Genomic DNA, 42,859 nt, shown 5'->3' with positions numbered 1-42,859 from the left:
CGAACTCAGCAGTGAAACGATGCATCGCCGATGGTAGTGTGGGGTTTCCCCATGTGAGAGTAGGTCATCGTCAAGATTAAATTCCGAAACCCCATTTGCGAAAGCAGATGGGGTTTTGTTTTGGGCGCGAAAAAAAGCCCAGGAAGGGCCGGTTTATCCTTTCATCGACGTTTTCAGTCCCGGGCAAGTTTATGATTTTTGAGTACGTTTCGGTCGCTGCTGGAGTCAATCTACCCGGCACTCCGAAGCGCTCTCCAGCGGGTCCTTGGAGGCTCGTAAGTGGCGATGAACGGTAGGGGGGGAGGGTCGTGTTGTCTTGGCGTGTCTGGGCGCTCCTGGAGAGGGCTCGGCACGATAGATCGCCTGCTAAAGGAAGGCTTGATGCGTTCCGCGCTTTTCTACAGACGAAAAAAAAGACCTTGAAATTCAAGGTCTTTTTTTAAGATGGTGCCCCGAGGGAGACTCGAACTCCCACTCCTTTCGAAAACGGATTTTGAATCCGCCGCGTCTACCAATTCCGCCATCAGGGCTCAATGGCGGCGAAGTATAGAGATGAGATTACCGTTGGTCAATCACCTTTCATGGTCAATTTTCACTATTTCCGCTAGACTTCCCGGCCCTGCTAGACGAACTCCATCATGCGCGTTGCTGACTTTACTTTTGAGCTTCCTGATTCGCTGATCGCTCGCCATCCTTTGGCCGAGCGTCGCGCCAGTCGACTGCTGACCCTGGACGGGCCCAGCGGTGCCCTCGCACACCGTCAATTCACTGATTTGCTGGAGCATTTGCGCCCAGGCGATCTGATGGTGTTCAACAATACCCGGGTGATTCCGGCGCGGCTGTTTGGCCAGAAAGCTTCCGGCGGCAAGCTGGAAATCCTGGTAGAGCGCGTACTGGACAGCCATCGTGTGCTGGCCCATGTGCGCTCCAGCAAGTCGCCGAAACCGGGCTCCTGCATCTTGATCGATGGTGGTGGCGAAGCCGAGATGGTGGCGCGCCATGACGCCCTGTTCGAACTCAAGTTCGCAGAAGAGGTGTTGCCTCTGCTGGAGCGTGTCGGCCATATGCCGCTGCCACCCTATATCGATCGCCCCGACGAAGACTCGGACCGCGAGCGCTACCAGACCGTCTACTCGCAGCGCCTGGGTGCCGTTGCCGCGCCGACCGCCGGGCTGCATTTCGACCAGCCACTGCTGGATGCGATTGCCGCCAAGGGCGTCGAGACCGCCTATGTGACCCTGCACGTGGGGGCCGGCACGTTTCAGCCGGTGCGTGTGGATAACATCGAAGACCACCACATGCACAGCGAGTGGCTGGAAGTCAGCCAGGAAGTTGTCGACGCTGTGGCCGCCTGCAAGGCGCGTGGCGGGCGAGTGGTGGCGGTAGGCACCACCAGCGTGCGCTCCCTGGAAAGCGCGGCACGTGATGGCGTGCTCAAGCCGTTCAGCGGCGACACCGACATCTTTATCTTCCCGGGCCGACCGTTCCATGTGGTCGATTGCCTGGTCACCAATTTCCATCTGCCCGAATCCACGCTGTTGATGCTGGTCTCGGCATTTGCCGGCTACCCGGAAACCATGGCCGCTTACCAGGCCGCCATCGCCAACGAGTACCGTTTTTTCAGCTACGGTGATGCGATGTTTATCACCCGCAACCCGGCGCCACGCGGCCCAGAGGAACAACTATGAGTCGTATGTCGTTTGAATTGCTCGCTACCGACGGCAAAGCCCGTCGCGGTCGCCTGACTTTCCCGCGCGGCACCGTGGAGACCCCGGCGTTCATGCCGGTCGGCACCTACGGCACCGTCAAGGGCATGTTGCCGCGCGACATCGTCGCCACCGGCGCCGAGATCATCCTCGGCAACACTTTCCACCTGTGGTTGCGTCCGGGCACGGAAGTGATCAAGAAGCATGGCGACCTGCATGACTTCATGAAGTGGCAAGGCCCGATCCTCACCGACTCCGGTGGTTTCCAGGTGTTCAGCCTGGGGGCCATGCGCAAGATCAAGGAAGAGGGTGTGACCTTCGCCTCGCCGGTAGACGGTTCCAAAGTGTTCATGGGCCCGGAGGAGTCGATGCAGGTGCAGCGCGACCTGGGCTCCGACATCGTGATGATTTTCGACGAGTGCACACCGTACCCGGCCGATGAGGACGTCGCGCGGATCTCCATGGAGCTGTCCCTGCGTTGGGCCCAGCGCTCGAAGAACGCACATGGTGATAACACCGCGGCGCTGTTCGGCATCGTCCAGGGCGGCATGCACGAAAGCCTGCGCAAACGCTCGCTGGAAGGCCTCGACAAGATCGGCTTTGATGGCCTGGCCATCGGCGGCTTGTCGGTTGGCGAGCCCAAGCACGAGATGATCAAGGTGCTGGATTATCTGCCGGGCCTGATGCCTGCTGACAAACCTCGTTACCTTATGGGCGTTGGCAAACCGGAAGATCTCGTAGAGGGTGTGCGCCGCGGTGTGGACATGTTCGATTGCGTGATGCCAACCCGTAATGCCCGCAATGGGCATCTGTTCATCGATACAGGCGTGCTGAAGATCCGTAACGCGTTCCATCGCCATGATGATTCGCCGCTGGATCCCACCTGTGATTGCTACACCTGCCAGAACTTCTCCCGTGCTTATCTGCACCATCTGGACAAGTGTGGGGAAATGCTGGGTAGCATGTTGAATACCATCCACAATTTGCGTCACTACCAAGTCCTGATGGCTGGTTTGCGCGAGGCTATTCAACAGGGTACATTGGCCGCCTTCGTCGATGCCTTCTATGCCAAGCGCGGGCTTCCTGTGCCGCCCTTGGACTGAGTTTTCCGACCCTAAGATTCACTATTTGCAACTGGAGTGCTAAATGAGCTTTTTTATCTCTAACGCCATGGCTGATGCCGCTGCGCCTGCCGCTGCCGGTCCTATGGGCGGTGGTTTCGAGTGGATTTTCCTGGTCGGCTTCCTGGTCATCTTCTACCTGATGATCTGGCGCCCACAGGCCAAGCGCGCCAAAGAGCAGAAAAACCTGCTGGGCAGCCTGCAGAAAGGTGACGAAGTCGTGACCACTGGCGGCATCGCCGGCAAGATCACCAAGGTTTCCGATGCTTTCGTGGTGCTGGAAGTTTCCGACACTGTGGAAATGAAGTTCCAGAAGGGCGCCATCGCCGCCACGCTGCCAAAAGGCACGCTCAAAGCGATCTAAGTAACAACCTTTACCAATCGACGGGGCGCGCAAGGCGCCCCGCGTCATAAGCGGGCGGCGTGATGCTGAACAAATACCCTCTGTGGAAATACGTACTGATCCTGGCGGTGCTGGCGATCGGTTTTATTTATTCCGCTCCCAATCTCTACCCTGATGACCCTGCGATCCAGATCACTGGCGCCAGCACTTCGCTGCAGGTCAATCAGGCTGATCTGGAACGCGCGAGCAAAGCGCTCACTGACGCAGGTATCCAGGTCAAGGCGGCAACGTTGGCAGCTGATGCGAAGGGCGGCTTGTTGCGCCTGACCAAGCAAGAAGACCAATTGCCGGCCAAAGATGTCGTGCGCAAGGTCATGGGCGACGACTACGTTGTCGCGCTCAACCTGGCACAGACCACGCCAAAATGGCTGCGCAGCATTGGCGCGCACCCGATGAAGCTGGGTCTGGACTTGTCCGGTGGTGTGCACTTCCTGCTGGAAGTCGACATGGACAAGGCCCTCGACGCACGCCTGAAAGTCTATGAGGGCGATGTGAAGAGCCTGCTGCGCAAAGAGAAATTGCGTTATCGCAGCCTGCCGCAGCTCAACGGTGCCATCCAGCTGGGCTTCTCTGACGAGGCTTCCCGCGAACAGGCCCGTGCACTGGTACGCAAGAACTTCACCGATTTCGACATCGTACCGGCCGACCTGAACGGTCAACCTGTACTGCGTCTGGCGATGACCCCGGCCAAGCTGGCGGAAATCCGCGAATACTCCATCAAGCAGAACTTGACCACGGTACGTAACCGCGTCAACGAACTGGGTGTGGCCGAGCCGATCGTTCAGCGCCAGGGTGCCAATCGCATCGTGGTCGAATTGCCGGGCGTACAGGACACTGCTGAAGCCAAGCGTATCCTGGGTAAAACCGCCAACCTGGAATTCCGCCTGGCCGCTGAGCCGGGAGCTTCCAAGGCCACCTCCGAGGAATTCGAGTTCCGCGAAGGCAACCGCCCGCCTGCACTGATCGAGCGTAGCCTGATCATCACTGGTGACCAGGTGACCGACGCCAAGGCCGGTTTCGGCGAGCACGGCACGCCTGAAGTAAACATCCGCCTGGATGGCCACGGTGGTGAGCTGATGAGCCGCGCCACGCGCAGCAACGTCGGTCGCAGCATGGCGGTCATCTTCATCGAGCAGCGTCCGGTCACCACCTACACCAAGCAAGTGGTCGACGGTGTAGAGAAAGATGTGCCGGTACAGTCCTTCAAGGAAGAGAAGAAGATCATCAGCCTGGCGACCATCCAGTCGCCGCTGGGTGCTCAATTCCGCATCACTGGCCTGAACGGTCAGGGCGAGTCGTCCGAGCTGGCACTGCTGCTGCGTGCCGGTGGCCTGGCGGCGCCGATGTACTTCGCTGAAGAGCGCACCATTGGCCCGAGCCTGGGTGCCGACAACATCACCAAGGGTATCGATGCGGCTTTGTGGGGCATGCTGTTCGTGTCGCTGTTCATCATCGCCATCTATCGCTTCTTCGGCGTCATCGCCACCGTGGCCCTGGCGGGCAACATGGTGATGCTGCTGGCCCTGATGTCGCTGCTGGGCGCTACACTGACCCTGCCAGGTATCGCCGGTATCGTACTCACCATGGGTATGGCGGTAGACGCCAACGTGCTGATCTTCTCGCGGATCCGTGAAGAGATCGCCGCCGGCATGACCGTACAGCGTGCAATCAACGAAGGCTTCGGCCGGGCATTTACCGCGATTCTCGACTCCAACCTGACCACCTTGCTGGTCGGCGGGATTCTCTTTGCCATGGGCACTGGCCCGGTCAAAGGTTTTGCGGTGACCATGTCCCTCGGTATCTTTACCTCGATGTTCACGGCCATCATGGTGACCCGCGCAATGGTCAACCTGATCTTTGGCGGGCGTGACTTCAAGAAGTTGTGGATTTAAGGGGCTGCCATGTTACGTACAATCAACTTCATGGGCGTTCGCAACGTTGCGTTCGGCGTCACTGTGCTCCTTACCGTTCTGGCGTTGTTCAGCTGGTTCCATAAGGGCTTGAACTACGGTCTGGACTTCACCGGCGGTACGCTCATCGAGCTGACCTACGAGAAGCCCGCCGACGTCACCCTGGTGCGCAACGAGCTGGTCAAGGCCGGCTATCACGAAGCCATCGTGCAGAGCTTCGGTGCAACCACCGACCTGCTGGTGCGTATGCCGGGCGAAGACCCGCAACTGGGTCACCAGGTAGCCGAGGCCTTGCAGAAGGTCGGCGGCGACAACCCGGCGTCGGTCAAGCGTGTCGAGTTCGTCGGCCCGCAGGTGGGTGAAGAACTGCGCGACCAGGGCGGCCTCGGCATGCTGATGGCGCTGGTCGGCATCATGATCTACCTGGCGTTCCGCTTTCAGTGGAAGTTCGGCGTCGGCGCGATTGTGTCGCTGATCCACGACGTGATCGTGACCGTGGGTATCCTGGCGTACTTCCAGGTTACCTTCGACCTGACCGTACTGGCAGCCGTGCTGGCGATCATTGGTTACTCTCTCAACGACACCATCGTGGTATTCGACCGGGTTCGTGAGAACTTCCGCGTACTGCGCAAGGCGTCGTTGATCGAGAACATCAACATCTCCACCACCCAGACCCTGCTGCGGACCATGGCGACGTCGATCTCCACCTTGCTGGCGATTGCGGCGCTGATGATCTTCGGTGGCGATAACCTGTGGGGCTTCTCCCTGGCGCTGTTCATCGGCGTTCTGGCGGGGACCTACTCGTCGATCTACATCGCCAACGTGGTGCTGATCTGGCTGAACCTCAACAGCGAAGACCTGATCCCTCCGGCCAGCACTGGCAAGGAGGTCGACGACCGCCCTTGATGGGCCGTTGTTGATCCGCTGTGACAAGAAAGGCACGAGTATTGAACTCGTGCCTTTTTTTTTGCTCCAAGGCTGGGTATAGCGCGGACGTTTCCGTCCGTTTGTGATGGTCAGGAGGTTCATGTGAACAAGTCGTTGCTGGTTGGTGCGGTATTGGGTGCTGTCGGTGTGACTGCCGGGGGTGCTTTTGCCACCTATAGCCTGGTAAAAAGCGGCCCTGAGTATGCGCAAGTGCTGGCGGTGCAGCCGGTGAAAACCCAGATCAAGACACCACGCGAGGTCTGCAAGGACGTCGCCGTGACCCGGCAGAAGCCGGTACAGGATCAACATCAAATAGTCGGCACCGTGGTCGGTGCGCTGGCCGGTGGCCTGTTGGGCAACCAGGTCGGTGGCGGTAACGGTAAAAAGCTGGCCACTGTGGCCGGTGCGGTCGGTGGCGGTTATGCCGGTAACAAGGTTCAGGAAGGCATGCAGAACCGCGATACCTACACCACCACGCAAACCCGCTGTAACACCGTCAATGACATTAGCGACAAAGTGGTCGGTTACGACGTGCGTTACAACCTGGATGGCAAGGAAGGCACCGTGCGTATGGATCGCGATCCGGGTGGCCAGATTCCTGTGGATAAAGAAGGGCGTCTGATCCTCGGCCAGAATCAGCAGTAACCCATAAGCCTGGTGCAGTTCAAAATGTGGGAGCGGGCTTGCCCGCGAAAGCGGAGTGTCAGTCACCGGATGTATTGACTGGCCCACCGCATTCGCGGGCAAGCCCGCTCCCACATTCAGTATGTGTTGTGGCAGGAAATGCAGTGTTACCGCAATCCCAGGCAAAAAAAAGCACCCCGAAGGGTGCTTTTTTGTGCTCGCTCGCTTAGCGCTTCAGCGAGGCCGGCAGGTGCGGCTGGATTGCCGTCAATACTGCCTTGAAGCATTTGGTGTTACCCGCAACCACGTGACCTTTCTCAAGGAAGTCGTGACCGCCAGTGAAGTCGCTCACCAAGCCGCCTGCTTCCTGGATCAGCAGGGCGCCTGCAGCCATGTCCCACTCGGACAGCCCCGACTCCCAGAACGCATCAAACCGGCCGGCGGCCACGTAGGCCAGGTCCAGGCTCGCTGCGCCAGCGCGGCGGATGCCGGCGGTCTGGCCAACCAGGGCGCGGAACATGCCCAGGTAGTTTTCCAGGTTGTCCATCTGATCGTCACGGAACGGGAAGCCGGTACCCAGCAGGGCGCCGTCCAGGCTGGTGCGGCCGCTGACACGCAGGCGACGGCCATTGAGCTGGGCGCCACGGCCACGGCTGGCGGTGAATTCTTCCTGACGGACCGGGTCCAGTACGACTGCGTGTTCCAGGCGGCCACGGTATTTGCACGCGATGCTCACGGCAAAGTGTGGAATGCCGCGCAGGAAGTTGGTGGTGCCATCCAGCGGGTCGATGATCCACAGGTAGTCTTCGCCTTCGCCGCTACCTTTGTGCAAACCGGTTTCTTCACCGAGGATGCCGTGGGTAGGGTAGGCCTTGCGCAGCGCGTCGATGATTTTCTGTTCGGCGGCGCGATCCACCTCGGATACGTAATCCTTGGCGTCTTTTTCGTCGACCTTGATGGTATCCAGGCGCTCGATGGAGCGGAAGATCAATTCACTGGCGCTGCGGGCGGCGCGCAGCGCGATATTCAGCATGGGCTGCATGGATGTGTCACCTAAGGTTGTTAAAGAAAGCCGGGCATTCTAGCAGAAACTTTCTTCAGGTGAAGGACGACGTTCGCTTTCATGGCATAACCTTAGGCGGTTCTGTAAGATTTGCTCCCCTTTCCTGTGTCCGAGAGCGCCTCCCTTGCTGCAAAACATTCGTGTCGTCTTGGTCAATACCAGTCATCCCGGCAATATCGGCGGGGTGGCGCGAGCCATGAAAAACATGGGGCTGACGCGCCTGGTGCTGGTCGAGCCGCGCGTGTTCCCGCACCACGAGGCCGATGCCCGCGCTTCGGGCGCCAATGACATCCTTGCAAATGCACAGGTGGTCGCCACGCTGGAAGACGCCTTGGTCGGCTGCAACCTGGTGCTCGGCACCAGCGCCCGCGACCGCCGCATCCCCTGGCCGCTGCTGGATCCGCGCGAATGCGGAACCAAAGTGGTGGAGGAGGCCGCTGGTGGCGCCGAAATCGCCCTGGTATTCGGTCGTGAAGATTCCGGCCTGACCAATGACGAGCTGCAGCGATGTCATTACCACGTACACATTCCATCAGATCCCGAGTTCAGTTCCTTGAACCTTGGGGCGGCGGTGCAGGTGTTGACTTACGAAGTGCGCATGGCCTGGCTGGCCGCTGCTGGCCAGCCGAGCAAAGTGGAAAAGGAAGAAGTCGCTTCGACCAAAAGTGGCGAGCTGGCCACCATGGACGAGCTGGAGCGGTTCTATGAGCACCTGGAGCAAACCCTGGTGGCCATCGAGTTCCTCGATCCTGAAAAACCACGGCACTTGATGGCGCGCCTGCGTCGCTTGTACGGACGCAGCTCGGTCAGCCGGGCGGAAATGAATATATTGCGTGGCATCCTCACGGAAACCCAGAAAGCGGCCCGTGGTGAGCTTCTAAAGCGGAAGGATTAAAAAATGTTCGAGCGTTTGCGAGAAGATATCCAAAGTGTTTTCCACCGGGACCCGGCGGCGCGCAACGCCTTTGAAGTGCTGACCTGCTACCCGGGCATGCACGCTATCTGGATTCACCGCTTGTCCAGCGCGTTGTGGGGCATGGGCTGGAAATGGCTGGCGCGGCTGGTGTCGAACTTCGGGCGTTGGATGACGGGGATCGAGATTCATCCGGGAGCCAAGGTGGGGCGTCGCTTCTTTATCGACCATGGCATGGGCATTGTTATCGGCGAGACCGCAGAAATCGGCGACGACGTGACGCTCTACCAGGGTGTGACCCTTGGCGGCACCAGCTGGAACAAGGGCAAGCGCCATCCGACCCTGGAGAATGGTGTGGTGGTCGGAGCGGGCGCCAAGGTGCTCGGCCCGTTTACCGTTGGTGCCGGCGCGAAAGTCGGGTCCAACGCCGTCGTGACCAAGGCTGTGCCGCCTGGCGCCACCGTTGTCGGCATTCCCGGGCGCATTATCGTCAAGCCGGAAGTCGGCGAAGAGCAGGAAGCCAAGCGCAAGGCCATGGCCGAGAAGATCGGCTTCGATGCCTATGGCGTCAGCGAAGATATGCCTGACCCGGTGGCGCGTGCCATTGGCCAGTTGCTCGATCATCTGCAAGCGGTGGACGGCAAGCTGGAGGGTATGTGCGGTGCGTTGAAGGATCTGGGGAGTCCTTACTGTGCGAAGGAGCTGCCTGAGTTGCGCGAAGAAGACTTCGCCGAAATCAAGGACGAAGCGGCTACCAGGGCGAGCTGAGTTCTCGCAATCGCCGCAAACCCCTTGTGGGAGCGGGCTTGCTCGCGAATACGGTGTATCAGTCGCCAAATATATTGACTGGCTCACTGCTTTCGCGAGCAAGCCCGCTCCCACTTTTGATCTCCGTTGGTCTCGCGGTCCCAGTCCGGTCGCCTTCCCGCTGTTCGTCACCACCCCATCCTGCTATGATTCGCGCGCCCTTTTTACGGGTAATCCTGACTAAAGTACTAGGTCTTATAGTTGACTTAAATACTCGGGAATCGCATACTCGCTCCCATTCTGAAACACCTTGGTACTTGTCCATGAGACTGACTACAAAAGGCCGATACGCGGTGACTGCCATGCTTGACTTGGCTTTGCACGCGCAAACTGGGCCGGTGTCCCTGGCCGATATCTCCGAGCGCCAAGGCATTTCCCTGTCCTATCTTGAGCAACTGTTCGCCAAATTGCGCCGCAGCAATCTGGTTTCCAGTGTGCGTGGGCCGGGTGGTGGCTATCAGCTGTCCCGCGATATGCAGGGCATCCAGGTCGCCCAGGTGATCGATGCGGTCAACGAATCCGTCGACGCCACCAAATGCCAGGGTCTGGGTGATTGCCATGCCGGCGACACCTGCCTGACGCACCACCTGTGGTGTGACTTGAGCCTGCAGATCCATGAGTTTTTGAGTGGTATCAGCTTGGCTGATCTTGTGACTCGCCGTGAGGTGCAAGAAGTAGCCCAGCGTCAGGACCAGCGCCGTTGCAATACCAAGGCGCCGCGTCTGGACAAGATCGAAGCGTCCGCCGTCGAGTGACAGCCGAAGAGCTAACGGCACGCCAGCCAGCCTGATTTAGGAGAAAGTCCATGAAATTGCCGATTTACCTTGATTACTCAGCGACCACCCCGGTTGATCCGCGTGTCGCGCAAAAGATGAGCGAGTGCCTGCTGGTTGACGGAAACTTCGGCAACCCTGCCTCCCGTTCCCACGTATTTGGCTGGAAGGCCGAGGAAGCGGTCGAGAACGCTCGTCGCCAAGTCGCTGACCTGGTCAATGCCGACCCGCGCGAAATCGTCTGGACCTCCGGTGCTACCGAATCCGACAACCTGGCAATCAAGGGCGCCGCGCACTTCTACGCGACCAAAGGCAAGCACCTGATCACCACCAAGATCGAGCACAAGGCTGTCCTCGACACCATGCGCCAACTGGAGCGTGAAGGTTTCGAGGTCACTTACCTTGAACCAACCACCGACGGTATCGTCACTCCGGCCATGATCGAAGCCGAGCTGCGTGAAGACACCATTCTGGTTTCCGTGATCCACGTGAACAACGAAATCGGCACCATCAACGACATCGCGGCCATCGGCGAGCTGACCCGCTCCAAAGGCGTGTTGCTGCATGTCGATGCGGCCCAGTCCACCGGCAAGGTCGACATCGACCTGTCGAAGCTGAAAGTCGACCTGATGTCGTTCTCCGCCCACAAGACCTATGGCCCTAAAGGCATCGGCGCGCTGTACGTGAGCCGCAAGCCTCGCGTACGCATCGAAGCCACCATGCACGGCGGCGGTCACGAGCGCGGCATGCGTTCGGGCACCCTGGCAACCCACCAGATCGTCGGCATGGGCGAAGCCTTCCGTGTAGCCAAGGAAGACATGGCTGCCGAAAACATCCGTATCAAGGCCCTGAGCGACCGCTTCTACAAGCAGGTCGAGAACCTTGAAGAGCTGTACATCAACGGCAGCATGACCGCCCGTGTACCGCACAACCTGAACTTGAGCTTCAACTACGTCGAAGGCGAGTCGCTGATCATGGCGCTCAAGGACCTGGCGGTTTCGTCCGGTTCGGCCTGCACCTCGGCGTCCCTTGAGCCGTCGTACGTACTGCGCGCCCTGGGCCGCAACGACGAACTGGCACACAGCTCGATCCGCTTTACGTTCGGCCGCTTCACCACCGAAGAAGAAGTCGACTACGCCGCGCAGAAAGTCTGCGAAGCCGTCAACAAGCTGCGCGTTCTGTCGCCGCTGTGGGACATGTACAAAGACGGTGTCGACATTTCCAAGATCGAGTGGGCAGCACACTAAATATAGAAGCCGCCACCCCGGCTCTGTAGGCACGTGGCGGAAAACGCAGGCGTGTCTACAGGGTTCCAGAGCGGCCCTGATGAGTGAGGATTCAGTACCATGGCTTACAGCGAAAAGGTCATCGACCACTACGAAAACCCGCGTAACGTCGGCAAGATGGACGCGGAAGACCCAGACGTCGGCACCGGCATGGTCGGCGCCCCGGCGTGCGGCGATGTCATGCGCCTGCAGATCAAGGTCAACGACGCGGGCGTTATCGAAGACGCCAAGTTCAAGACCTACGGCTGCGGTTCGGCCATCGCCTCCAGCTCCCTGGCGACCGAATGGATGAAAGGCAAGACCCTGGATGAGGCTGTCACCATCAGCAACACCCAGCTGGCCGAAGAACTGGCCCTGCCGCCAGTGAAAATCCACTGCTCCGTACTCGCAGAAGACGCCATCAAGGCGGCCGTTCGCGACTACAAGCAGAAGAAAGGCTTGATCTAAGCATTTGGCGACGAGTAAGGAGTCAACGATGGCTATCAGCATGACAGAAGCGGCTGCGCGGCACGTGCGACGCTCCCTGGATGGGCGCGGTAAAGGTGAGGGGATTCGTCTGGGTGTACGCACCACGGGCTGTTCCGGCCTTGCCTATGTGCTGGAGTTCGTCGACGAGGTGGTTGCGGAAGACCAGGTGTTCGAAAGTCACGGCGAGAAAGTGATCATCGACCCTAAAAGCCTGACCTACCTGGACGGCACCGAACTCGATTTCGTCAAGGAAGGGTTGAACGAAGGCTTCAAGTTCAACAACCCCAACGTACGCGGTGAATGTGGCTGCGGCGAAAGCTTCAACATCTGAGGCTATTCGTGGGTACTCCTTGTCATTTCGCTTTATTCGAGCTGCAGCCGAGTTTTCGGCTGGACCTTGAGCAGCTTGCCACGCGCTACCGAGAATTGGCGCGTGGTGTGCATCCGGACCGCTTTGCTGACGCTACCGAACGTGAGCAGCGCTTGGCGCTGGAGCAGTCGGCCAGCCTCAACGAAGCCTATCAGACGCTCAAAAGCCCCCCGAAACGCGCGCGCTACCTGCTCGCGATGAACGGTGGCGAGTTGCCGCTGGAAGTGACCGTGCATGACCCTGACTTCCTGATGCAGCAGATGCAGTGGCGCGAAGAGCTCGAAGACTTGCAGGACGAGGCCGATCTGGCCGGTGTCGCAGTCTTCAAGCGTCGTCTGAAAACGGCCCAGGATGAGCTCAACGAAAGCTTCGCAGCCTGTTGGGATGACGCTGCGCAACGCGAACAGGCCGAACGCCTGATGCGGCGCATGCAGTTCCTCGACAAGCTCACCTACGAAGTGCGCCAGCTAGAAGAGCGCCTCGACGATTAACCCCGTGTGCTGCCCGTGATGCACGCCTGATAGACAGATAAGACCTGATTACCATGGCCCTACTGCAAATCGCCGAACCCGGCCAAAGCCCTCAACCGCACCAGCGTCGCCTGGCGGTCGGGATTGACCTGGGCACCACCAATTCCCTGGTCGCTGCCTTGCGCAGCGGCCTGTCCGAGCCACTACCCGACGCCGATGGCCAGGTGATCCTGCCGTCCGCCGTGCGTTACCACGCTGACCGTACCGAAGTGGGTGAGTCAGCCAGGCTGGCGGCGTCTACCGATCCGTTGAACACCGTGCTGTCGGTCAAGCGCCTGATGGGGCGTGGTTTGTCCGACGTCAAGCAGTTGGGTGACCAGCTGCCGTACCGCTTTGTCGGTGGCGAGTCCCACATGCCGTTCATCGACACCGTCCAGGGCCCGAAAAGTCCGGTGGAAGTGTCGGCCGATATTCTCAAGGTGCTGCGCCTGCGTGCGGAAACCACCTTGGGCGGCGAACTGGTGGGGGCGGTGATCACCGTTCCGGCGTACTTCGATGACGCCCAGCGCCAGGCCACCAAGGATGCGGCAAAACTCGCCGGTCTGAACGTGCTGCGCCTGCTCAACGAGCCGACGGCGGCAGCGGTGGCTTATGGCCTCGACCAGCATGCCGAAGGCCTGGTTGCGATCTACGACCTGGGCGGCGGCACCTTTGATATTTCGATCCTGCGCCTGACCGGCGGCGTGTTTGAAGTGCTGGCCACCGGAGGCGACAGTGCCTTGGGCGGTGACGACTTCGACCACGCCATCGCGGGCTGGATCATCAGCAGCGCCGGCTTGTCTGCCGACCTGGACCCGGGCGCGCAACGCAACCTGTTGCAAACCGCCTGTGCCGCCAAGGAAGCACTGACTGACGCTGCATCTGTTGACGTCTCCTACGGCAACTGGTCGGCCCAACTGACCCGTGAAGCCTTCGATTCGCTCATCGAGCCGATGGTCGCCCGCAGCCTCAAGGCCTGCCGCCGCGCCGTGCGTGATTCCGGTATCGAGTTGGAAGATGTCGGCGCCGTGGTCATGGTCGGTGGTTCAACTCGCGTGCCGCGCGTTCGTGAGGCGGTCGCTGAAGCCTTTGGTCGCCAGCCGTTGACCGAAATCGACCCGGATCAAGTCGTCGCCATTGGCGCCGCCATCCAGGCCGACACCCTGGCCGGCAACAAGCGTGACGGCGGCGAACTGCTGCTGCTTGACGTGATTCCATTGTCCCTGGGGCTGGAAACCATGGGCGGCCTGATGGAGAAGGTGATTCCACGCAACACCACCATCCCCGTCGCCCGCGCCCAGGATTTCACTACGTACAAAGATGGCCAGACGGCCATGATGATCCATGTGCTGCAAGGCGAGCGCGAGCTGATCAGCGACTGCCGCTCCCTGGCGCGCTTTGAATTGCGTGGCATCCCGGCGATGGTGGCGGGTGCGGCGAAGATCCGCGTGACCTTCCAGGTCGACGCCGACGGCCTGCTGAACGTGGCCGCGCGCGAGATGGGTTCGGGCGTTGAGGCGAGCATCCAGGTCAAGCCGTCCTATGGCCTCACTGATGGTGAAATCGCCAAGATGCTCAAGGATTCGTTCCAGCACGCCAGTGACGACAAGGTCGCCCGCGTACTGCGTGAGCAACAAGTGGATGCCCAGCGCCTGCTCGAAGCGGTGCAGGGCGCCCTGGATGTCGACGGCGAGCGCCTGCTGGACGCCGAAGAGCGCATGGTCATCGACCTGCAGATGCAGGAACTGGCCGAACTGATGAAGGGCACCGATGGTTATGCCATCGAGCAGCAGACCAAGCGCCTGTCGCAAGTGACCGATGCCTTTGCCGCCCGCCGCATGGACCAGACGGTAAAAGCCGCCCTGGCGGGACGCAACCTGAATGAAATCGAGGAATAATTAATGCCGCAGGTCATTTTTCTGCCACACGCCGAGCATTGCCCGGACGGTATGGTCGTGGAGGCTGAGACCGGCAAGTCCATCCTCGAAGTTGCCCATGACAACCACATCGAGATCGAAAGTGCCTGCGGCGGCGTCTGCGCCTGCACCACTTGTCACTGCATCATCCGCGAGGGGTTCAACTCTCTGGAAGAGGCCGACGAGCTGGAAGAGGATTTTCTCGATCGCGCATGGGGCTTGGAGGCGCATTCGCGCCTAAGCTGTCAGGCCAAGGTCGGGACTGAAGACATCACCGTCGAAATTCCGAAATATTCGCTCAACCATGCGGCCGAAGCGCCGCACTGATTGGTAGTACTGTCATGAAATATGGTTGGAATGATGTACAGCGCATTGCTGAAGAGCTCGCTGAAGCGAAGCCGGATGTGGATCCGTTGAAGGTCAACTTCGTTGATCTGCAGCGCTGGATCATGGAGCTTCCCGATTTCGACAACACCTCTGGCCGCTGTGGCGAGAAGGTATTGGAAGCGGTCCAGGCGCTCTGGATCGAAGAAATCGACTGATCATCCCCGCAGGTTAGGCAATACCCGATAACCCGCGTATAATTCGCGGGTTTAATTTTTCGTAAATTACCGTTTCTGGAGTTACACCATGGCTGTTCAACGTACTTTCTCCATCATCAAGCCTGACGCTGTTGCAAAAAACGTCATCGGCGAGATCACCACTCGTTTCGAAAAAGCCGGCCTGAAGGTTGTAGCTTCGAAACTCAAGCAACTGTCCAAAGCCGAAGCTGAAGGCTTCTACGCTGAGCACAGCGCTCGTGGTTTCTTCGGCGACCTGGTTGCCTTCATGATCTCCGGTCCTGTTGTTGTTCAGGTTCTGGAAGGCGAAAACGCTATCGCTCTGAACCGTGAGCTGATGGGCGCTACCAACCCTAAAGAAGCTGCTGCCGGCACCATCCGTGCTGACTTCGCTGATTCCATCGACGCCAACGCTGTTCACGGTTCGGACTCCGAAGCCGCAGCTGCTCGTGAAATCTCGTACTTCTTCGCAGCTACTGAAGTAACCACTCGCTAAGCATTGGCTTAAGAGTGAAGGTGAATCCATGACTACATCGACTGTTAAAACCAACCTGCTGGGTCTGACCCAGCCGGAAATGGAGAAATTCTTCGACTCAATCGGGGAGAAGCGTTTCCGTGCCGGTCAGGTAATGAAATGGATTCACCACTTTGGCGTCGATGATTTCGACGCCATGACGAACGTCAGCAAGGCCCTGCGCGACAAGCTCAAGGCTATTGCCGAGGTGCGTGGTCCCGAAGTGGTCAGCGAGGACATCTCCAGCGACGGCACCCGTAAGTGGGTGGTGCGCGTGGCGTCCGGCAGCTGCGTCGAGACCGTATACATTCCCCAGGGCAAACGTGGCACCTTGTGCGTTTCGTCCCAGGCAGGCTGTGCCCTGGATTGCAGTTTCTGCTCCACCGGCAAGCAAGGCTTCAATAGCAACCTCACCGCCGCCGAAGTCATCGGCCAGGTGTGGATTGCCAACAAATCCTTTGGCAGCGTCCCGGCGACCGTCGACCGTGCCATCACCAACGTGGTGATGATGGGCATGGGTGAGCCGCTGCTGAACTTCGACAACGTCATCTCCGCCATGCACCTGATGATGGACGACCTGGGCTACGGCATCTCCAAGCGCCGCGTGACCCTGTCGACCTCCGGCGTGGTTCCGATGATCGATGAGCTGGCCAAGCACATCGACGTCTCCCTGGCGTTGTCGCTGCACGCACCCAATGACGCATTGCGTAACCAATTGGTGCCGATCAACAAGAAGTATCCGCTTAAGATGCTGCTCGAATCCTGCCAGCGTTACATGGCGACCTTGGGTGAGAAACGCGTGTTGACCGTCGAGTACACCCTGCTCAAGGACATCAACGACAAGGTCGAACACGCCGTCGAGATGATCGAGTTGCTCAAGAACACCCCGTGCAAGATCAACCTGATCCCGTTCAACCCGTTTCCCCATTCTGGCTACGAGCGGCCGAGCAACAACGCGATCCGCCGTTTCCAGGATCAACTGCACCAGGCTGGCTACAACGTCACCGTCCGCACCACCCGTGGTGAAGACATCGACGCCGCCTGTGGCCAACTGGTCGGGCAGGTGATGGACCGCACCCGCCGCAGTGAACGTTATATCGCCGGGCGCGAAGTGAATGCCGCCGACGATTTGCCGCTCATTGCCGTGAATCGAATCTGAGAGAGGATCTCTATGCCCTTGCGCCTTGCGCTGCTTTTGCTTGTTACCGGCCTTGTGGCCGGTTGTGTTTCATCGGGCTACGAGAGCCCTTTGCAAACCGGCAAAGGCCGTGATGAGGCGCGGGTTGCCTATGTGCAACTGGGGTTGGGTTATCTGCAACAGGGTCTGAGCGAACAGGCCAAGGTGCCGCTGAAGAAGGCGCTTGAGCTGGACAGCGACGATGCGGACGCCAATGCCGCGCTGGCCCTGGTGTTCCAGGCCCAGGCCGAGCCGGAACTGGCCGGCCAGTATTTCAACAAGGCCCTGGCCGCCCGTCCTGCCGACCCACGGCTGCTGAACAACTACGGCAGTTTCCTGTTCGAGCAGAAACGTTATGACCAGGCCGCCCTTTATTTCCAGCAAGCCAGCGCCGATACCCTCTATCCTGAGCGTTCCCGTGTCTTCGAGAACCTCGCAGTGACCTCGCTGCGTCTAGGCCAGCGCGACAGCGCTCGCCAGCAACTGGAAAAAGCCCTGCACTTGAATGGGCGTCAGCCGCGGGCCTTGCTCGAAATGGCTGAGTTGTCCTACGAAGACAGGCATTATGTGCCGGCACGTGACTATTACGAGCGTTTTAGCCTGCTCAGCGGGCAAAATGCACGTAGTCTATTGCTCGGTGTGCGGCTGGCGACGGTTCATGAAGAACGCGACACGGCCGCACGTTTTGGCCAGCAACTCGAACGACTCTATCCCGGTACGCCGGAATATCAGCAATACCTGTCGGAGCAATGATGAAAGCGGCGCACCCGGAAGTTGTAGCAGCTAATCGCGTAAACCCAGGCGACACCTTGCGTCAGGCCCGCGAAAGCAATGGTTGGTCGCTGGCGGAAGTGGCCCTCAAGCTCAATTTGACCACCACATCCCTGGCCAACCTGGAAGCCGGCGCGTTCGACAAGTTGCCGGGGCATACCTTCGCCCGTGGCTACATCCGCGCCTACGCCAAATTGCTCGGCATCGACCAAGCCATACTGGTCCAGGAGTTCGACCAATTCACCGGTACGGATTCCCAGGGCAGCAATGTCCACGGCTTGGGCCGTATCGAGGAGCCGGTGCGGGTTTCCCACACGATTCTGCGCATTGTCAGCCTGTTGCTGCTGATAGCCGTGATCGGCGGTGGTTTTGTCTGGTGGCAAGACCAGACCTCCCAGCGCACCAAAGACATGACCAGCAACGCCATGGAGCACGTCGAAGTCGAAAGCGCCGACGGCACCACCCAGATTCATCCACTGGATGAGCCGGAAGACCAGGCTGTTGCCGAAGGCCAGGCTGCCCCCGAAGCGCCGGTTGCCACCGAGCAACCCGCCCCGGAAACCGCGCCAGCCGCGACCGCCGCTGCACCGACTCCCGCGACGCCGGCTGCACCGGCTCACGCCCAGGCCACCCCAGCCGCCCCGGTTGCGCAGGCGCATACGCCAGCCGCACCGGCACAAGCGCCTGCTTCAGCCACGCCTGCCGCCCCTGCGATTTCCGCGCCGACCACCCCAGCGTTGATCGCCGGTGATGGCCGCGTACAGGTCACTTTCATCGCCGACTGCTGGACGCAACTCACCGATGGCAATGGCAAGGTGCTGTTTAGCGGTCTGAAGCGTAAGGGAGATACGCTCGACCAGGCCGGCAAGCCTCCTTTGACGCTGCGTCTGGGCTTTGCCCGTGGCGCGCAAGTGGCCTACAACGGCCAGCCTGTGGACGTGGCGCCGTTCACCAGTGGCGAGACCGCTCGCCTCAAGTTGGGACAATAGTCATGCACGGCGAATCTCCAATCAAACGTCGCGTATCGCGCAAGATCTGGGTTGGCTCGGTGCCTGTGGGTGGCGATGCCCCCATCGCGGTCCAGAGCATGACCAACAGCGACACCAATGACGTGGCCGCCACCGTCGCCCAGATCAATCGTCTGGAAGCGGCTGGTGTCGACATCGTGCGCGTCTCCGTACCGGACATGGACGCCGCCGAAGCCTTCGGTCGCATCAAGCAGTTGGTCAAGGTGCCACTGGTTGCCGACATTCACTTCGACTACAAGATCGCCTTGCGCGTAGCCGAACTGGGTGTGGACTGCCTGCGGATCAACCCGGGCAACATCGGTCGCGAAGACCGTGTGCGTGCCGTGGTGGATGCTGCCCGTGATCGCGGTATTCCAATCCGTATCGGCGTCAACGCTGGTTCCCTGGAAAAAGACCTGCAAAAGAAATACGGCGAGCCTACGCCGGCAGCACTGGTTGAGTCGGCGCTGCGTCACGTTGAGCACCTCGAACGCCTGGATTTCCAGGACTTCAAGGTCAGCGTAAAGGCCTCCGACGTATTCATGGCGGTCGAAGCCTACCGCCTGCTGGCCAAGGAAATCGTGCAGCCGTTGCACCTGGGTATCACTGAAGCGGGCGGTTTGCGCTCAGGCACAGTGAAATCTGCGGTGGGTCTCGGTATGCTGCTCGCCGAAGGGATTGGCGATACCATCCGCATCTCCCTGGCGGCAGACCCTGTTGAGGAAGTGAAAGTCGGTTACGACATTCTCAAATCCCTGCGTTTGCGCTCCCGTGGCATCAATTTCATTGCCTGCCCGAGCTGCTCGCGGCAGAACTTCGACGTGGTGAAAACCATGAACGATCTGGAATTGCGCCTTGAAGACCTGTTGGTGCCACTGGATGTAGCGGTGATCGGTTGTGTGGTCAACGGTCCGGGCGAAGCCAAGGAAGCTCATGTGGGCTTGACCGGCGGTACACCGAACCTGATTTACATCGACGGCAAGCCGTCGCAGAAATTGACGAATGACAATCTGGTGGACGAGCTTGAAAAGCTGATCCGCGAGAAAGCGGCCGAAAAGGTCGCAGCTGACGCAGCGCTGATCGCGCGCGGCTGATTGAACGAATTTAAGGATTTGATGTGAGCAAGTCTCTGCAAGCCATTCGCGGCATGAACGACATCCTGCCGGAGCAGACGCCGTTGTGGCGCTACTTCGAAAGCACCGTCGCGCGCCTGCTGGATAACTACGGTTACAAGCAGATCCGCATGCCGATCGTCGAATTCACCGAGCTGTTCAAGCGCTCCATCGGTGAAGTGACCGACATCGTCGAAAAAGAAATGTACACCTTTGAAGACCGCAACGGCGACTCCCTGACCCTGCGTCCGGAAGGTACCGCCGCGTGCGTGCGCGCCGTGCTGGAGCATGGCCTCACCGGTGCCGGCCAGCCGCAGAAGTTGTGGTACATCGGCCCGATGTTCCGCCATGAACGGCCACAGAAAGGCCGTTATCGCCAGTTCCACCAGATCGGCCTGGAAGTGTTCAACATCGACGGCCCGGACATCGACGCCGAGCTGATCGTGCTGACCTGGCGCCTGTGGGGCCTGCTGGGCATCCGTGACGCGGTCAAGCTTGAACTCAACAGCCTGGGCACCAGCGAATCCCGCGGCCGCTATAAAGTGGCCCTGGTCGAGTACCTGTCCGCTCACCTGGACAAGTTGGACGAAGACAGCCAGCGCCGTCTGAAAACCAACCCGCTGCGCGTGCTCGATACCAAGAACGCCGACACCCAAGCCGTACTGGTCAACGCGCCGAAAATGGCCGATTACCTGGACGACGAGTCGCGCATTCACTTCGAGGGCCTCAAGGCTCGCCTGGATGCTGCCGGTATCCCGTTCGTGATCAACACCAAACTGGTGCGCGGCCTCGATTACTACAGCAAGACCGTGTTCGAGTGGGTCACCGACAAACTCGGCGCCCAGGGCACCGTCTGCGCCGGTGGGCGCTACGATGGCCTGGTCGAGCAGATGGGCGGCAAGCCGACCACTGGCGTGGGCTTCGCCATGGGCATCGAGCGCTTGATCCTGCTGCTGGAAACCCTGGAAAAGGTCCCGGAAGAAATCTCCCGTCAGGTGGATGTGTACCTCTGCGCCTTTGGCGAGGCCGCCGAACTGGCCGCCCTGGCCTTGAGCGAGAAGGTGCGGGACCAACTGCCGAACCTTCGCCTGCAGGTCAATGCCGGCGCCGGCAGCTTCAAGAGCCAGTTCAAGAAGGCCGACAAGAGCGGCGCGCTGTATGCGCTGATCCTTGGCGATGACGAACTGGCCCAGCAAGTGATAGGTTTCAAACCCCTGCGTGGCCAGGGCGAGCAACAGAACATTGCCTTTGATGCGCTCGCTGCGCACTTGGCCACCTGCGTCGTGCAGGGTTGAAGCTGTCGAACAGCCGAATTTAGCGATTAAGGAGTATTGGGGTGTCGAGTACTGATGATGAGCAACTGGCCGAGTTCAAGGACTGGTGGCAGCGTAACGGCAAGCCCCTGGTTACTGGCGGCCTGCTGGCTTTAGTGGTGGTGTTCGGCTGGCAAGCCTGGCACAAGTATCAGGCCAACCAGTCCCAAGGCGCCTCGGTCCTCTACCAGCAGTTGCTGGAAACCACGCTGACTCCGGATGGCAAGCCTGACCCGGCACAGGTTGCAGACCTGGCCGGCAAGCTGAAAAACGAATTTGGCGGTAGCACCTACGCCCAGTACGGCAGCCTGTTCGTCGCGAAAGTCGCGGTCGACACCGGCAAGCTGGATGACGCCGCCTCCGAGCTGAAGGCCATCGCCGACAAGCCGAAGAACCCGACCCTGGGTGAAATCGCACGTCAGCGCCTGGCTCAGGTACTGGCAGCACAGAACAAGGCCGACGAAGCACTCAAACTGCTCGACGGCGATGCTGACAAGGCATTTGTAGCCACTCGCGAAGAGCTCAAGGGCGACCTCCTGGTCCAATTGGGTCGTACCGACGAAGCCAATGCTGCGTACAAAAAAGCCAAGGCGGCGCTGTCTGATGAAGCGGCGGTCGGTGGCTTACAAATCAAGCTCGACGACTTGGCCAAAGGGGATGCGTGACGTGATCCGTTGGAAACATGCAGCATTGCTGGCTCTGGCCGTTCTGGCCGCGGGTTGCAGCAGCAACAGCAAGAAAGAACTGCCTCCTGCGGAGCTGACCAGCTTCAAGGAAGAAGTGGTCCTGCAAAAGCAGTGGAGCCGCTCCATCGGTGATGGCCAGGGTGAAACCTACAACATGTTGGTGCCGGCGATCGACGGTGACAACATTGTTGCCGCCGACGTAACCGGCGTGGTGATCTCCATGGATCGCCTCAACGGCGACGTGAAGTGGAAGAAAGACCTCGAACTGCCTGTCTCCGGCGCCGTCGGCGTAGGTTACGGCATGGTGATGCTCGGCACGCTGAAAGGCGAAGTCGTAGCCCTGGATTCCAGCACCGGTGAAGAGAAATGGCGCGCTCGCGTGACCAGTGAAGTTCTCGCACCGCCTGCCACCAACGGTGACATCGTCGTGGTGCAAACCCAGGACGATCGTGTGATTGGCCTCGACGCCAGCACCGGCCAGCAACGCTGGTTGTACGACAGCACCCCGGCGGTACTGACGTTGCGCGGCACCAGTGGTCCGGTTGTGACCAATAATCTGGCCGTTGCAGGCCTGTCGACCGGTAAAGTAGTCGCCCTGGACACCCAGAACGGCGTACCGGCCTGGGAAACCCGTGTGGCTATCCCACAAGGTCGTTCCGAGCTGGATCGCGTTGTGGACATCGACGGTGGCTTGCTGCTGTCGGGCGAAACCCTCTACGTCGCCACTTACCAGGGCCGTGTCGCGGCACTGGACCTGCAGAGCGGTCGTGTGAACTGGCAGCGTGATGCTTCCAGCTACGCCGGTGTCGCCCAAGGGTTTGGCAGCGTCTACGTAAGCCTGGCGTCCGGCACCGTTGAAAGTGTCGACGAGCGTTCCACCACTGCACTGTGGAGCAACGACTCCCTGGCCCGCCGTCAACTGTCGGCACCGGAAGTGTTCTCCAGCTACGTAGCGGTTGGCGACTTCGAAGGCTACCTGCACCTGCTGAGCCAGGTGGATGGTCGCTTCGTAGGTCGCGAGCGTATCGACAGCGACGGCCTGCGTGCGCGTCCGCTGGTCGTGGGTAACATGCTTTATGTGTTTGGCAACAGCGGCAAGCTGGAAGCCCTGACCATCAAGTAAGAACTATGCTTGGGGTAACACCCAGGCGGCCCCGCTTCGGCGGGGCATGCGGCATTTGATTATGCTGCCCCGAGCACCAGCCGCTGCCATGCAGCGGCTTTTGTATTTTCTGAAATAACGAAGTGGAGAGCCGCATGGTTCCCGTAATCGCCCTGGTGGGCCGACCTAACGTCGGCAAGTCCACCTTGTTCAACCGCCTGACCAGGACTCGCGACGCCATCGTCGGCGACTTGTCCGGTCTGACCCGTGATCGCCAATACGGTGAGGCAAAGTGGCAAGGGCGCTCCTACATTATTGTCGACACCGGTGGTATCTCCGGTGACGAGCACGGCATGGACGAAAAAATGGCCGAGCAGTCGCTGCTCGCCATTGAAGAAGCCGACGTCGTGCTGTTCCTGGTGGACGCCCGTGCGGGCTACACCGCTGCCGACCAAATGATTGGCGAGCACCTGCGCAAGCGCAACAAGCGTTCCTATCTGGTCGCGAACAAGATCGACAACATCGATCCTGAAGCTGCCCGTGCCGAATTCAGCCCGATGGGCCTGGGCGATGCGATCCCGGTCGCCGGTGCCCACGGTCGCGGCATCACCCAGATGCTGGAAATTGCCCTGCGCGATTTCCCCAAGGATGACGTCGAGGAAGAAGAGGGCGAAGAGGAAATCGTCGCCGAAGGTGAGGAAGCCAAGCGCATTCCTGGCCCGAGCGAAAAAGACGGTATCAAGATCGCTATCATCGGTCGTCCCAACGTCGGCAAGTCGACCCTGGTCAACCGCATGCTCGGTGAAGACCGCGTCATCGTCTATGACCAGCCCGGCACCACCCGCGACAGCATCTACATCCCGTTCGAACGCAACGAGGAAAAGTACACGCTGATCGACACCGCCGGTGTGCGCAAACGCGGCAAGATCCACGAGGAAGTTGAAAAGTTCTCGGTGGTCAAAACCCTGCAAGCGATCAAAGACGCCAACGTGGTGATCTTTGTGATGGACGCCCGCGAAGGCGTGGTGGACCACGACCTCAACCTGCTGGGCTTTGCCCTCGAGGCCGGTCGGGCACTGGTGATCGCGATCAACAAGTGGGACGGCATGACGCCGAGCGAGCGCGATTTCGTCAAGATCGAGCTGCAACGTCGGCTGTTCTTCGTCGAGTTCGCCGACATTCACTTCATCTCGGCATTGCACGGCACTGGCGTGGGCAACCTCTACGCGTCCGTGCAGAACTCGTTCAAGTCTGCCGTGACCCGTTGGCCGACCAACCGCCTGACCCAGATCCTGGAAGATGCGGTTGGCGAGCATGCGCCGCCGATGGTCAACAACCGCCGGATCAAACTGCGTTACGCCCACTTGGGTGGTGCCAACCCGCCGATTATCGTGATCCACGGTAACCAGATCGAGAAGGTACCGAAGTCCTATGTGCGTTACCTGGAAAACACCTACCGCCGTGTCTTGAAACTGGTCGGTACACCGATCCGTATCGAGTTCAAGGGTGGCGAGAACCCGTACGAAGGCAACAAGAACACACTGACTGACCGTCAGGTGAACAAGAAGCGTCGTTTGATGACTCACCACAAGAAGGCCGACAAGAAGCGTCGTGACAAGAAGTAACGGCAGCTTCAAGTTGTAAGCGTCAAGCCTCAAGAAAGGGCTCCTTTGGAGCCCTTTTTTGTGCGCGAGGGTTTGTGCCTTGACCCCGTGCGATTGGCAGCTTAAAACTTGGGGCTCACCTGCAGGGGCTTTTTGATGATCACCAGCAAGCTGCCGAATGTCGGCACGACCATTTTCACCACCATGTCGCAACTCGCAGCCGAGACCGGCGCGCTCAACCTGTCCCAAGGGTTCCCCGACTTCAATGGCCCCCAAGGTTTGCTTGATGCCGTGGGCAAGCACGTCGCCAGCGGGCATAACCAGTACTCGCCGATGACCGGCTTGCCGGCCCTGCGTCAGCAAGTGGCGGCGAAGATCGCCCGCAGCTACGGCGCCAAGGTCGATGCCGACAGTGAAGTGACCGTGACCCCGGGCGCCACCGCCGCAATCTTCTGCGCGATCCAGGCAGTGATCCGAAATGGTGATGAAGTCATCGTGTTCGATCCCAGCTACGACAGCTACGAGCCGTCAGTCGAGCTGGCCGGCGGGCGCTGCGTGCATGTGCAGTTGAGCCTGGATGGCTTTGCGCTGGACTTCGACAAGATCCGCGCCGCGCTGTCGCCCCGTACGCGCATGATCATCCTCAACTCCCCGCACAACCCCACCGGTGCCTTGATCAGCCGTGCCGAGCTGGATCAGTTGGCCGATCTGATCCGCGACCGGGATATTTACCTGGTCAGCGACGAGGTCTATGAACACCTGGTGTACGACGGTGTGCCCCACGTGAGCGTACTGGCCCACGAAGAGCTGTATCAGCGCGCCTTCGTGGTCAGTTCCTTCGGCAAGACCTATCACGTCACCGGCTGGAAAACCGGCTACGTGGTCGCGCCAGCGGCCCTCACCGCTGAGCTGCGCAAGGTGCACCAGTACGTCAACTTCTGTGGCGTGACACCACTGCAGTTCGCCCTGGCCGACTTCATGGCCGAGCACCCGGAACACGTCGAGGAACTGCCAGCGTTCTACCAGGCCAAACGCGACCTGTTTTGCGACTTGCTGGCGTCGTCGCGCTTCAGCTTTAGTCGAGTGGCCGGCACCTACTTCCAACTGGTGGATTACTCACAGATCCGTCCGGACCTGGATGACGTCGCCATGTCGCTGTGGATGACTCGAGAACACGGCGTGGCGACGATTCCCGTCTCGGTGTTCTACCAGAACCCACCCCAAGGCCAGCGCCTGGTGCGCCTGTGCTTTGCCAAACGCGAGGAGACGCTGCGCCAAGCAGCCGAGAAGCTATGCGTGATCTGAGTGCACTGCCGGACCTGAACATCGCCCTGGTCCAGACCACCCTGGCCTGGCACGACCGCCAGGCCAACCTTGAACACTTCGAGGCACTGCTGGAGCAGGCCAGGGGCGCCGATCTGATCGTGTTGCCGGAAATGTTCACCACCGGGTTTTCCATGGCGTCCGACACCCTCGCAGAACCGGAGAACGGTCCGACCCATCGCTGGCTCCAGGCCCAGGCCGCGAAGTACGACGCGGTGATCACCGGCAGCGTGATTATCCAGGCCGCCGATGGCAGCCACCGCAACCGCCTGCTGTGGGCGCGACCCGATGGCGAGGTGCTGCACTACGACAAGCGCCACCTGTTCCGCATGGCCGGTGAGCACAATCACTACACCCCCGGCGAGCGCCAGGTGCAGTTCGAGTTGAAGGGCTGGCGTATCCGCCCGCTGATTTGCTACGACCTGCGCTTCCCGGTGTGGAGCCGCGATGCCCAGGACACCGACCTGTTGCTCTACACCGCCAACTGGCCCGGTGCGCGGCGTTTGCATTGGAACCGCCTGCTGCCGGCGCGGGCCATCGAGAACCTGTGCTACGTGGCGGCGGTGAATCGGGTGGGTACGGACGGCAAGGGTTTTGTCTACACCGGTGACAGCCAGGTGCTGGATTTCCAGGGTGAGACCCTGCTCAGTGCGGGGGAGGCGGATGGGGTGTTCCAGGTGTGCCTGAATGCGGCGGAGCTGGCGGCGTATCGCACCCGATTCCCGGCGAATCTGGATGCCGATACCTTTCAGTTTGTCTGATAGGCCGCCTTCGCGAGCAAGCCCGCTCCCACATTCGACCGCGTTTATCCTGTAGGAATGCGGTCGAATGTGGGAGCGGGCTTGCTCGCGAAGAGGCCATCAGCACCACCCAAGACCCAAAGCAAAAAAAGGCCCCTGGATTCACACCCAGGGGCCTTTCGCATTTCAGCAGCCGCTTACGCCGCTTTCGCTTCCAACTGGCTCAACGAGCGGTTCAGCGCGCTGAACACTGCCTTGAAGCTGGCCGTGGTGATGTTTTCATCAATGCCCACGCCATGTACCGGCCGCTCACCGTTCACACGCAGTTCGATGTACGCCGCCGCCTTGGCATTGGTACCGGCGCCGATTGCGTGTTCGTTGTAGTCCATGATCTCCACCTTGATCGGCAGGGCGGCAACCAGCGCTTCCAGCGTGCCGTAGCCCTTGCCGTGCCAGCGCAGGTTGGTTTCGCCCTGGCCTTTGCCCGAGACTTCCACTTCCACCGAGCTGTTGCCGTTCTCTTCCTGCAAGCGATGGCTGACCAGCGCATACGGGGTGTTGGCTTGCAGGTATTCACGCTGCAGCAACGCGTAGATTTGCGGCGCGGTCATCTCCAGGCCCACGCGGTCGGTTTCGGCCTGCACCACCTGGCTGAACTCGATCTGCATGCGACGCGGCAGGCTGATGTCGTATTCCTGCTCCAGCAGGTAGGCGATGCCGCCCTTGCCCGACTGGCTGTTCACGCGGATCACGGCCTCGTAGCTGCGACCAATGTCGGCCGGGTCGATCGGCAAGTAGGGCACTTCCCACAGGGCGTCGTCTTTCTGCTGGGCGAAGCCCTTGCGGATGGCATCCTGGTGGGAGCCGGAGAAGGCGGTGTGGACCAGGTCGCCGACGTACGGGTGGCGCGGGTGCACCTGGATCTGGTTGCACTCTTCGACGACTTTGCGCACGCCGTCGATGTCGGAGAAGTCCAGCTCAGGATTGACGCCCTGGGTGTACAGGTTCAGTGCCACGGTAACCAGGTCGACGTTACCGGTACGCTCGCCGTTGCCGAACAGGCAGCCTTCGACGCGGTCGGCACCGGCCATCAGGCCCAGTTCGGTGGCGGCCACACCAGTGCCACGGTCGTTGTGGGTGTGCAGGCTGATGATCACGCTGTCACGACGGTTGATATGACGACCGAACCACTCGATCTGGTCGGCATAGATGTTCGGCGTGGCGCATTCCACGGTAGCCGGCAGGTTGAGGATCATCTTGTGCTCGGGCGTCGGGTTCCACACCTCGATCACCGCGTCACAGACTTCCTTGGCGAACTCCAGTTCGGTCGCGCTGAAGGTCTCCGGGGAGTACTCGAAAGTCCACTGGGTTTCCGGCTGCTGGGCGGCGTATTTGACGAACAGCTTGGCCGCGTTGACCGCGATGGCCTTGATGCCGTCCTTGTCCTGGTTGAACACGATGCGGCGGAACGATGGCGAGGTCGCATTGTACAAGTGCACGATGGCTTTCTTGGCGCCACGCAGGGATTCGAAGGTGCGCGCGATCAAGTCTTCACGACCCTGGGTCAGCACCTGAATGGTGGTGTCCTCGGGGATGTGGCCGTCTTCGATCAGGGTGCGCACGAAGTCGAAGTCGGTTTGCGAGGCGGCCGGGAACGACGCTTCGATTTCCTTCACGCCCACCGATACCAGGGTCTTCCAGAAACGCAGCTTCTTCGCGGCGTCCATCGGCTCGATCAGCGACTGGTTGCCATCACGCAGGTCGGAGCTGCACCAGATCGGCGCGGTGGTGATGGTTTTCGAAGGCCAGGTGCGGTCCGGGATGTCGATGGTCGGAAACGCGCGGTACTTCGAAGACGGGTCTTTGAGCATGCTCATCGGGAAATCCTTTGTTTAGGGGCCGAGAAAAGGCGGCCTGCCGTGTAACTGTTATTTGGGATAAAGCGGGGACGAGGCAGACCGATTCAGCCTGGCAGTCGTGCGCTGACGAGGCACAGGCTGCGGTGCTGGCGGAGCTGAATGAGGGTGTGAGAGGTTTTCATAAGCTCAACCCTAACCGCCGGGGTGAAAGATGGCAAGCAGTCGAGAAAAATTGAGATAAGTTCTGCTATTGGCTCGCGAAACAGGATTTTATGCCTGATAACTGTCAAGACTCTCGCTTTAATTGCGCGCCATTTGGCTGGCGCGCAATCGAGTCGGTCAGGGCTGGAACGCGCCGATAAAGATCGCCGGGTCTACCCGCGCATCGTTCAGGCTGACATTCCAATGCATATGCGGCCCGGTCGCACGGCCGGTCGAACCGACCTTGCCCACCACCGCGCCGCGGGTGAGTTGATCGCCGACTTTCACGTCGATCTTCGACATGTGGCAGAACATGCTGATAAAGCCCTGGCCATGGTCGACGAACACGGTGTTGCCGTTGAAGAAGTAGTTGCCCACCAGGATCACCTTGCCGTTCGCTGGAGTCTTGATCGGCGTACCGGCCGGTACTGCGAAATCCAGGCCCGAATGCGGGTTGCGCTCCTCGCCGTTGAAGAAGCGCCGCACGCCGAACTTGCTCGACAGCGGTCCGTTCACTGGTTTGTCCAGTATCAGGTTGCTGGGCAGGTTCGGGCTGAAGCTGCGGTAGGCCTTGATCTGCACCGCCAGCTCGGCCTCGATGCGCTTGAGCTGCGCCGGGTCCGGGTTCACCTGGCTTTTGTTCTTCAAGGTGATGCGCTGTTCCGGGTACTTCTTGTAGCCGACGATAAATGGCAGGTTGCGTCCACCGCTACTGATGCGTTCATTGCCCGGCTTGACCGTCAGCGGGATGCCGACGATTGCCAGCCAGTTATCCTGCTCCCTGACCACCAACACCGGCTTGCCCAGGTAAGTGGCTTTCGGCGCGGCCGCCGATGGGCCCAACTCGACCACGGCCACACCGCCCGGCACCGGCTTGTTCAAGGTGCGGGTGATGTAGCTGTCGGCGTGGGCGTTGATGGCAAGGCACAACAACATCAACAGGCTGAATAAACGTGGCATCGATCAATCCAATAACGAAAGGGTGACGGGTGTCAGGTGATTGTCTTCCACCCGCACCTGCAGTTGGCCTTCACCGAGGCGTGCGGTCAGGCGCTGGCCGGTGTGGGTTTGTGCGGCGTTGCGAATCGCCTGGCCGCGCTCATCCAGCAGGATGCTGTAGCCACGCCCGAGGGTCGCCAGCGGGCTGACCACCTGCAACGTCTGCACCTGGCTTTGCAGTTGCAGGCGGCGCGCCTTGAGGCCTTCGCGCATGGCGCGGGGCAGGCGCTCGGCGAGGCTGTCGAGGCGCTGGCGCAGCAGGGCCAGTTGACGGCCGGGGTGTTGGCCGGCGAGGCGGGTTTCCAGGCGGATCAGGCGTTCGCGACGGGTGTTGAGGTTGCGTTCGAAGGCGCGGCGCAGGCGCATGTCCAGGTCATCCAGGCGCTGGGCTTGCTGGCGCAGGCGCTCGCCGGGGTGACGCAGGCGTCGGGCCATGCCCTCCAGGCGCAGGCGGTCGTGGGTCAGGCGGTTGCGCATCAGCATCACCAGGCGGCGATGCAGGCTGTCGACCTGGCGCACCAGGTTGCTGGAATCGGGGGCCAGTAACTCGGCGGCGGCGGATGGGGTAGGGGCGCGCACGTCCGCGACGAAATCGCTGATGGAGACATCGGTTTCATGGCCGATGGCGCTGACGATAGGTGTCACGCAGGCATCTACTGCACGGGCGACCGCTTCTTCGTTGAAGCACCACAGGTCTTCCAGCGAGCCGCCGCCACGGGCCAGGATCAACGCGTCAAAGCCACGGGCGTCGGCCATTTTCAGTGCGCGCACAATCTGCGGGATCGCTTCGCGGCCTTGCACGGCGGTGGGGATCAATGTCAGTTGCACCTGCGGCGCACGGCGGCGGAACACGCTGATGATGTCGCGGATCACCGCGCCCGTGGGCGAGCTGATAATGCCGATCTTCTGCGGGTGGGCCGGCAGCGGCACCTTGCGCTCGGCACTGAACAGGCCTTCGGCGCTGAGCTTTTCCTTCAGCGCGTCGAAGGCCAGGCGCAGCGCGCCATCGCCGGCAGGCTCTACGGTATCGAGGATCAGTTGGTAATCGCCGCGGCCTTCAAACAACGAAACCTTGCCGCGTACCTTCACCGCCAGGCCGTCCTTCAACGCCTGGCGCACCCGCGCCGCATTGTTGCGGAACAACGCGCAACGCACCTGGGCGCCGCTGTCCTTGAGGGTGAAATACACGTGGCCGGAAGCCGGGCGGGCGAGGTTGGAGATCTCGCCTTCGACCCAGATATTGGTGAACACGTCTTCCAGCAACACCCGCGCACGGCCGTTGAGCTGGCTGACAGTCAGGACTTCGCGGTCCAGGCCCAGGCGGGCAAACGGGTCTTTAATCATGAGCAGAGGTCTTTAATCATGGGCGGCAGTTTATAGGCATTCACGCAGGGTTTGACAGAATTGCTCCACCAGCGCGCTCGGCGTCTGCGCGCAGGCCAGGGCCACGGTGCTCAGGCAGTCCGGGTCGGCCAGCGGTAGAAACCGCACATTGGCGGGGGCGATGTCCTGCATGGATTTTGGTAACAGGGCAATACCGAAGCCGGCCTGGATCAACTGCAACTGGGTGGTCTTGCGCGACATGACCCGTGCCGCCTTGGGGAAAAATCCTGCACGCATGCACAGCTCGGCGGATAGATAACTCAGCCCCCCACGCTGGGGATGGGGGATCGAGATAAACGCTTCGTCCTTGAGTTGTTCCAGTTCAATCGGCGCATTACTGCGTGCCAACCCATGGTTCGGCGGCACCGCGAGCAACAGTTGTTCACTATATAAAGGTGTCACGCGCACGCCTTCGCGCTGGCGCAATACCGGCAAACGCAACACGCCCACCTCCAGGCGGCCGTCGGCGATTTCCTCCAATTGCGCCTCCGAGGACAGCTTGACGATGTCCATCGACACGCCCGGGCAGCGCTCCAGCCACGTACTGATGCCATGCAGCAACGCGCCACTCATCGGCACGGTACTGGAATGGCTCAAGCGCAGCGTGCCGCGTTGGCCGTTGCCGATTTGCGTGGTCATCTCGCAGGCCTTGAGCAGCTCACTCAGCAGGTTGCGCGCCCGTGGGTAGAAGGCTTCACCCGCCGCCGTCAGTCGGGGCTGGCGCGCAGTGCGTTCGAACAAGGGGGTTTGCAGTCTGGTTTCCAGCTCCTTGATCTGCCGGCTCAATGCGGATTGGGCGACAAACAAGCGCTCGGCGGCGGCGCTGAAGCTGCCACTGTCGGCGATTTCGACGAAGTAACGCAGTTGGCGGGTGGAGATCACGCGTCATGCCTTTTCGAGATGGGTGGAGGGCTTTGAAGATATTAGTCGCAACCCTCGTCGATGGCTAAAGTGAAGGCTATCTCTTTCAAGGAATAACCCATGAGCCCGGTTGAGCTGATGAGCCAGTGGTCGTTTGGCGCTGTGGATTGGCTGGTGATCGGCCTGGGCGTGGCGGTGGCCTACATCGTGTTTGGTATCGCCGGTTTTGGCACGGCGCTGGTGGCGGGGCCGATCCTGATCCTGTTTATGCCGCTGTCCAAGATCATCCCGCTGCTGGTGCTGCTGGATTTTGTCGCGGCGTTCGGCAACCTGCTGCAATCACGGCGCGACGTGAACAAGCCGGAGTTGCTGCGCTTGCTGCCGTGCATGGCGATCGGTTGCACCCTTGGCGTGGTGTTTTTGCTCAACCTGCACTCGGATGTGTTGCTGCTGTTGATGGGCCTGTTTATCAGTGCATATGCGATCTACAGCCTGGCCGTAAAAGCCCGGCCGGCGCAATTGGCGGCGGGTTGGTCGATCCCGATGGGCACCGTGGGCGGCTTGTTTGGGGCGTTGTTTGGCAGCGGCGGTTTTTTATACGCGATCTATCTGAACAGCCGCTTGCCCAAGGACGCGGCGCGCGCCACCCAAAGTGCGTTGATCAGTTGCAGCACGGTGGTGCGCTTGAGCCTGTTCCTGATTGCCGGGGTGTATGCGGATTTGCCGCTGTTGATGTTGGCGCTGTGCCTGTTGCCGGCGATGGTGCTGGGACTTTGGTTTGGGCGCAGGCTGACGATGCGCCTGTCCCGTGAAACCTTTGTGCGATTGGTGACCTGGCTGGTGCTGGCCAGCGGTATTGCATTGATCGGGCGGTATTTGAGCGCTTGACCTGATTTCTTCAGGGATTAAGCTGCCAGCCTTCAGGGCCTCTTCGCGGGCAAGCCCGCTCCCACATTCGAGCGCATTTCTTCTGTTGGAATGCGGCCACCTGTGGGAGCGGGCTTGCCCGCGAAGGCGCCAGACGGCACACCGCAGGACTCTCAGGCCCCATGAACTCCCAAAGCATCCTTGTCCCGAAAATCTCCACCTTGCCCGTCCACGAACCCCGCGCCCGGGCGATTGTGCGTTGGCTGGTGCGCAAGAACATCATCAAGGAAGAACTCACCACCTGCGGGCGTACCGGCAACCGCATGGCCTACGCCATGGCCGATGGTGCCCGCGCCGTGGTGCTGTACCCCGAGGCGCTGCCGTTCAACGAGCCGATCAACGGCCTGGAGATCATCTACAAGCGCTGCATCTATACGCCGGCCAAGGGCTTCCTCGAAGAAGCGGGCTGCCCGGAATGCCGCAAGGAAGTCGGCGAGGCGCTGTTCGAAAGCCTGGAAGACTGGATGCCGGGCCACACCGACAACTTCACCTGTCCGCTGTGTGGGCATGAAGACGACATCAACGGCTTCCTCTTCCTACAGGAATGCGGATTTTCCAACCTGGGATTCATCTTCAACAACTGGGCGGAGGCGGGGTTCAAGCAGAGCTTTATCGACGAATTTGCCGATTGGCTGGACCAGAAGATGAGTTGGGTCAAAGTCGAACTTTAATCCATCTATCAGTATTACCAAGTTTGTCAGAGTTTTACATTGAGCCCAGTGGGGTGCATGAGTATAATGGCGCGCTTCCATTTTCCCGCTCGGGAGCCCCCGCGATGCTGCGTATCAGCCAAGAAGCTCTGACATTCGACGACATTCTTTTAGTGCCCGGTTATTCCGAGGTGCTTCCTAACGAAGTCAGTCTCAAGACCCGCCTAACCCGTGGCATCGAGCTGAATATTCCACTGGTTTCCGCTGCCATGGACACCGTCACTGAAGCCCGTTTGGCAATCGCCATGGCTCAGGAAGGCGGCATCGGCATCATCCACAAGAACATGACCATCGAGCAGCAAGCTGCCGAAGTGCGCAAGGTCAAGCGTTACGAAGCTGGCGTGGTGAAAGATCCGATCACCATCGAAGCCGACGCCACCGTGCGCGACCTGTTCGACCTGACCCGCCTGCACAACATCTCCGGTGTTCCGGTGCTGCATGATGGCGACCTGGTCGGCATCGTCACTTCCCGTGACGTGCGTTTCGAAAACCGTCTTGAAGTCACCGTCCGTGAAGTGATGACGCCTAAAGAGCGCCTGGTCACTGTCATGGAAGGCGCCGACAAGAACGATGTGCGCGAACTGCTGCACAAGCACCGCATCGAGCGCGTGCTGATCGTCGACGACAAATTTGCCCTCAAAGGCATGATGACCGTCAACGACATCGAAAAAGCCAAGGCTTACCCGCTGGCCAGCAAGGATGACCAAGGTCGTCTGCGCGTTGGCGCTGCCGTCGGCACCGGTAAAGACACCGGCGACCGCGTTGCCGCGCTGGTGGCTGCTGGCGTTGACGTGGTAGTGGTCGACACTGCCCACGGTCACTCCAAAGGCGTGATCGACCGCGTGCGTTGGGTCAAGCAGAACTTCCCTGAAGTGCAAGTGATCGGCGGCAACATTGCCACCGGCGCTGCCGCCAAGGCCCTGGCCGAAGCGGGCGCGGATGCGGTCAAGGTCGGTATCGGCCCTGGCTCGATCTGCACCACCCGTATCGTTGCCGGTGTGGGCGTGCCGCAAATCAGCGCCATCGCCAACGTTGCTGCTGCCCTTGAAGGCACTGGCGTTCCGTTGATCGCCGACGGCGGCATCCGTTTCTCCGGTGACCTGTCCAAGGCCATCGTTGCCGGTGCTTCCTGCGTGATGATGGGCTCGATGTTCGCCGGTACCGAAGAAGCACCAGGCGAGATCGAACTGTTCCAGGGTCGTTCGTACAAGGCTTACCGCGGCATGGGTTCGCTGGGCGCCATGTCCCAGGCACAAGGCTCTTCCGACCGTTACTTCCAGGACTCCTCGGCAGGCGCCGAGAAGCTCGTTCCGGAAGGCATCGAAGGCCGTGTACCTTACAAAGGCACCCTGAGCGCGATCATCCACCAACTGATGGGCGGCCTGCGCTCCTCGATGGGCTACACCGGTAGCGCCAACATCGAAGAAATGCGCACCAAGCCAGAGTTCGTACGGATCACCGGCGCCGGCATGGCTGAATCCCATGTTCACGACGTGCAGATCACCAAGGAAGCGCCAAACTACCGCGTCGGCTGAAGCCGACAGCTAGAAGCCACAAGTTATAAGCTGCAAGCGGGGCTGTGTTGGTGCAGCTCCCGCGCAGTCCCCGATTACTTGCAGCTTGCAGCTTGAAGCTCGCAACTGCTTTTCAGAGTCCCTCCCATGGCCCTCGACATTCACGCCCACCGCATCCTGATCCTCGACTTCGGTTCCCAGTACACCCAACTGATTGCCCGCCGCGTGCGTGAGATCGGCGTGTACTGCGAACTGCATCCGTTCGACATGGACGACGAAGCGATCCGCGAATTCGCACCGAAAGGCGTCATCCTCGCCGGTGGCCCCGAGTCCGTGCACGAAGCCAACAGCCCGCGCTGCCCGCAAGCCGTATTCGACCTGGGCGTGCCTGTCTTCGGTATCTGCTACGGCATGCAGACCATGGCCGAGCAACTGGGCGGCAAGGTTGAGGGTTCCGAACTGCGTGAATTCGGCTACGCCCGTGTCGACGTGGTCGGCAAGAGCCGCCTGCTGGACGGCATCGAAGACCACGTTGACGCCGACGGCCTGTTCGGCCTCGACGTGTGGATGAGCCACGGTGACAAGGTCACCAAGATGCCGGAAGACTTCCACATCCTGGCCAGCACCCCGAGCTGCCCGATCGCCGGCATGTTCAGCGACGAGCGTCGTTATTACGGCGTGCAGTTCCACCCGGAAGTGACCCACACCAAGCAAGGCGGCCGCATCCTGTCGCGCTTCATCCTCGACATCTGCGAGTGTGAAGCCCTGTGGACCCCGTCGAAAATCGCTGAAGATGCCATCGCCCAGGTTCGCGCCCAGGTCGGCACCGACAACGTACTGCTGGGCCTGTCCGGCGGCGTTGACTCCTCCGTGGTAGCAGCCCTGCTGCACAAAGCCATTGGCGACCAACTGACCTGCGTCTTCGTCGACAACGGCCTGCTGCGCCTGCACGAAGGTGAGCAAGTGATGGCCATGTTCGCCGAGAACATGGGCGTCAAGGTGATCCGCGCCAACGCTGAAGATCAGTTCCTCAACAACCTGGCCGGCGAGTCCGACCCGGAGAAGAAGCGCAAGATCATCGGTCGTACCTTCATCGACGTGTTCGATGCCCAGTCCAACAAACTGGACAACATCAAGTACCTCGCCCAGGGCACCATCTACCCTGACGTGATCGAGTCGGCCGGCGCCAAGAGCGGCAAGGCCCACGTGATCAAGTCCCACCACAACGTGGGTGGCCTGCCTGAGGAGATGAACCTCAAGCTGGTAGAACCGCTGCGCGAACTGTTCAAGGACGAAGTGCGCCGTCTGGGCCTGGAACTGGGCCTGCCGTACGACATGGTCTACCGCCACCCATTCCCGGGCCCGGGCCTGGGCGTGCGTATCCTCGGTGAAGTGAAGAAGGAATACGCCGACCTGCTGCGTCGCGCCGACCACATCTTCATCGAAGAACTGCGCAAGGCCGACTGGTACCACAAGGTCAGCCAGGCGTTCGTGGTGTTCCAGCCGGTGAAATCCGTTGGCGTTGTAGGCGATGGCCGTCGTTACGCGTGGGTCGTGGCCCTGCGTGCCGTAGAAACCATCGACTTCATGACCGCCCGTTGGGCACACCTGCCGTACGAACTGCTGGAAACTGTCAGCGGCCGTATCATCAATGAGATCGAAGGCATTTCGCGCGTTACTTATGACGTGTCGAGCAAGCCGCCGGCGACGATTGAGTGGGAATGATCCCGCGTCCGGTACCGACCGGCATCAAGTGCTAAGAAATACCCCGAAAGCCCGCGTAACTGCGGGCTTTCTGCTTTTTTGGCCTGCCACCTTCGCTGTCGCTTCGGCATGAGCGCGAGTTGCGCCTTGCCCTCTTTGGCGGTTTAAACCACCTGCAACTTGGCCAGTTGCTCGCCTTCAAGCCAGGTACTGATGTCGCTGGCGCGCATGGGTTTGGAGAACAGGTAGCCTTGGGCCCAGGCGCAGCCGAGGTCTTTCAGGGCGTCGAGTTCTTCGGCGGTTTCCACGCCTTCGACGATGCATTCCAACTGCATGTCCTGGCACATGGCAATCAGCGACTTGACGATCTTGAAGCGAGCCGGGTCGAGGTGGATGTTGGTGACGAAGGTTCGGTCCACCTTCAGTTTGGTCAGCGACAGCGCATGGATCTGGCTCAGGCTGGAATAGCCGGTGCCGAAGTCGTCGAGAGAAATGCCACAGCCCAGTTCGCGAAACTGGCTGATCGCCCGCTGGGTCTGCGGCAGGTCTTGGATGGCCGCGGTTTCGGTGATTTCCAGGTCGAGAGAGGGCGGGTCGAAACGGCTGTTCTTGATCTGCTCGACGATCTGCTGGGCGGCGTCCTGGGAACCACAGTCGTGAGCGGACAGGTTGAATGACAGGCGGATGCCCGCAGGCCAGCTCGTTGCCGCGTCCAGCGCCTTGTTCAGCAACGGTATAGTGAGGCGATTGATCATGCCGATACGCTCGGCAATCGGGATGAACTCACTTGGCGGGACGTTACCCAGCTCCGGGCTTTCCCAACGTGCCAACGCCTCGAAGGCGACTGTTTGCTGACTGTGAACATCCACGATGGGCTGGAACACCATGTAAAACTCACAATCCAGATCGGCCCTGCGCAGGGCCTGTTCGGTCAGCCCTTCGCGATTGAGCTGCTGGCGATGGGCTGCGCTGAACAGGCAGACCGAGCCTGGACGGTGGCGCTTGCTCTGGTAGAGGGCATAGTCGGAGTATTCATACACTTGTGTGGCGCTGGATGCCTGATCCGGGAAGGTCGCGATGCCCAGTGACGCACTGATCTGAATAGGGATGTCCACCAGCAGAAACGGCTCGCGCATACTGGCGCAGATTCTCTCGCCAAAGGCCTGCAACTGGTCGTCGCTCATGGCCTGAGTGATGATCAGACCGAACTCGTCGCCTCCCAGCCGGGCCAGGTGTACTTCTTCGTTGAGTAACCCGGTCAGGCGCTGGCCAACCAGATAGAGCAGTTTGTCACCGATGCTATGGCCATAGAGATCGTTGACCGGCTTGAAGCCATCCAGGTCGATCAGCCCCACGGCCAGGCGAACCTCCTGCCCGCTGGCGCGGGACAGCAGCGTATCGAGGCTGGAAAAAAATTGCCGCCGATTGGCCAGCCCGGTCAGGCTGTCCTGGTTGGCCAGTTGAAGGTTTTCCTCACTGAGTTTTGCCGTCTGCGCCTGCATGTTCACCAGCCGGGTGAAGTCGGCGTACTGCGCCTTGAGAATGATCAGCATGGCGATGGACACCAGCAGGACGTCAATCGCAGTGGCCACAAAGGAAATGATATGGGTGGATGCGAAGAACACCACGAACGCCGAGTTGACCACTGCAGTGGTGACCAGGGCTGCCGGCAGCAGGTGCATCATGCAAAAAATGCAGCCGATGACGGTGATCGCCATATAAAAGGCGACATGCGCCTGGGAATAGCTGTCGCCATAGGGAAACAGCGCCAGCGACCAGGCGGTGAACGCCGCGGCGACAAACGGCGCGAGCATATTGGTGCGCTTAAGCGCCGTCAGCATCTGCGCCGGGCTGCGCGAGCGACTGCGCGTGCATATCCATTGCGCTGCACGAATCACCCCGAACAACGTCATGATCAAAGGGCAATACACCACCAGCCAGCGCGGCGCGACCGCAAAGTGGGTGCCCGCCAGCATCAGGCTGTTGACCAGCAGGATGAAATACATCATGGGCAACTGGCGAGACAGCGCGATGTATTGCGCCTTGACCAGACCGGGATTGTCCTTGGGCACAGACATGAGCGCTCGCACTCCGCGCAGTGTTTTCTTCATATATCCAAAGCTCTGAAAATACGGCCAGATAAATACCCAAACGGATTTTCCTTTCCCCCCTGGACCGAGCAGGGCTAAACACTGCTCTCATGGAAGTGTGTCGGCCGACCCCTCTTGTTTCTGCAATATTTGCGACTAGTGGCACTTTGAATTCGTTCCGGCAGCCGCGCGCAATAGTGGTAAGCGAGGCAAGCGCCTTCGGACAGCGCCGACAATTAACGGCCAATGGCTTGCTATCTGCGACGATTGGCGCTTTTGCGCAGGGAACGGGTGATTGGCGCTAACCGACCAGGGGCTATTTAGCAGACTCAACGAGCGCCGCTTCGCCCCGCACTGCTCAGCCAGATGTCGCTCAGCGGCGCGCAATATCCGAAAAGTAAAACTTATCCAACGTATGCCGCGACTCGGTGTACTCGAACTGCCGCCCATCCTGCAAAAACGTCTGGTTGCTCACCACGATCACATGGCTTTGGCCTTCGAGATCGAGGTGTGCCTGGTCGTCCTTGCTGCGGGGCAGGGCTTCGATGGTGCGCTGGGCGTAGGCGATTTGCAGTTGCAGGGTCTGTTCGATAAACGCGTAGATCGACTGCTCGGCGATGCTGCGGTCCAGGCCGGGGATCAGCTCGGCGACGAAATGGTTGATGTCGAGGATCACCCGTTTGCCGCCGATGCGCCGCACCCGTTTGATGCGGGTGATCAGGGTGCCGGGCTCGGCTTCGATATGTTGCAGCAGTGAACCTTCCAGCGGGAACTGGGTGAACTCGACGACGTCGGTGCGTACGTCATCGCCCAGGTCGGCGTGGGTTTCATGGAAGCTGACGATGCCGCCCAGTTGGAACTCAATCGGGTTGGGCGACAGCACGAAGGTGCCCTTGCCGTGGATCTTTTGCGCAAAGCCGCGCTCCTGCAACTGCTCGATAGCCCGGCGCACGGTGCCGCGGCTGGCCTGGTAGCTGTGCATCAGTTCGGTTTCGGAGGGGAGGCGCGTGCCGCGTTGCAGGCGTTCAGTGGTGATGCTGGCAAGCAGATCGGTATAGATCTGGTTGTATTTGCTCATGGGGATGGCTCTGTGCCTTTGCGTTCAGGCAGGAACCTTAGTGGCATGGGTGGGGTTTGTCCATTCGACCTACAGTGAGTCGGGTCCTACACCGAATAAACTTTTTGTAACTCGTCTGTACGAGTTATTGCTTTAACTCGTACAGACGAGTACTTTTGCCCTCGGCGTGCTGCCAATGACTGCCCCCCCAATAAAAAAAACCAAAGTGGAAACCAAGCATGAGCCACGACTATTCGAACATTGCCCGCGAGATCCTCGAACACCTCGGTGGCAGCGACAATCTTGAGCAAGCCGCCCACTGTGTGACCCGCCTGCGCCTGGCGTTGAAGGACCCGAGCCTGGTCAACGGCAGTGCGCTGAACCAGGTCGATCTGGTCAAGGGCTCGTTCTTCACCGGCGGCCTGTTCCAGGTGGTCATCGGCCCCGGCGAGGTGGAAAAGGTCTACGCCGCCCTGCGCGAACAGACCGGCCTCGCCGCCGCCACCATCGCCGACGTGAAGAAAAAAGGCGCCGACAAGACCAACGCCATGCAGCGCCTGGTGCGGGTGTTCTCCGATGTGTTCATGCCGATCCTGCCCGCGCTGATCATTGCCGGCCTGTTGATGGGCGTGAACAACCTGATGGGTGCCAAGGGCATGTTCATCGAGGGCAAGACGCTGCTGGAGGCGTATCCGAACCTGGATGGCCTGTGGAGCCTGATCAACCTGATGGCCAACACCTCGTTCGTGTTCCTGCCGGCGCTGGTGGGCTGGTCGGCGGCCAAGCGCTTTGGCGGCAGTGAAATCCTCGGCATCGTGCTGGGCCTGATGCTGGTGCACCCGGACCTGCTCAATGCCTGGAACTACGGTAAAGCTGTTGCCGGCCTCGACGGCCAGAGCCTGCCGTACTTCGATATTTTCGGCTGGTTCAAGATTGAAAAAGTCGGCTACCAGGGGCAGATCCTGCCGATCCTGATGGCCGCCTATGTGATGAGTGTCATCGAGAAATGGCTGCGGGCGCGGGTGCCCAACGCGATCCAACTGCTCGTCGTGCCGATCACCACCATCGTTGTCACCGGCGTGCTGGCCCTGGCGATCATCGGCCCGGTGACCCGTCACCTCGGCATCCTGATCACCGAAGGTGTGGTCACCCTGTTCGACCTGGCGCCGATGGTTGGCGGGGCGATTTTCGGCCTGCTGTATGCGCCGTTGGTGATCACCGGCATGCACCACATGTTCCTCGCCGTGGACCTGCAACTCATCTCGACCCAGGGCGGCACCTTTATCTGGCCGATGATTGTCATGTCCAACCTGGCCCAGGGCAGCGCCGCGCTTGGGGTGTTCTACATGACCCGCAATGCGCGGGACAAAAGCATGGCGTCCACCTCGGCGATTTCCGCGTACTTCGGCATCACGGAGCCAGCGATGTTCGGGGTGAACCTGCGCTTCAAGTTTCCGTTCTACGCCGCGCTGCTGGGCTCGGCGCTGGGCAGCATTTTCCTGTCGCTGAACAAGGTGCAGGCGTCAGCCATCGGGGTCGGTGGCTTGCCTGGGTTTATCTCGATCATTCCGCAGTACATCCCCAGTTTCGTGATCGGGATGGTGATTGCGATCGTGGTGCCGTTTGTTCTGACCTGTGGGTTGAGCATGAAGATTGTTCGGCCTGGGTACAGGGTTGCCTGAACCACTGCTATCGCGGGCAAGCCCGCTCCCACATTTTGATTTGTGAATGCATGCAGATGTGGGAGCTGGCTTGCAAAGCCAGCACCAAACTCTACTCAAGGAGCCCCCATGCAAAACTGGCAACACTCGGTGATCTACCAGATCTACCCCAAAAGCTTCCACAGCCACGCGGGTAACGCCACCGGTGACCTGTTGGGCATCGTGGACAAACTCGACTACCTCCAATGGCTGGGCGTCGACTGCCTGTGGATCACCCCGTTCCTGCGCTCGCCGCAGCGCGACAACGGCTACGACATCAGCGACTACTACGCCATCGACCCCAGCTACGGGACCATGGCCGACTGCGAGTTGCTGATCAGCGAAGCCGCCAAGCGCGGCATCAAGCTGATGCTCGACATCGTGGTCAACCACACCTCCATCGAGCACGCGTGGTTCCAGCAAGCACGCAGCAGCCTCGACAACCCGTACCGCGACTTCTACATCTGGCGCGACCAGCCGAACAACTGGGAATCCAAGTTCGGCGGCTCGGCCTGGGAGTACGAGGCGCAAACCGGCCAGTATTTCCTGCACCTGTTCGACCACACCCAGGCCGACCTCAATTGGGACAACCCCAAGGTGCGCGCCGAAGTGTTCAAGCTGATGCGCTTCTGGCGTGACAAGGGCGTCGGCGGTTTCCGCCTGGACGTGATCAACCTGATCTCCAAGCCCGCCGATTTCCCCGAGGACAACACCGACGGCCGTCGCTTCTACACCGACGGCCCGAACGTGCACGAGTACTTGCAGGAAATGCACCGCGAAGTCTTCGAAGGCCACGACCTGATCAACGTCGGCGAGATGTCGTCCACCAGTCTGGAACACTGCATTCGTTATTCGAATCCAGCGTCGAAAGAGCTGTCGATGACCTTCAACTTTCATCACCTGAAAGTCGATTACCCAAACCTGCAGAAGTGGGTGAAGGCCGACTTCGATTTCCTCCAGCTCAAGCAGATCTTTTCCGACTGGCAACTGGGCATGCAGGCCGGTGGCGGCTGGAATGCGCTGTTCTGGTGTAACCACGACCAGCCGCGCGTGGTCTCGCGTTTTGGTGACGACGGTTTACACCGCGTGGTCTCGGCCAAGATGCTCGCCACCGCGCTGCACTTTCTCCAGGGCACGCCGTACGTGTAT

General features: G+C 60.3%; 40 protein-coding genes and 1 tRNA gene (1 of these 41 only partly in view). 33 read left to right on the top strand and 8 right to left on the bottom strand.

Annotation, left to right across the window (positions count from 1 at the left end; all coding sequences use genetic code 11):
• Positions 1-445: 445 nt before the first annotated feature.
• Positions 446-530, bottom strand: a tRNA-Leu gene (locus IB241_RS18015).
• A 108-nt stretch (positions 531-638) separates the two neighbouring features.
• On the opposite strand from IB241_RS18015, the gene queA reads away from it, so the two are divergent.
• From queA to IB241_RS17985, 6 genes are all read left to right on the top strand, one after another.
• Positions 639-1,688 (top strand): tRNA preQ1(34) S-adenosylmethionine ribosyltransferase-isomerase QueA, encoded by a 1,050-nt coding sequence (gene queA, locus IB241_RS18010; protein ID WP_192299575.1) that lies wholly within the window; start codon positions 639-641, stop codon positions 1,686-1,688.
• 5 nt (positions 1,689-1,693) lie between these two features.
• Entirely contained in the window at positions 1,694-2,809 is a 1,116-nt protein-coding gene (gene tgt, locus IB241_RS18005; RefSeq protein ID WP_003175976.1) for a tRNA guanosine(34) transglycosylase Tgt, read from the top strand.
• Between the two features lie 43 nt (positions 2,810-2,852).
• Positions 2,853-3,191, top strand: coding sequence for a preprotein translocase subunit YajC (gene yajC, locus IB241_RS18000; RefSeq protein ID WP_003175975.1), 339 nt, complete (start codon positions 2,853-2,855; stop codon positions 3,189-3,191).
• A 62-nt stretch (positions 3,192-3,253) separates the two neighbouring features.
• Positions 3,254-5,122, top strand: coding sequence for a protein translocase subunit SecD (gene secD / locus IB241_RS17995; protein ID WP_192299574.1), 1,869 nt, complete (start codon positions 3,254-3,256; stop codon positions 5,120-5,122).
• Positions 5,123-5,131: 9 nt separating this feature from the next.
• Positions 5,132-6,046, top strand: coding sequence for a protein translocase subunit SecF (gene secF, locus IB241_RS17990; RefSeq protein WP_016977660.1), 915 nt, complete (start codon positions 5,132-5,134; stop codon positions 6,044-6,046).
• Positions 6,047-6,169: 123 nt separating this feature from the next.
• Complete coding sequence (locus IB241_RS17985) at positions 6,170-6,712, top strand: glycine zipper 2TM domain-containing protein (RefSeq protein ID WP_192299573.1); 543 nt, start codon at positions 6,170-6,172, stop codon at positions 6,710-6,712.
• 205 nt (positions 6,713-6,917) lie between these two features.
• Here the strand turns inward: IB241_RS17985 and suhB are convergent, their stop codons facing one another.
• Positions 6,918-7,733 (bottom strand): inositol-phosphate phosphatase, encoded by an 816-nt coding sequence (gene suhB / locus IB241_RS17980; RefSeq protein ID WP_003175971.1) that lies wholly within the window; start codon positions 7,731-7,733, stop codon positions 6,918-6,920.
• Positions 7,734-7,878: 145 nt separating this feature from the next.
• Here suhB and trmJ point away from each other — a divergent pair, with 145 nt between their 5' ends.
• The 21 genes from trmJ (at position 7,879) to IB241_RS17875 (ending at position 26,726) form a co-directional block, all read left to right on the top strand.
• Entirely contained in the window at positions 7,879-8,649 is a 771-nt protein-coding gene (gene trmJ / locus IB241_RS17975; RefSeq protein ID WP_192299572.1) for a tRNA (cytosine(32)/uridine(32)-2'-O)-methyltransferase TrmJ, read from the top strand.
• A gap of 3 nt (positions 8,650-8,652) precedes the next feature.
• Positions 8,653-9,435 carry a serine O-acetyltransferase gene (cysE, locus tag IB241_RS17970; protein ID WP_192299571.1) on the top strand — a complete coding sequence of 261 codons (783 nt, stop codon included), beginning with the start codon at positions 8,653-8,655 and terminating at the stop codon, positions 9,433-9,435.
• A 302-nt stretch (positions 9,436-9,737) separates the two neighbouring features.
• Positions 9,738-10,229 (top strand): Fe-S cluster assembly transcriptional regulator IscR, encoded by a 492-nt coding sequence (gene iscR, locus IB241_RS17965; protein WP_003194020.1) that lies wholly within the window; start codon positions 9,738-9,740, stop codon positions 10,227-10,229.
• Between the two features lie 50 nt (positions 10,230-10,279).
• Positions 10,280-11,494 carry an IscS subfamily cysteine desulfurase gene (locus tag IB241_RS17960; protein ID WP_192299570.1) on the top strand — a complete coding sequence of 405 codons (1,215 nt, stop codon included), beginning with the start codon at positions 10,280-10,282 and terminating at the stop codon, positions 11,492-11,494.
• Between the two features lie 99 nt (positions 11,495-11,593).
• Complete coding sequence (gene iscU / locus IB241_RS17955; protein ID WP_028617851.1) at positions 11,594-11,980, top strand: Fe-S cluster assembly scaffold IscU; 387 nt, start codon at positions 11,594-11,596, stop codon at positions 11,978-11,980.
• 28 nt (positions 11,981-12,008) lie between these two features.
• Positions 12,009-12,332 (top strand): iron-sulfur cluster assembly protein IscA, encoded by a 324-nt coding sequence (iscA, locus tag IB241_RS17950; protein WP_010565230.1) that lies wholly within the window; start codon positions 12,009-12,011, stop codon positions 12,330-12,332.
• An 8-nt stretch (positions 12,333-12,340) separates the two neighbouring features.
• Positions 12,341-12,862 (top strand): co-chaperone HscB, encoded by a 522-nt coding sequence (gene hscB, locus IB241_RS17945; RefSeq protein WP_192299569.1) that lies wholly within the window; start codon positions 12,341-12,343, stop codon positions 12,860-12,862.
• Positions 12,863-12,915: 53 nt separating this feature from the next.
• A complete protein-coding gene (gene hscA, locus IB241_RS17940; RefSeq protein WP_192299568.1) occupies positions 12,916-14,778 on the top strand; it encodes a Fe-S protein assembly chaperone HscA in 1,863 nt (620 codons plus the stop codon).
• A gap of 3 nt (positions 14,779-14,781) precedes the next feature.
• Positions 14,782-15,123 carry an ISC system 2Fe-2S type ferredoxin gene (gene fdx / locus IB241_RS17935; RefSeq protein ID WP_015372914.1) on the top strand — a complete coding sequence of 114 codons (342 nt, stop codon included), beginning with the start codon at positions 14,782-14,784 and terminating at the stop codon, positions 15,121-15,123.
• Positions 15,124-15,137: 14 nt separating this feature from the next.
• Positions 15,138-15,338, top strand: coding sequence for a Fe-S cluster assembly protein IscX (iscX, locus tag IB241_RS17930; protein ID WP_192299567.1), 201 nt, complete (start codon positions 15,138-15,140; stop codon positions 15,336-15,338).
• A gap of 88 nt (positions 15,339-15,426) precedes the next feature.
• The gene (gene ndk / locus IB241_RS17925) at positions 15,427-15,852 is read left to right on the top strand and encodes a nucleoside-diphosphate kinase (protein ID WP_017846179.1); all 426 of its coding nucleotides are present in this window, start codon (positions 15,427-15,429) and stop codon (positions 15,850-15,852) included.
• Positions 15,853-15,880: 28 nt separating this feature from the next.
• Positions 15,881-17,029: a 23S rRNA (adenine(2503)-C(2))-methyltransferase RlmN gene (gene rlmN / locus IB241_RS17920; RefSeq protein WP_192299566.1), complete on the top strand. Its 1,149-nt coding sequence runs from the start codon at positions 15,881-15,883 to the stop codon at positions 17,027-17,029.
• 12 nt (positions 17,030-17,041) lie between these two features.
• Positions 17,042-17,800: a type IV pilus biogenesis/stability protein PilW gene (gene pilW, locus IB241_RS17915; RefSeq protein WP_192299565.1), complete on the top strand. Its 759-nt coding sequence runs from the start codon at positions 17,042-17,044 to the stop codon at positions 17,798-17,800.
• Positions 17,800-18,807, top strand: coding sequence for a helix-turn-helix domain-containing protein (locus tag IB241_RS17910; RefSeq protein WP_192299564.1), 1,008 nt, complete (start codon positions 17,800-17,802; stop codon positions 18,805-18,807). The genes pilW and IB241_RS17910 overlap by 1 nt, the downstream gene beginning before the upstream one ends.
• A 2-nt stretch (positions 18,808-18,809) precedes the next feature.
• The gene (ispG, locus tag IB241_RS17905; RefSeq protein WP_192299563.1) at positions 18,810-19,919 is read left to right on the top strand and encodes a flavodoxin-dependent (E)-4-hydroxy-3-methylbut-2-enyl-diphosphate synthase; all 1,110 of its coding nucleotides are present in this window, start codon (positions 18,810-18,812) and stop codon (positions 19,917-19,919) included.
• A 23-nt stretch (positions 19,920-19,942) separates the two neighbouring features.
• On the top strand, positions 19,943-21,232 hold the full coding sequence (gene hisS / locus IB241_RS17900; RefSeq protein WP_192299562.1) for a histidine--tRNA ligase: 1,290 nt from the start codon (positions 19,943-19,945) through the stop codon (positions 21,230-21,232).
• A 41-nt stretch (positions 21,233-21,273) separates the two neighbouring features.
• Positions 21,274-21,915 (top strand): YfgM family protein, encoded by a 642-nt coding sequence (locus IB241_RS17895; RefSeq protein ID WP_192299561.1) that lies wholly within the window; start codon positions 21,274-21,276, stop codon positions 21,913-21,915.
• The gene (gene bamB, locus IB241_RS17890) at positions 21,908-23,059 is read left to right on the top strand and encodes an outer membrane protein assembly factor BamB (RefSeq protein WP_192299560.1); all 1,152 of its coding nucleotides are present in this window, start codon (positions 21,908-21,910) and stop codon (positions 23,057-23,059) included. Before IB241_RS17895 ends, bamB begins: the two co-directional genes overlap by 8 nt.
• Before the next feature lie 134 nt (positions 23,060-23,193).
• Entirely contained in the window at positions 23,194-24,663 is a 1,470-nt protein-coding gene (gene der / locus IB241_RS17885) for a ribosome biogenesis GTPase Der (protein WP_016977675.1), read from the top strand.
• 135 nt (positions 24,664-24,798) lie between these two features.
• On the top strand, positions 24,799-25,947 hold the full coding sequence (locus IB241_RS17880; protein WP_192299559.1) for a pyridoxal phosphate-dependent aminotransferase: 1,149 nt from the start codon (positions 24,799-24,801) through the stop codon (positions 25,945-25,947).
• Complete coding sequence (locus tag IB241_RS17875) at positions 25,935-26,726, top strand: amidohydrolase (RefSeq protein WP_192299558.1); 792 nt, start codon at positions 25,935-25,937, stop codon at positions 26,724-26,726. Before IB241_RS17880 ends, IB241_RS17875 begins: the two co-directional genes overlap by 13 nt.
• Positions 26,727-26,902: 176 nt before the next feature.
• Here the strand turns inward: IB241_RS17875 and leuA are convergent, their stop codons facing one another.
• From leuA to IB241_RS17855, 4 genes are all read right to left on the bottom strand, one after another.
• Entirely contained in the window at positions 26,903-28,582 is a 1,680-nt protein-coding gene (leuA, locus tag IB241_RS17870) for a 2-isopropylmalate synthase (RefSeq protein ID WP_192299557.1), read from the bottom strand.
• A 321-nt stretch (positions 28,583-28,903) separates the two neighbouring features.
• On the bottom strand, positions 28,904-29,725 hold the full coding sequence (locus tag IB241_RS17865; protein ID WP_192299556.1) for a peptidoglycan DD-metalloendopeptidase family protein: 822 nt from the start codon (positions 29,723-29,725) through the stop codon (positions 28,904-28,906).
• 3 nt (positions 29,726-29,728) lie between these two features.
• Entirely contained in the window at positions 29,729-31,108 is a 1,380-nt protein-coding gene (gene xseA / locus IB241_RS17860; protein WP_192299555.1) for an exodeoxyribonuclease VII large subunit, read from the bottom strand.
• Between the two features lie 30 nt (positions 31,109-31,138).
• Complete coding sequence (locus IB241_RS17855; protein ID WP_192299554.1) at positions 31,139-32,029, bottom strand: LysR family transcriptional regulator; 891 nt, start codon at positions 32,027-32,029, stop codon at positions 31,139-31,141.
• Between the two features lie 99 nt (positions 32,030-32,128).
• Between IB241_RS17855 and IB241_RS17850 the strand changes: the two genes are divergently transcribed.
• The 4 genes from IB241_RS17850 (at position 32,129) to guaA (ending at position 36,884) form a co-directional block, all read left to right on the top strand.
• Positions 32,129-32,896: a sulfite exporter TauE/SafE family protein gene (locus tag IB241_RS17850; RefSeq protein WP_192299553.1), complete on the top strand. Its 768-nt coding sequence runs from the start codon at positions 32,129-32,131 to the stop codon at positions 32,894-32,896.
• 161 nt (positions 32,897-33,057) lie between these two features.
• Complete coding sequence (locus IB241_RS17845) at positions 33,058-33,606, top strand: sugar ABC transporter ATPase (protein ID WP_192299552.1); 549 nt, start codon at positions 33,058-33,060, stop codon at positions 33,604-33,606.
• Positions 33,607-33,710: 104 nt separating this feature from the next.
• Positions 33,711-35,180, top strand: coding sequence for an IMP dehydrogenase (gene guaB / locus IB241_RS17840; protein WP_192299551.1), 1,470 nt, complete (start codon positions 33,711-33,713; stop codon positions 35,178-35,180).
• A 126-nt stretch (positions 35,181-35,306) separates the two neighbouring features.
• Positions 35,307-36,884 carry a glutamine-hydrolyzing GMP synthase gene (guaA, locus tag IB241_RS17835; protein WP_016977685.1) on the top strand — a complete coding sequence of 526 codons (1,578 nt, stop codon included), beginning with the start codon at positions 35,307-35,309 and terminating at the stop codon, positions 36,882-36,884.
• A gap of 143 nt (positions 36,885-37,027) precedes the next feature.
• On the opposite strand, the gene IB241_RS17830 is transcribed toward guaA, so the two are convergent.
• Positions 37,028-38,974, bottom strand: a complete 1,947-nt coding sequence (locus tag IB241_RS17830) for a putative bifunctional diguanylate cyclase/phosphodiesterase (protein ID WP_192299550.1) — start codon at positions 38,972-38,974, stop codon at positions 37,028-37,030.
• A 352-nt stretch (positions 38,975-39,326) separates the two neighbouring features.
• Positions 39,327-40,031, bottom strand: a complete 705-nt coding sequence (gene treR / locus IB241_RS17825) for a trehalose operon repressor (RefSeq protein WP_192299549.1) — start codon at positions 40,029-40,031, stop codon at positions 39,327-39,329.
• 218 nt (positions 40,032-40,249) lie between these two features.
• On the opposite strand from treR, the gene treP reads away from it, so the two are divergent.
• The gene (treP, locus tag IB241_RS17820) at positions 40,250-41,692 is read left to right on the top strand and encodes a PTS system trehalose-specific EIIBC component (RefSeq protein WP_192299548.1); all 1,443 of its coding nucleotides are present in this window, start codon (positions 40,250-40,252) and stop codon (positions 41,690-41,692) included.
• Positions 41,693-41,800: 108 nt separating this feature from the next.
• Positions 41,801-42,859, top strand: partial view of an alpha,alpha-phosphotrehalase gene (treC, locus tag IB241_RS17815; RefSeq protein ID WP_192299547.1) — the 5' portion only. The gene runs 588 nt beyond the window's last position; 1,059 of the gene's 1,647 nt are visible here — the first part of the coding sequence; it begins with the start codon at positions 41,801-41,803; its stop codon lies off the right edge, out of view.

The organism is Pseudomonas sp. PDM05 (assembly GCF_014851685.1).
Taxonomy (GTDB): domain Bacteria; phylum Pseudomonadota; class Gammaproteobacteria; order Pseudomonadales; family Pseudomonadaceae; genus Aquipseudomonas.
Note: the sequence above shows the minus strand (reverse complement) of the source record. Positions and strands in the feature narration are given on the sequence as shown.

Coding starts and splice junctions, on each gene's coding strand:
- guaB (WP_192299551.1), top strand. CDS start 33,711: ATGCTGCGTATCAGCCAAGAAGCTCTGACATTCGACGACATTCTTTTA.
- der (WP_016977675.1), top strand. CDS start 23,194: ATGGTTCCCGTAATCGCCCTGGTGGGCCGACCTAACGTCGGCAAGTCC.
- IB241_RS17880 (WP_192299559.1), top strand. CDS start 24,799: ATGATCACCAGCAAGCTGCCGAATGTCGGCACGACCATTTTCACCACC.
- IB241_RS17850 (WP_192299553.1), top strand. CDS start 32,129: ATGAGCCCGGTTGAGCTGATGAGCCAGTGGTCGTTTGGCGCTGTGGAT.
- treR (WP_192299549.1), bottom strand. CDS start 40,031: ATGAGCAAATACAACCAGATCTATACCGATCTGCTTGCCAGCATCACC.
- bamB (WP_192299560.1), top strand. CDS start 21,908: ATGCGTGACGTGATCCGTTGGAAACATGCAGCATTGCTGGCTCTGGCC.
- guaA (WP_016977685.1), top strand. CDS start 35,307: ATGGCCCTCGACATTCACGCCCACCGCATCCTGATCCTCGACTTCGGT.
- yajC (WP_003175975.1), top strand. CDS start 2,853: ATGAGCTTTTTTATCTCTAACGCCATGGCTGATGCCGCTGCGCCTGCC.
- queA (WP_192299575.1), top strand. CDS start 639: ATGCGCGTTGCTGACTTTACTTTTGAGCTTCCTGATTCGCTGATCGCT.
- fdx (WP_015372914.1), top strand. CDS start 14,782: ATGCCGCAGGTCATTTTTCTGCCACACGCCGAGCATTGCCCGGACGGT.
- IB241_RS17960 (WP_192299570.1), top strand. CDS start 10,280: ATGAAATTGCCGATTTACCTTGATTACTCAGCGACCACCCCGGTTGAT.
- leuA (WP_192299557.1), bottom strand. CDS start 28,582: ATGAGCATGCTCAAAGACCCGTCTTCGAAGTACCGCGCGTTTCCGACC.
- IB241_RS17910 (WP_192299564.1), top strand. CDS start 17,800: ATGAAAGCGGCGCACCCGGAAGTTGTAGCAGCTAATCGCGTAAACCCA.
- iscU (WP_028617851.1), top strand. CDS start 11,594: ATGGCTTACAGCGAAAAGGTCATCGACCACTACGAAAACCCGCGTAAC.
- iscX (WP_192299567.1), top strand. CDS start 15,138: ATGAAATATGGTTGGAATGATGTACAGCGCATTGCTGAAGAGCTCGCT.
- tgt (WP_003175976.1), top strand. CDS start 1,694: ATGTCGTTTGAATTGCTCGCTACCGACGGCAAAGCCCGTCGCGGTCGC.
- cysE (WP_192299571.1), top strand. CDS start 8,653: ATGTTCGAGCGTTTGCGAGAAGATATCCAAAGTGTTTTCCACCGGGAC.
- pilW (WP_192299565.1), top strand. CDS start 17,042: ATGCCCTTGCGCCTTGCGCTGCTTTTGCTTGTTACCGGCCTTGTGGCC.
- secD (WP_192299574.1), top strand. CDS start 3,254: ATGCTGAACAAATACCCTCTGTGGAAATACGTACTGATCCTGGCGGTG.
- hscA (WP_192299568.1), top strand. CDS start 12,916: ATGGCCCTACTGCAAATCGCCGAACCCGGCCAAAGCCCTCAACCGCAC.
- ispG (WP_192299563.1), top strand. CDS start 18,810: ATGCACGGCGAATCTCCAATCAAACGTCGCGTATCGCGCAAGATCTGG.
- rlmN (WP_192299566.1), top strand. CDS start 15,881: ATGACTACATCGACTGTTAAAACCAACCTGCTGGGTCTGACCCAGCCG.
- xseA (WP_192299555.1), bottom strand. CDS start 31,108: ATGATTAAAGACCCGTTTGCCCGCCTGGGCCTGGACCGCGAAGTCCTG.
- treP (WP_192299548.1), top strand. CDS start 40,250: ATGAGCCACGACTATTCGAACATTGCCCGCGAGATCCTCGAACACCTC.
- suhB (WP_003175971.1), bottom strand. CDS start 7,733: ATGCAGCCCATGCTGAATATCGCGCTGCGCGCCGCCCGCAGCGCCAGT.
- IB241_RS17865 (WP_192299556.1), bottom strand. CDS start 29,725: ATGCCACGTTTATTCAGCCTGTTGATGTTGTTGTGCCTTGCCATCAAC.
- IB241_RS17875 (WP_192299558.1), top strand. CDS start 25,935: ATGCGTGATCTGAGTGCACTGCCGGACCTGAACATCGCCCTGGTCCAG.
- secF (WP_016977660.1), top strand. CDS start 5,132: ATGTTACGTACAATCAACTTCATGGGCGTTCGCAACGTTGCGTTCGGC.
- iscA (WP_010565230.1), top strand. CDS start 12,009: ATGGCTATCAGCATGACAGAAGCGGCTGCGCGGCACGTGCGACGCTCC.
- IB241_RS17845 (WP_192299552.1), top strand. CDS start 33,058: ATGAACTCCCAAAGCATCCTTGTCCCGAAAATCTCCACCTTGCCCGTC.
- iscR (WP_003194020.1), top strand. CDS start 9,738: ATGAGACTGACTACAAAAGGCCGATACGCGGTGACTGCCATGCTTGAC.
- ndk (WP_017846179.1), top strand. CDS start 15,427: ATGGCTGTTCAACGTACTTTCTCCATCATCAAGCCTGACGCTGTTGCA.
- IB241_RS17830 (WP_192299550.1), bottom strand. CDS start 38,974: ATGAAGAAAACACTGCGCGGAGTGCGAGCGCTCATGTCTGTGCCCAAG.